Raw genomic sequence first — 46,401 nt, forward strand, 5'->3', positions numbered from 1 at the left:
GCCTGAGCCGCCACCAAACTGGCTGCCCAAAAGACCACCAACAACCCCTCCAGTGACGGTACCAACCCCTTCATTAGTCACTTGAGCGCAACCAGCTAAAAATACAGATAAAGACAATGATGCAACCACTAACTTTTTCATTCTGACACCTGTGTAAATGTTTGTAAAAACGATAGGCATTCTAGCATCAAGGATAGAATTTATCCATAATATAAAGAGATATTTGGTAGTACATGACAAAAAAACCTGTCATGCCCGCTTAGGCGGGCAACCATTTCTGATTGGGCACTGATGTAAATTAAGATAACTCGCTGACATACAATAAAAATCATATAATCTCGATCGCTAACAGCGAGGTTATATCGAGTGTATCAGCGAGTTGAAGGATAGCATAAAAGCCGCATTTTGAAGTTGATTGGGTATATTGGACGAGGCTAGCAGAATTTAAAATCATTCCGGGTATTATGCTTAATTTGATACAGTGCTTGATCTGATTTTTTCATTAACTCCCGCAAGCATTGTCCATCTCTAGGGTAAACACTGATCCCGATACTAGCCGTAATTTCAAAAGAAACCCCATCAATTTTAATCGGTTTTGAAATCATGGTTTGAAGTGATTTTGCGATTCCGGCGATTTCATTCTCATCCTTTAAATTAGTAACGACGATGACAAATTCATCCCCTCCTATTCTTGCAATAATATCTGAAGGTCGAAATTTGTTTTTCAATCGCTTGCTAATAATTTTTAAGATTTTATCTCCAATCATGTGACCTTGATTGTCATTCACGCGCTTAAAATAATCCAAATCGAAAAAATAAACCCCCATACATAAATGATCTGGTAATTTCTTTTTTAGCTTTTTAAACGCGGTTGCTAAGGATTTACGATTTAGCAAGCCTGTTAAAGGGTCTTCATCTGCCATTTTTTTAAGCTTTGCTTCTGCTTTTTTTTGCTCATCAATATTTTGAACTTGAGTAATAAAATATAAGGGCAGCTTGGATGGTTTATCGCGAGCGAGTGCAACACTCAGTAAAATCCAAATTACCTTCCCATCTTTTCGGATGTAGCGCTTTTCTGTTTGATAAATTGAGATTTCCCCAGAAAGCATTTTTTGTTGATGGATTAAATCCTTTTCTAAATCTTCAGGATAAGTTATTTTTTGGAAGTTAAGCTTCAATAACTCTTCTTCAGAGTATTTGAGTAAGCGACATAAAGAATTATTGACTTTAAGCCATTGACCATCAGGAGCGACCAAACCCATTCCAATTGGAGCATACTTAAACGCTAATTCAAATCGTTGTTCACTTTCATACAAGGCCAAATTTAGTTGCGCTAAAAGACTTTGTTGATGAGCCAATTCTTTTGCCACATGAAGTAATTTCTTATTGGTTTTTACTAAATTTTCATTTTTTTTGGACGCGCTTTGCTCCCCAATTTCATTGGATTTTTTTTTCACATCAATATCCCCCGATATTAGTAGTAATTGAAAATCCAGGGCCAGAAAGAGATTTTAAAAAGTTATTGAAGGAAATATAGTTATAAATTTCTTTCTTAATATAATTATAGGATCAATGCTAAGCATAGACCATTTTCTAGAGCGTAAAGATATAGAAAAAAATTGAACATTATGATCGAACGCGAGGCGCTACTTTACAGAGTAATTCATAAGCGATGGTATCTGCTTTTTTGGCAACGGTTTCAACAGGTATATGACTACCCCATAATTCGACCCGATCAGCGACCTTAACATGAGGACAAGAGGTCAAATCAATCGTTAGCATATCCATCGAAACACGCCCTACTACAGGAACAATGCAACCGTTAATCCAAACCTGACCATTTTTGATGTGTCTTGGATACCCATCTCCATAGCCGGCAGGAACAACGCCAATAATAGACGGTTGTTCGCTTTGCCAGGAAGCGCCATATCCAACGGGAGAAAATGGTGGGTAATAATGAATAGCGCTAATTGCTGAACTAAAATGCATAACTGGTAACAGCCCTATATCCAAACCTGTTTTATCAACAAACGGCGATACGCCATAGAGCATAATTCCAGGTCTCACGGCATCAGCATGACTTTCTGGCAACGATAAAATAGCAGCAGAATTGGCAAAACTACGAATATAATGGGCTTTAGGAAGTTGAAGATGATTAAATCGTTTTATCTGTGTAAAGTTTGTTGGATTGTCAACCTCATCGGCGCAGGCAAAATGCGACATTAATCCTATATCAGGATGAACCCAGGAACACGTGCGCAACGACTGTATAATGCCGTTGACTTCATTCGGCTCAAACCCTAAACGATGCATGCCAGTATCCACTTTGACCCAAACCTTCAGCGGAGCAGTTAAAGAACTATTCATCAGCCATTCCAGTTGATGGCGTTGATGAATCACAATTTGAATGTTGCTTAATAACGCAGGCTGTAATTCATCGGGGCTAAAAATACCTTGAAAAAGAATACAATCTTTACGACTTCCTAATGCTCGAATGGCTAATGCTTCTTCTAAGGATGCGACGCCAAAAGCATCAACACCCGATTCAAGCGTAGGAATCACAGAGGCAATACCACATCCATAGGCGTTCGCCTTAACCATAGCAATGATCTTGGAATGGGGAGCATGAGCTTTAACTTGCCCAAGATTATGAATCAAGGCTGTTTGGTCAATTTGGATTCGAGTGGGCCTCGTCACGTTAATCTACCCCTTGATAACCCGTGTAAGCCAAATCCTCAAAACGTGTGTATTTGCCAAGAAATGCGACCCGTACCTTACCAATAGGCCCATTTCTTTGTTTTGCGATAATAATTTCAGCGGTGCCTTTATCTGGGCTATCTTCGTTATAAACTTCATCCCGATAAATAAAGCAAATTAAATCCGCATCTTGCTCAATCGCTCCCGATTCACGAAGATCAGACATAATAGGCCGCTTATCGTGACGTTGTTCCAAGCTTCGATTTAACTGGGATAAGGCAATAACAGGAACGTCTAATTCCTTGGCTAAGGATTTTAAACTTCGAGAAATTTCTGAAATTTCTCCGGTACGATTATCCGCTTTAAACCCTGGCACTTTCATCAGCTGAAGATAATCCACCACAATCAACCCTAATTGCCCATGTTCTTTGGTTAATCTTCGAGCGCGTGCGCGCATTTCAGCAGGACTTAATCCTGGCGTGTCATCAATAAATAAAGGCGCTTCAGAAAGCATATGCACGGAAGAAGTGACTCTTGGCCAGTCATCATCATCTAATTTTCCGGTGCGGATACGGTGTTGATCAATTCGGCCGAGAGAAGACATCATCCGCATCGCTAAAGAATCCGCTGGCATTTCCATTGAAAACACCAACACCGGCTTTTGTGCTTTTATGGCAGCATGTTCGGCCATATTCATCACAAGCGTTGTTTTACCCATTGAGGGGCGCCCTGCTACAATAATTAAATCAGACTTTTGTAACCCTGAGGTCATTTCATCTAAGTCTTGCAAACCGGTAGGAAGTCCAGTGATGGTCTCTTCGCTATGATAAAGCTCATCAATGCGTTCAACCGCACGGACTAAAATGGATTTAATCGCTTCTGGACCACCTTCGCTTGCGGTTTGCTCGGCAATGGCAAACACCTTCGTTTCTGCAAAATCCAACAACTCAGCCACTTCTCGACCAAGAGGATTATAAGCAGAATCGGCGATATCATTAGCGACATTAATGAGCTGACGTTGTACAGACTTTTCGCGAACAATATCTGCATAAGCAGAAATGTTAGCCACACTAGGCGTGTTATTGGCTAACTCAAAAAGATACGCTTCCCCTCCGGCTTGATCCAGCAAGTCAAGGTTTTTCAAAGTATCTAGAAGCGTGACCACATCAAAGGGTTGAGTCTTACTGGCCAAATCACTAATGGCACGAAATAAAATTCGATGTTCGGTTCGGTAAAAATCGGTCTCACATAACTTAGCGCTGATCTTATCCCAGGATTGATTGTCTAACATTACGCCGCCAATGATAGATTGCTCGGCTTCAATTGAATGCGGTGGGCGCTTTAAAGGATCAGCAGATTGTTTACGCGTTTTTAGCTCGACCATGGGCTTTTTATAACAAAATTTAAAGATTCTATTGTATCGGTGTTTGTATCAAAAGCAATGAAAACATGACTACAAGGCAAAATCATGACATGTACAATTTATACATCCTATGTATCACTCAAACTCAGATTGGATATTTCAAATCTCGTGCCTCAGATTGATACACAAATAGATTCCCGCTGCGCGAGAATGACATAAAATGAACAATCACTTGCGCTATTAATTATACTTAATGGTATGATCTTGATCTTCATGTTTTGCTTGAAAAATACACACCCAGAAGGATTTGTAGTATGATAAAAACAAGCGTAGCTTCGCTGCGAGTGGTCCAGATGCGTTGGAATCAGTGATATCCACTTGGTCGGGATGAACAGGAGTTGCTTAATCTGCTAGATAAATCGGGAGAAAACCATTAAAAGAATACAAATGAACCAAAACTGTGCTGAGGTTATGCTTATTAAAGCCACTCAATTAGTTATGAGCGTACGTTTACAGTTTCAATATGAACAAGACATTCAAGATAGTCAAATCGATATTAGCTCTGCTTTTCTATTTAGCCCAGATGAACAAAAGCAATTATGGCACAGTGGGAATGAGAAAGAAAAATTAGAACATGATCTCAAGAAACTTGATAAAAATAACGTTTACTTGTTACGTACAGGGACCAATGGTGGCGCTGGACATTGGCAAACGCTCTATTTTGATAAGACGAGACACGGATGGATCAATTATTCCACCGAAGTTAATAATTATCAATTAACAGAAAACGATCGTTTATCGGAACGTGGAACAGGCTTACTTTCACCGTTCGCTAAATGGGGTGCTGATCATGGTCAATACGCTTTTTTATTGGTTGAAGCGTCTCCGCAAAACTTAATCAAAGCTGCTAACTATCTCTATGATTATAGAACACTTGGCCAAGACCAAGCCGAAGAAAAATCATGGGAGCGTCAAGAGAATTTTTATGCGGCTCTTAAAGCAGAAGAGGACGCTTGCGATGTCGGTGAAGCGTTGTTTGCTCAGATAAATCCCTATAAGCAACCATTTGATGAGTTATTAAATGAACTCAAAATCAAAACAGATGAGCTTATCGAGAAAGGAGGGAAAACCAACCCTCACCATGGTAGGTATAAACAGGCTAAATTGGCCGCCGAACAATTAATTACGACACTGGAAGATGCGAGGGAGCAATTTTTCAATCATGAGATAACCCAGAATACGTTTGATGCGTTCAAAAATAATTGTAATAATGCTATCCAGAACGCTGGCGAAGAGTTTCAGAAACATCGTGGCTGGCACGCCGTCAATCCAATATTAAAAGGATTGTTAGGCGTTCTTGCTGCACTAACCATCATCCCGGCCTTGGTGGCACATAGCACAGCAAAACATGGATACGCAGGCACTTTCTTTAATACACCAAAAACCGATTCGGCGGGTAAGTTACAATCATTCCAAGATAATTTGGAAGATAAAGTGTTGAGTAACCTTGACCCCTCAAAAAATAATCAATAAGACGTAGGTTGGGGCACGGCCCAACCCAATGGAATTTCATTCTCTATTTTCTTTTCTATACTTTAACATTACAAGATAGGTGACGTGATTTGTTGATTGCACATACAGTGATTTGCCTATAACATGCCCATCTTGTTTTGTTTATTGGTGTTTTCGAGGTTTTGAATGTTGTATAGAGTTAAAAATTCCGTTTGCGTTAGCGAAGAGATCTTGGATGCAGCTCATCACATTGAATCGTTAGTGTCTGTTGAGCCAGACAGCAAAGCGTCGGTGTTAGCTCGTTTACAAAAGGCCATGGCTCCTATGCCACTGTCTTGCTGTATAGCGGTTTGCACTTATGCTGTATTTAGTCACTTTTATGAGCAAGATGCCCAGCAGGAGCGCTGCTTTCTAGACGCATTTCATAATCTTCAAATGAATAAGCTTCGGCACCAAAGTCATTATTATGATAGAAAACCAATAGAAGCCTTAGAAAAAGCCAAACTAAAACAAAGTCGTTTCATGAGCCATACCTTTTTTGACTTAAGCAAAGCGGCTTCAGAAAAAGAGATATTAAAAGCCGAAATTACAAGGCTTGAACAAGAAATATCGGAATCAGCGCCAAACACTTTATCTCATTTTCTCTTCATCGCTGATGTGGTTGTCCATCTTGAAGAGCAAAATCTTTTACTAAGCGAGCAGACAGTACGCATTAAAGCAGATCTGCTACAGCATCCGATTGAATGGATAAAAAGGCTTCTTCCTGCTATGCTGCAACTCTCCACACTGGCTTACAGCAAAGAAGAAACTGCTGAGTCATCCTATAAAGCAGTTATTGAAGCTATCCTAAGTGGTGTTAATATTTGTCTTTCTCCTCAAACAACAGCACTTCAAGACCTACAACAGACGTTATTGGACAAATACCTTGAAAAACACATGGATAAGCCTACCGACGAATCAGCTTCTCCTGCTATGGCTGGAAGGGGTTTGAAGTGAGAACTATAAAGCTCATGCGGTTGTTTGAGTATTTAAACCCATCGTCAGCATCTCATGGATTAAGTATCTGAATCGACTTCGTAGCACATGGAGGCAATATTGTTTGCTTACCCCTAACAGAAATATGATGTAATCGGTTCAGCTTAAGCTGAACCCTGACCGTTACTTACGCACCCAGACTTGGGTTCTTCCTAACATAGACATGCCAACATAGCCGCGCACATATAATTTATTTCCTTTAACGGTAATTTTGGCGTTATAAATTTTGCCGGATTTAGGGTCTAAAATTTTACCGCCGGTCCAAGTGTTCTCATTTTTTTTCTCTAATCCCCAGAGAAATTGCAACCCTTTGATTGGCTTATCTTTGAATTGACCAGGACATTTGATGCATTTACCAGTATCCCCAACTTGTTTATGCACTTTAACAATACTGCCGGTTAATGTCCCACCTGATTCAGACAATCTAACCACTGAACGTGGTTTACCGGTTTTGTCATCGATGGTTGTCCATAATCCCTCAACTGCTTCTGCAAACGCTAGAGGAAAATACAAGATAGCCAGAATAGCAATTAACCATTTTCGCCCAACTCTCATCTTAGCTCTCCAAAAATTGATAGAAACCGTAGAGAAGAATAGGTTAACTATTAGAGATTTGCAATGCGTCTATCTAAAACCATTCTTAAGATAAGGGGGCAAAAAGAGCTTCGAGTTCATGCTCACTAAAGCTCAGACTACCGGTTGCTTTATTGGATAAAATTCCTTCAACCAGTTGCCGCTTATTGTCCTGCATCTTTAAAATGGCTTCTTCGACGGTGCCTGCCGTAATTAACTTGTATACAAATACCGGGTTTTCCTGACCAATACGATGACTCCGATCCGTGGCCTGGTCTTCAACGGCTGGATTCCACCAGGGATCATAATGAATCACGGTATCTGCCTGAGTTAAGTTCAATCCAGTCCCACCCGCTTTTAAACTAATCAAAAAGATAGGCGCCTTTCCTTCTTGAAATTGGTTTACTATTTCCGTGCGATTTTTCGACTGGCCGGTAAGTTTTAAATAATCATATTGTTTGGCCTCAAGTTCTTGTTCAATTAATTTCAGCATGGAGGTAAATTGCGAAAAAATTAAAACACGCCGACCTTCATCCATTAAATTTTCCAGTATCGTTAATAAAGCATCCATCTTGGCGGAGTGCCCATAAGCCATCTTTGCATCAACCATTGTTAAAAGCCTGGGATCGCAGCAAACCTGTCTTAATTTTAATAACGCATCCAACAAAATAATCTGGCTTCGACCAATACCTTGCGCAGCAATCGCATCTCTGACTTTTTTCTCCATTAACAGACGAATCGCTTCATAGAGATCCCGCTGAGGTCCGGCTAATTCAATGGTGTAGGTGGTTTCAGTTTTTGGAGGCAATTCTTTTGCGACTAAACTTTTTGTACGTCGTAACAAAAAGGGCTGAAGTCTTAGTCCCAATAGTTTTTGACGCTCAAGGGAGCCCTCTTTTTCAATAGGATTTTTAAATTGATGACGAAACTGCCGCGGAGTACCTAGTAGTCCAGGCATTAGAAAATTAAATAAGGACCACAACTCACCTAAATGGTTCTCTAAGGGAGTCCCTGTCAAGCACAACCGATGCTGTGCTTTGAGTTGCTGAATGATTTGAGTGGTTTTTGTGCGCGCATTTTTGATAAATTGCGCCTCATCTAAAATTAGGTAATAAAACGTATACTTTAAAAATCGTGTTTTGTCTCGTTGAATTAATCCATAAGTAGAAATCACAACATCATAATGGTTAAACTCGTCTTCATGGCGAGACGAGCCATGAAAGACTAACACTCGTAAATCAGGTGTAAATCGCTTAGCTTCTTCGTACCAATTTCCAACTAGGCTTGTCGGAGCAATGATTAAGCAAGCTTGATCCAGACGCCCTTGTTCTTTTTCTAATTGTAGTAGCCCCAATGTTTGGATGGTCTTCCCAAGCCCCATATCGTCCGCTAAAACACCACCAAATTGATTCTCACGAAGACATGAAAGCCAGCTTAAACCTTGCTTTTGATAGGGACGAAGTTCTGCTGTTAAGCCCGCTGGAACAGGAACTTCTGGAATATATTTTAAATTAGATAATTGTAAAAGAGATTGTCGTAAAGCTTGTGTTCCCATCCAACGCGATGTGCTTGCAGCAAGCGCCTGCTCTGCTTCAATCATTAATAAAAGTTGGTGTGATTTAAGCTTTAATAATTCTTGTGCAGATTCTACTCGATAATGTAACAGTAATTGTAAGAGTGGTTTTATTCTTCCTAAGCTCATTTTTAAGCTTTTGCCCTGGCTCAACGGCAATTTAATCTCCATATTGTCTGAGAGATTTTCTAATGTTTTAGCATCCCAGCGGCTTATTAAATCCACTACTATCGGAACGATATTGATCTGCTTGCCATCAATCAAAATGCCGAGTTGGTAGGAAAAAAAATCTTGGGCAGACGAGCCAAGGCTAGAAAACCACTCAAAGTCATCTGCTTCAAGAACTTTCTCTTTTGCATAATACAGTGGGGCGGAAAGAACCTCTTGGGGTTTGGCATTGAATTCTTTGGCTTGAAGGGCAAGAATTGCAGCGGCGGCATGCACGCAATTGTTTCGTGTATTACAACTACAATCGGCAGGAATTTTAGGCCAATGTTTTAAGTCGATATGAACATTATAAATATGGTTTGAGGAATCTTTGACGCGAGCTTTAATCAACCCATCGCTCAAACGAACATTCAGTACATAACCATGAGCCTGGTACTCATGACTTTGATTTAAGACAATTGGAGAAAATACTTCCTCCATCCGTGATATAGCGGTCTTCAACATGTTATAACGAACTCAGGATTTGACCAAACGAACAATGGTAGCAAATTTTTACTCATTTTTCAGTAAATGCATGCCATAAAAACGTGCCCTAGTTCTTAAGTTTGGGATATAATACTTTTTTTTAAATCTCTACTATAAACATAGCCTATGCACGACCATTTAAACGTATTAATGGCCCAAATAAATCCTACTGTTGGCGGCATTAAAGAAAATACGGATAAAATAATTCACTGCATTGATCAACATCAGGCTAAGCATGATCTTATTGTATTTCCGGAACTCGCTATAACCGGTTATCCTCCTGAGGATCTATTACTACGCGACGAGTTATATGAACGCGTAGATGACGCATTGGAGCAGATTCGAAATCACACCCATCAAGCGTTCGTTATTGTTGGCCATCCTTCAAAAGAGGGTGGGCATTATTATAATTCAGCGACCATTTTTCATAACCAGACGTTAGTAAAGCGCTACCATAAACAACTATTGCCTAATTATGGCGTATTTGATGAAAAGCGCTATTTTTCCCCGGGAAAACCAGAAGTTTGCCACTTCACTCTAAAACATCATCGCATTGCACTTTGCATTTGCGAGGATCTTTGGGAAACAGAACCCGTTGAACGCATTATTGCTTCTGATTGTGATCTTCTGGTTTGCATTAATGCATCGCCTTTTGATTATAAAAAACACGATCGTCGTAAAGCCTTAGTCCAAAACTATGCACGACAAGGTCTTGTTGTTATTTATGTAAATCAAGTTGGCGGCCAGGATGAACTGGTATTTGATGGGCAATCGTTTGTTATGAATCAAAACGGGGAGATCAAAGCGCGTGCTCCTGTCTTTAAAGAAGATTACTCCACAATAACCATTCAAGGGAAAGAGATTAAGGGAGCAATCTCACCTTCCCTTTCAGAGGAATCATTAATTTATGAAGCCTTGGTTTGCGGACTTAGAGATTACATCCAGAAAAATAATTTTCCTGGCGTTATTCTTGGTTTGTCAGGGGGGATTGACTCCGCTCTGACGCTTGCCATTGCTGTTGATAGCTTAGGTAAAGAACGCGTTCATGCGGTTACGATGCCATCGAGATATACTGCTTCCATGAGTTCTGAAGATGCCTTAAAACAATTAAATATACTGGGAGTTTCATACACCTCCCTTCCCATCGAAAGTACGTTTAATGTCATATTAGATACTTTAGCCCCTTCTTTTCAGGGATTAAAAAGAGACGCAACCGAAGAAAATATCCAAGCAAGAATTCGTGGGCTGTTTCTGATGGCTTTATCGAATAAAACAGGTAATATGGTCTTAACCACAAGCAACAAAAGCGAAACAGCCGTTGGATATTCAACTATTTATGGCGATATGGTTGGAGGACTAGCGTTACTAAAGGACGTTTATAAAACTCAAATTTATAAGCTGGCCCGATACCGCAATAATCTCTCGCCTGTCATTCCTGAACGTGTTTTGGTTAGACCCCCAAGCGCTGAGTTATCTGAAAATCAAACGGACCAGGACTTTCTTCCAGAATACCCTATTCTTGATGGGATTATTGAGCTTTACATGGAACAAAATAAGAGTGTCGAAGAGATTATAGCGAAAGGATATAAGCCCGATGAAGTGGAACGACTTATAACGTTGATCAAAAGAAATGAATATAAACGTCGTCAGTCAGCTCCTGGGATAAAAGTAAGTACACGTTCTTTTGACCGTGATTGGAGATATCCGATCACAAATCACTTCTAGGCTTGCAAAAAAAAGCCAAATCGATAACATTGACGTAATAAAATATAATAACAAGGAGTGTCATGCGAATCGCCTTAATTCCAGCGGCTATTATAGCGAGTACTGCTGCCTATGCCGCAACACCAATTGACGGTTTATATTCCAGCGTATTTGGTGGCTATACTTATTTACCAAACAACATCAGCATCACTAGACAAGGATTAACCCGAACCGACTCTGACTATCAAAGTGGCTTTAATGCCGGCGGGAGCATTGGATATAAAAGCAACCCGTTACGTTATGAGGGCCAGCTGACCTATTTATCAGCAAACTTAAATAAATTTAGAATAAACGGTATTCAGCAAACTGGGGTAACAGGGTATTCCAATGCGATCTTAGGCATGGCAAACGTTTATTATGATATCCCTCCCATTCTTGAACCCATTCAACCCTTCCTGGGTGTTGGTCTCGGCTATGCTTGGGTTCATGCCAAACTAGGAAGCACAGGTCCAGGAGTGACTACCTCTTATGAAGGTTCTAATAGTGTTTTTGCTTACCAGGCATTAGCAGGATTAACTTATAATTTTGCTGAAAATTATGCTTTAAATCTTGGCTATCGGTATATTGGAACAGAACGCGCGGATGATCTTGGAAAAGTCTTTCAAGCTCACTCGGCTTATCTAGAAGTGGTCTATCGTTTTAATGAAGTTTTGTATAAGTAAAGGATTTCAAGATATGAAGCAGTATGGTTTGATCAGCGCAGTCGCATTATCTCTCGGTTTATCCACAACGTATGCTGCAAATCCAATGAATGGCTTATATGGTGGCATTATCTTAGGCGGGAGTTATGCACCTAAAGGAACGATTAATTTCAATGCTCCCTTAACCCCCAATACCACTTCTTGCTCTAGCAGCGCTTCGTGTGCTCCGGCCAGCGGCACCTTAGCCTACAGTGGTTATGGGAACATTGGTGGTCAAATCGGAGGGCGTTATAATCACTTCCGCGTAGAGTTGGAACCCGTGGTCAACTATAACCCTTACCAAAAAATAACCATAGGCACCACAACATTCACCAGCCCGAAGTCTAGTACAGCATTGCGCTTGGAAGGCAGCACAACCACTATCGCTTTAATGATAAATGCATTTTATGACTTCTACACCGCACACAGTCAATCTGATTTTGTTCCTTATCTTGGCGCAGGTATAGGCTATGCCAATGTTGATAATAGCATGAGATTTTACTGCAATAATGTCACCATCCCCTGCACAAAAATATCGGAAAGTACTCACTCGGCGGTGGTGCAAGGAATTGTAGGGGCGGCTTATTTTATGGATGATTTTACCTGGTTTGGACTAGATTATCGTTATATTACGACTCAAAAGGTAAATGTCATGACCTCGAGAGTTGAAGTTCACACCATAAATTTATCCTTTAACGGCATGTTTTACTGTGCTTGAGAAGGAGCACCTTATGCGCTATAAAATCTTACCGTCAATTCTTTCCGCAGATATGATGCACTTGGCTGATGAGGTCAAGGCAGTAATTAAAGCTGGTGCGGATATGATTCATTTTGATGTCATGGATAATCATTATGTTCCTAATCTGACCTTTGGTCCAATCATTTGTAAACAGATGCGGCGGTTGTTTAATAAAATTCCCATTGATGTTCATCTCATGGCCTCCCCGGTCGATGCGCTAATTGAGCAATTTGCTGAGGCTGGAGCAACACGAATTAGCATTCATCCAGAGGCAACCATTCATCTCGATCGAAGTTTGCAAAGAATTAAGGAATTAGGGTGTGAAGCTGGATTAGTGCTAAACCCAGCAACCTCTACGGATTGGTTAACCTGGTGTATCCATCGACTCGATTTTGTTTTAGTCATGACGGTTAATCCTGGTTTTGGAGGTCAAACCCTGATATCAGAAGTCATTGATAAACTAAAAACAATTCATCGTGCCTACCCTGATTTGCCTATTTGTGTCGATGGGGGAGTTTCTAAAGAAAATATTGCACGACTTGCTCTCGCCGGCGCTAGTCAATTTGTGGCAGGCTCTGCTATATTTAACACAAACGATTATACAAACACCATTCAAGAATTGCGTGAACCATTGGGTGGTGTTTAGAACCCAGAGCACTCCCTCAAATCATGAAGAAATTTTTTTTACTCCTAATTGGACTAGGTTTTACTGCGTTTGGCTATGCAAGCTCAGGAGAAGCTTATCTTCAAAAATTTCAAACTTATTATGAACTTAGTGAATCGTTAAGCACTAATCCTTCGCCTGAGTTTTTTTCATTTATTAAAGATGACTCCCCCTTAGCGAATAAATTACGGGCAAAATGGCTCTATAAATTAGCTAAAGAAAAAAACTGGTCTTTATTTAACGACCATTACAAATCAACGAATGATTTGGAATTACAATGTTATTATTGGACTGCTCGTTATCATTTAGGATATACCGATGAAGCAATAACTGCGGCCAAGCCCATTTGGCTTTCGGGCCAATCCCAACCGTCTGCTTGTAATGGCCTATTCGATCAGTTGTTAGCACAGGATAAGAACCGAGAACAACTGATAGTTCAACGCATTACCCTTGCATTACAAAAGCGCAATTTATCATTGGCTCGTTATCTATTAAAACAACTTAACCCCCCTCGTCTTCATGATGTAGCTCTTTTAAATAAGATTTATCAAAAACCTACGGCGATTGCAACGCTTGAAGTCGGTCAGTTACATGATGATTATTACTTGTACGGGCTAAAGCGTATGGTCTCAACCAATATGGATCAGGCCATTAAATACTGGAAACACGTCAACACTAAAAAATTACTTAGCGAAGCTCAACAACAGGAATTTCTCGCCCACGTAGCATTATATAAAGCCATGAGAAATCATAAAGATGCCCCCTTCTGGTTTGCGCAAGTGAAGCGAGAATATTACACGGATCTCTTGCTCGACTGGCAAATACGATTCGCATTAAAAACCCATCACTGGAAAAAAGTTGAACGCCTTATTCGATTGGCGAATGAACCCGATAATCTTGCTTGGCAATATTGGCTTGCGCGATCTTTGGAAGCGCAAGGAAAAAAACAAGAAGCGCATGAGCTTTATGAACAACTGGCTAAAACTAGAAATTACTATGGCTTTCTAGCCAGCACTCGCATCAAAAAACCCTTTGCTTTTGAACACGAGCCTACCAATAAAAATCTTGCAATCCTCGCGCCTTATCTACCTTTTACCGATCAAATTAAACAACTCTACAATACCAATCAACCCTTTCAAGCCTCGAGAATGATCAACGATTTCGTACTTGAGCTTTCGAAAGAAGAACGAAGTGCCCTAGCCTATTGGTTAGCGCAAGAATTAGAATGGTATGATAAGGCATTGTATTTAAGTAACAACGATGAACTTAATAATCATCTTACCTTACGATTCCCACTCGCGTATCGCAAAACCATTACCAAATATGCCAACAATTATCACTTATCTAAAGAATTTATCTTCGCGATTATTCGACAGGAAAGCACCTTTCGTGAAAACGTTGTATCCAGCGCTGGCGCCCATGGCTTGATGCAAGTCCTTCCTAAGACTGCCAAAAATATAGCAAATCAACAAAAGATCCCCTATCAAGGAGAAAAACAGTTATTTTTGGCACCCATTAATATCCAGATTGGCTCTGCCTATTTGCAATATTTAGGCAAGCGTTTTAATCAACATCCACTCTTAATGGCCGCAGCGTACAATGCTGGCCCAAGTCAAGTGATTTATTGGTTAAAAAATCATCCTCCAAAGCAGATTGACATCTGGATTGAAACATTGCCCTGGCATGAAACTCGTAATTATTTAAAAAATGTGATGGCTTTTTTTGCAGTCTATCAATATCGCATGAAAGAAAAACCGGATTTGAGCGAATTTATGAAACCGTTTTAAACGTCGAGGTACTCTAGTTTATTGCCCCTACTTGGCCTGAACATTCTATCCGCCGAATCAAGAATTGCCTGAGTCGTTGAAGCTCATGGAAGTGAGATCGTCACAAAGCTCGCACTAGCATGAGTTATCCCCGTGATCGTTCAAAATGCGTGTTTTTAGGCGGTGCAAATTACGATCGCACTTCTTCAAAAAATCTAATACGCCATTCTCGTGCGATTTGCAGGCCGACTTAGAGTTTCTCGCGATAGCGTGAGATCGCCAATTCTCGTCTCATCAAGATGGCGCACTGCCGCCAAATCGATATTCGGCCATTCGTTCTGCAGGTTAACAAGCGAGCTCCATGACATCGCGCGCTCGGCCCCCGCGCGTATTAATGCAAAATCGAAACCCAGTCCAGATGAGGATGAAGAAAGAGGAAACCAAGCTTTATCATTCGTTATATAATTATGAATAGTAAGGTCGCGCGGCAGAATCGGCTCATTAAACGAAGGCAAAGGGTCGAATAATCGACCCTGCCTACAATACTCATGAGCGATGTGCGCGGGCACATCGCGTTGAGCCTTGCCAACCTTCATCCAGGCGTCTACCTGTCGATGAAAGTCCCAATTATCATAATTAGTCAAATAATTATCCAGTGCTGTAATCAACGAACGGAAATCAAATTGTAGTTTTTCACAGAAGATTATTGCTGGAGATGAATAAAAGATAGAAAAAATACCCTTTGGACAGCGTTGTAATAATATCTTTTTAAGTGATTCATATTCTGTTGCTGTAAACGATATCGTTTTATAGTTATTGGTTGTGGCTTGTTGTATCTTTGAATGCCTTCGGCCCACCATCGTTTTTAATTGACGAAATTCATCAGCATTCAAATGTTTCAAAACAAAACTCATGTCATAATGTGCGTTTTGGTAAGAAATACCATGCTGTTGATAAAGAAGTCCTGAATGCTCCATTGCATCAATTTTTTCTAACATGAGTGCTTTGGTTTCATCATCCATATGACGTTCTAGCATACGCTGCATATGCGTATCTTTAGCCCAATAAGCATATTCATAGGCTGTGCAATGAAACGTTCGTCCCGAGTAATCGGTAAATTTACCCGGTGTCTTAAGCAACGTTTGTTTGTCTTGCGATGACTCTAAAATAAGACGTGCTTCATCTTGTTTGCCTTTCGCCACATCATCTAAAAGGTCGCGGACTTTAAATGCGGGTTGTGCATGACAGACATCAACCACTTCTTGGGGAAGTCTATCCCATTGTACGTGGCTCAATTTATCCATGAGGGCAGCAGGCTCGATATCAATCGTGATAACGGGTTCATCTTGAGGTGTGACGATGTCACGATGCATGCGTGCTTCCGTATGAATCTCAGCCAAATAATCTTGGTTTTGGGATGTTCTGGGAATGATATTCGAAGCATCAGTGCAAATTAAACCTTTGTTGGTGAAAAAAATATCATTATCGCCCAATGCTTCAGTATCCAAAAGCATGAAATCATCCATGTGAGGATTTTCTTTCGTAGCCGTTACGGTGCGGTAGGTGGTTTTAAATTTTTGAACAATCGCATCTTTGTCGTTTTCAGGTTCAACGGTGCTTAAACCACGTGACAAATCAAATTCATTTTTGCCTTGATGAGCATTACAAAAATCGATGACAGCATGCTCCACATCACCACCACGGCTGAGTGTGTTCGCCACAAGTTCCACTAGCGCTTTACTTAAACGAGAGGATTTATCCAAAATCACACCAAAATTTTTATTGCTAATCCCTTTAGCACGACAATAAACGTTTAAAGAGCCTAAGTAAAACTGCGTTAAAATTGATAATCGCTCAGCCTTTTCAGAGGGAACAGACGAACATTCAAAATAAAAAGGGGAACTTTCCAATATACTCTGAAAGTTCGGTGCACAAATCCCTAATAGGGCCTCGATATATTCGCGAGAGGTTGTATGTGCATCAAACCCCATGAGTGTATCCACATATGACTTATCAACCATTTGCTCTTGACGATGCGCATCCGTTATTTTTTTAAAAAAATCATCCGGCACGCCATATTGAATAGCCAATTCGGCTTGCATGTTTTCAAAAGAGGTATTTGAGGGCAACGCATCTAATACTTTTTTAATAAGTTCTGTGCGAGGATCTACTTTTCCTAATGAAAGCCCTGCAAAGACCTTATGCATTTCATTATACAAAGGAGACAGTGGCGCACCGCGTCTGTCATTGCCTCGATTGATTGTAAAGACTGGGTTCACCACGCGAGACATAGGGTCTTGAACTCGTGGTCTTAACTGAATGCTGTATAAATTGGAAGGCTTGCTCAGTAAGGTGTTTACAACACTCCTATAAATCCCTCTCAGGTCAACAACTGCTTCGAGGTACGTATCGATTTGAGCTAGTCGTTCCTTTTTTGTGTAATAATGCTTATCACTTTCTTCCAGTAAAGAAAGATGAAATTCAAGTGTATTCTTATAAGACTCCAACTCTTTAACAGCACCACCTTCAAAAAATGCTTTTAACTCCAGGTCTGATTTACACGTATTATCAGTGCTCACATCAAGACCCGCTATAAAAGGAATCAGAAGATGAACGCGATTGCTTGCAGAATTAATGTAAATGTAACGAAAATTACTTGGTTCATTCAAGGGTACTAGCATAGTCTAGTGTTTTTTCCTATACGAGATTCTTTATTATAAATTAATTTGAAAAGTTCGTGGGTAGTCCTTTTAAGTGATGACGAAGTGGTCCCATTCGAGTACTGAATGACATTGATAGAATAATCGTAGAATTTGACGCCAGCAATACCAGGTATTCTCCTCGTCCTTTGATACGAGGAGATATTATATTAAAAAACTTATAATTAATTTTCGTCAATTTGTTTAGCCAAATCCATGACTTTCTCTTCAAATTGTTTTGAAGCTGACATTCCGCACCTCTAACTTAATTTTTTCCAATTAGAGAGTTTGCTCAAAACAAAAAACTACGTTTCCGATCTTTTTGCCATATATTTGTTCATTTTTAGTGCTGCCCAATTTTCAATGTGTGCTCTGATTCTTGGTGCTGCAAAAAACCGCGCATGCTCACAAGAGCGGAGCTTATACAGGGTATTTTTAGCCGAAAGTCCCCCCTGGGTCACCAGATTTTCCCATTATTCTATGCAGCTCATCAACCTAGACGCTGCTCAACATCATGCGGGATTTAAATAAATCTGTTGGGCATGAACACCAAAATAATTGATAGTCCTCTTTAGGTACGAATCAATATTCACAACCAACTTGAATACCTCACCTATCTGCTTAACCCATAATTCATTTACTACGCGAAATAAAAAATAGACCCACTTCAAACTAGGCTTATTCGTTGGCTTATCCAGTTGATTGGGAATGGTCTCATTTTGAGCCTGTAACGTTTCACGCAGGTCAAACTCACTCAGGCCATACACCATCAGGCATAATGTCATAACCATCATGAGCGCTGTAATGCGTTCTGGTATTTTGAGGAAAACAGAATCCACCTCAAAGGTGTCGCCCTTGATGAATTTGAACCCTACTTCCGTTCCAGACTGGGCTTTATATTCCCTAGTAAGTCCTTGCAAGGTAAACCCGATTTATCCCGTTCATTGCTAGCTAAAATGAAGCGGCCCTTCAAAGCGCGCTTCTTGGCAACTGTGGCCTCATCAAACGTCAGTTGGTGCTGGATTTGGTAACCACGCTTTTCAGGGTGCTCGCCTGCCTTGGTCGCCCGCGGCGGCCATGTTTATTTACCTCAATAAGCTCAGCATCCACACGATGAAATCTGAGTTTTTTCTTTAGCTCTTTTATTGTTAGAAACGCGTCTTCCTGACATTGAAAAACCTGATTACTTTCTACTTGCTTGCCAGTTTGTCATATCAAACGCTCAGGCCGACATAAAACGTTTAAGACGGTCGCAGATTATGGACATACTTTGTCGGTTGGTTTTTTTGGACTAATGCTTCATCTTGTAACAAATGACAAAGGAGAATTGATGGCATTTAAAATCCAACAGAGCAATCAGCATAACAGCAAAGCAGCCGCGTCACTGCTTAAATATTTGCAGGGACTGGCTTTTGGCGATAAAGACTACCTACGTAAAAAAATGTTCGATGAGTTATTTAGCCAAGGTTTGAAGCTTATCACCAGAAAGCGTAAAAACATGAACGATAAAAATAATTTATCACGCTTTGAAAAACAGATGTTAAACCAAATAGAGATCATAGTAACAGTAATAGGACCAAGGCGGGAGCACGTGTGATTGTAAATTACCCTATTTGCCTACGCCCCACACTTTATGCGCGGGATCCACCGATATTATTAGATTCCTGGATCCCGCGCATAAAGTGTGGGACGTAGATAATAGATCAATAATCTCATAAAAAATTCTAACTGACTATCTTTATATCACACATGCGTTTGCCCTGGTAATAGGACACCTTAAGTATTGCTATCAGGTTTGATACACTCGGCACCGTTCAATGATCAATGCTATGACTCATCTGGTTTCTGCTTTGGCTGCATATGCAATTGAGCCATTGAACATACCAGCTATCAAACTGATCGGAAATTGTTCATGAAAAACTCATAACTGGGGTTGATACAAGTTTTTCACTTACCAAAACTTCTATGGTTGCACAATCGCAATGAGGAATTTCTGGGGGTAATTTGAGCATCTGTGAGTTGTTATAAGGCAACAATTATCTTTGCCGGTAAACGACAATTATAACTGCCGGTTTTGACCGGTTTATTTGGGCTGACATGAGTCGATATACCAGGAGGTTCGATGTCAGGGTCACGGATAACCTCAAAACAGATAGAGATATACTGAAGTTAAGAAAGGAAGGGCATATCCAACAATTCAGCAGTGCAAAAGCAGGTATTAATTAGGTAGAATGCTGGGTCGTTTTCAACCCAGCCTGTGGAATGGATGTAACTTACAATTTTGATTCTCCGGGAGAGCCTTAATCAAGGCTTACCTATCAAAGAATCAGTCTTTCGTACAAGTAACCATGGGAGATAACAAGTAGTGTGGGCTTGTATCGGCAGGGAACCAGGCAGCTTTTTGCTGAGAAATCATAGCCATGTTTGCTACATTTCCCCAAAAAAGATAACAATTATTTTTCTTGATATATTCACAGGTAATCTTACGAATATTGTCGGCATTGAATGCATTTTTATTTCTGATCATATAGTAATTGTACTTGGCAAGATCGTCTTTCAAGTACACAACCGAAAATTGAGCATCAAGCTGAGCCGCCAGTGAGGATACGTCACAGGGGGTGTATTTTTCCATGCTCTGTTTAACTTCGGGATTAACTGGAGACTCATTTATCGTAATTTCAGCATGAACCCAAGTTGTAAAAAACACCATTATCAGACAAGAAAATTTCTGAATCAGTTTCATAATTGAGCTCCTTATTATCAATGAATGCCATGAAAAGCAAAAAATTTTACTGATTGTTCTTACTATCAGATTGAGGCGAGTACTCTTTAATAGGAAGCTTTAAATCTAATTTTTTAATGCATAATGCCTTATCACCATCAACCAAAATATATTTATTGCTCATGGCATGAGTATCGGAAGAATTTTGCGAGTTTTGCTTAAAGAGCCCATCTGTGGAACCTTTGAAAAGTCCTTTCACAAGCTCCATCATGGAGATTGAATATAATACACAGTTATTTTTGTTGGCATACTCTTGAAACAAGGAGGAAGCGTCAACCCCTTGTTGCTTGGCTTCAACAGCCAAGCCGGCAGGGTCTTTTGACAAATTAAAGCTTTTATCTAAACCAGAGTCTTTTTTTAAATCATCGAGAGAACAATAGTTTGACTTGGTTTCTTCGCAAGTACTGGCAAATAGTACTGAAGGAAAAAGAAGTGTCAGAGTGATAAATAAAATATTAGATTTTTTCATGTTAAATCCCTTTTTATGAAAATTACTTTCCATAATATATCACAATAAAATTCATGATCAATTAATTCGATGTAAATTACTCTGTACATGACAAAAAAACCTGTCATGTACAGAGTGTAAATTATCAAAATTCAGCACATTGGGTTGGTTTATTATTTTCCATTTTGTTTATGCGAGAAAAACCCGGCTGTTCAGCCTTATTTTCTCCAGGATAGTTATTAAATTCGTCCCTATTTATATAGCGTCTTGATTGCCACTGCTCATTTTACTCTGCGAATAGAACGCAAATCACTCTTCATTCAGAATCATCATTGATGATACAGGATGATCACTCATTGTGAAAAGATAAGAGCAAGACTAAAGTATTATACTGCTTGCACAACACTTAGACTCATCTTACAGGAACAGTAATAACCGGTGCTTGAGTAGCGCGTTCGCTTGCGAGTAAATTAAACAAAAGCTGCATCATGGCAAAGGTTCTTTTAGAGGAGATGTCAGAGTCTCTGATGAAGAACCAATGGTTGCGATAGTATACAGACACACTTACATCACAGCGCGGTCTTGTTTTCGATGTATAAATATGCAAAATGCCTTTGGTAATATTAGTCATATCGTAATATTGACCATTGGGGTACCTAGGAATATCTACCAGGCCACACTTGATCATTTCAGGAGTAACTTCAACAGCGTTTCTTAAATAATATAAGGCGCTTAGAAAAGTTCGCTGCTTAAAAGCTACAATATCATCCTCATCGCTAGCTATACTGGGGTCATTAACGAGATGAATTACTTTAGGTCTATCTTTAAAACCCAATAATTTATAAAGTCTTAACACTTTAGGGGAATTTCGATAATTATCATCAATTACAATGTCGATGCTAGCTCTAGGAGTTATAGGCATTTTATTAGAAACTCGCCCTCTATCGCCTTCACTTCTTGCTGCAAGAGCATTTTTTGAATGTATTAGTGAAGAATCCTTTGCCGCTAAAATTATTCGTTTTGATGTGCTGGTTTCATTTTCTGAAAGTTTGCTGTTAAGGCCCTCATTATTCGGATGATATAAATTAGCAAGCAACTTCTCAAATGAAAGACTTAATGTATTGGTTTCTGCATACGCCATTGAAGTTAGCGATAACATTAGATACACAATAGCGATTCTCATCTAATTATTCCTTTTCATCTTCATATTTTCGGTCCTCATAGTATTTTTCTGTAAGCGTCTCCAAATGTTTAATTCGTTTTTGAGGAGCGGTTGCTATATTTTTTGAAACATGAGTAATTAGGTTTTCTTGGAAATAAATTGCCCGTTCTCTTTGAAGTTCTTCTAATAAAGTCACTATTTCCATGACTTCTTGAAAGTCTGGTGGACCAGGCATGGTTATGCTTGAAATATTATTAAAGTTACCAAATTTATAAAATAAAATTCGAAAAAGCTTTGAAATATTAAATCCTGCTTCCAGCATTGTATATACGACTTGCGTGTCTATTGGAGTTAACATTTCCCTAGTAAATTTCTCGCCTTGCAGGGGCGTAAAAGTAATCGTAGGCGAATCCGAATAAGATGATTTCTGTTTGGCAGAAGCAGAGAGCTTTTCAGCAGCAGAGTAGCTGGTACCTAATTCACCAGAGAAAGCGAGGTTATTGGAAGATGTAATATTGTCTACGTTGATAAAATAAGGCCGATCGTCGAATCGTAACCGTACAATATTAAGCAACAATTGGTACTCTTCACTGAGTATCATAGCATCATTGTAGCCGGCGCGATTTTTAGGTAGGATAGTTGTTCCAATGCTGGTGCACCCGATTAAAAGGACTGATATTGCTATAAGAAGCCATTGAGCATTAACCTTTAATTGACACATAGCAAATAATCCTTTAGAAGTCTTCCTCAAAATTAAAACTTAAACATTTCTGAAAAAAAACATTATGAAGACCATCTATATTCTCTGTCAATAAATATTGAGTTTATCACTATGTCGGAAGCCTCGAAATAATTTTTGCAAAGACTACTCTGTACATGACAGGTTTTTTGTCATGTACAGAGCAAAGACTATATTAAACATTGCCTTATCTATTGTAAGTACTCGAATGGTTAAAAGTAGCGCGTGGTGAAGCAGTAAAATATTATACCTATTAATAACAAGGGTATATCACACGAGTCAAATGATGCCCCTTGTTAGGTAACGTATATGGACTCATCCGTTTTCGCAAGTAATCATTGAGTGAAAACGGATGAGTCCATATACGTTGCCTAAGAAATTGCTGATGATTTAAATTAACCGGATGCCGCGGGCAAAAAAGTTTGTGCCGGACGTTATCCGGTACCGGCACATGAGCGATAAGTGAAATGTCAACAGACTCTAGATAACAAGAATATAAAGAGCGCCTGCTCCGCGTAATACCTGAACGAGCAGTTGCTTGTTGTTTTCTTTAGCAATGGCTTGCAATTCATCCATTGTTTTTGCAGGTTTGTTGTTAGCAGCAATAATCACATCTCCAGGTCTTAACCCCGCTCTCCAGCCTGCGCTTGTTTCGACTGCACCAACCACCTGAACTCCTTTAATATGACCATGCAAAGGAGAGTCCTGCTGGAAGTCGGATAATGCTAGTCCAAATAGAAATGGGTTTTTAGATTGCAGTTCTTGCTCATGCTTTTTCATGTCAGTCACAATGACTTTAAACGTAATATCTTTATCTTTACGTTTTGCTTTAATGATTGCAGTACTTCCGACACGCAGCAAGCTAACGGTTGTTTTAACCTGTGAAGCCTGGGTAATTCTTGTGTCATTAATTTGAGTGATTACATCGCCAGCTTTTAATCCAGCTGATTCTGCAGGCGAGTTTTCATTGACTTGTGAAACTAAAGCGCCTTTAAAATCTTCAGGATACCCCATGGCTTGCGCAAGCTCTGGAGTCAGGTGCTGTACAAAAATACCCATTAGACCACGATGAACGGAACCAAATTTTATGATTTGTTGAGCAACATCCCTGGCCATATTAATTGGAATGGCAAACCCAATACCGACGTTCCCCCCATACATAGAGATAATAGCCGTATTAATTCCAATCAATTCCCCTTTTGTATTGACCAATGCGCCACCAGAATTACCGGGGTTAATTGCTGCGTCGGTTTGGATGAAGTTTTCAATTCCTTCGATGTTTAAATCGCTACGCTTCATAGCACTAACGATTCCAAATGTTGCTGATTGACTGTTTCCGGTGCTATTCAAACCAAAGGGATTACCAATAGCCACCACAAAATCACCCACTTCGAGCCGATCAGAATCCCCAATAGGTAAGCTTTTTAAATTTTTAGCATCAATTTTAAGCACAGCCACATCAGTAGCGCTATCGCCCCCAATTAACTTTGCCTTTAACCGCCTGCCATCATTCAGCGTAACCGTGATCAAAGTTGAATTTCGAATCACATGATCATTGGTAAGAATGATTCCATTTTTAGGATCAATAATGACGCCTGAGCCAATACTTTGAAACTTCCTTGGTTTTTCAACACCAGGTTGTGGAGCGTGTTCTGACTTATCATCATCATCCGATAGCGGCATGCCGTTGCTAGGAATAATCCCTTGCACCGCAACGTTAACAATAGCGGGCATAGTCGCGTCCAAAACTGGGGCCAAGGTTGGCAATAAAGGCGCATCTTTTTGTGCAAAAACAACTGAAGTTAAGCATAAAGCAATAACTCCAACCAGGGATCGAACTCTATAAAACATTGTCATTTATCCTGTTTAAACCAAATTAAGGTAGCCATTCTACCCGTTTGACCATCCCTACGATAGGAATAGAAATGTTTTTCATCTTCCTTAGTGCAAATCCCAGACGCGTAAACAGCTTCCAGTCCTTGCTCAGACATAATCAGTTTAGCGAGCAAAGGCAGATCAGCATACCAGCGAGCTTCTTGCTGATGAAATCCTGTTCTCATATTAGGATATGATTTCGCAAAAGCAGCCATGACATCCTCACCCACTTCATAGCAAGATTTGCAAATAGAAGGCCCTATCCAGGCAATCAATGCTGCGGGTTGATTATTCATTTTTTTTAAGGTGTTTTCAATGATACCATCAGCCAACCCTTTCCATCCCGCATGGATTGCTGCAATTTCAGTACCCTTACGGTCGCAGAGGAGGATCGGCAAGCAATCAGCGGTCATTACTGCAAGAATGCGTTTTGAATCATGGGTAATGGCTGCATCCGCTTTGCGTTCAGAGACGTCTTCTGCCACAACACAGTGATTGGTATGATTCTGATCAAGCCATTCTGGCTCGCTGGGTAAATTTAATTCTTGTACCAGCGCCTTACGGTTAGCTCGAACATGCTCTGGATTATCTCCCACATGTAATGCCAAATTATTGCTATCAAAGGGAGCGTTGCTTTCTCCGCCTAATCTTGTTGTTGTTAAAGCACCAATATGATTTGGAGCTGGCCACTCAGGAATTATATAGTTCATCTGTCTCGTCCATTTGTGATAGTAACTGTTTAAAATCATCAGGCAATGGAATAGTAAATGTCAACTCTTGATGTGAGATTGGATGCAAAAATGATAAAGAATAAGCATGCAACGCCTGTCGTTTGAATGTCTGTAAAGTGTTTTTTAACGAATCAGAAACACGTGCAGGAATACGCGCTCGACCGCCATATAACGGATCACCTACAATAGGATGGTTTAGGTGAGCCATATGAACCCGAATTTGATGCGTTCGGCCAGTTAACAATCTAATATCAAGTAAGGTAAAGTGATTAAAATGTTGTTTAACCCTGTATTCGGTAACCGCTTCTTTACCCTGCTTAGTCACCGCCATTTTCAAGCGATTTCTTGGGTGTCGCCCATAAAACGTAGCTAGTTTTCCTCCGGCGATAACATGGCCATGTACCAAGGTTAAATAGCTTCGTTGAATTTCACGAGCTTGCATTTGACGAATTAAGGCGGTGTGGGCTGGTAATGTTTTAGCTACAATAAGGAGGCCTGTAGTATCTTTATCCAGTCGATGGACAATTCCGGCTCTGGGTAACGGTTCTAATGCTGGATCATAATGCAGCAACGCATTTACTAGGGTAGATTTAAGATTACCAGCCCCTGGATGAACGACTAAACCGGAAGGTTTATTAATGATTAACAAATGATCGTCTTCAAATACCACGTTTAGCGGAATATCCTCTGCTTCAAAAGATGCATCACCTCGAGCAAAGCTTGCTTCAATTCGCACAAGTTCCCCACCTTTGACTTTTTCCTTTGGCTTTAAACAATGATCGTTAAAGGTAATAAAGCCTTTTTTTAGCCATAAAGAGAGTTGGGCTCGGGAATACTCTGGAAAGAGTGTAGCAAGGGCAACGTCAGCACGTTGCCCATGATGTTCAGGAGGCACAATGGCTTCTTTTTTAACAAATTCATTCATTAACGATTAATCGACCCCGCAGAGAGTTTGGTTGCGCTTCGGTAATGACAACCTCGGCAAATTTCCCAATTAAGCTAGGATTTCCATCAAAATTAACGACACGATTACATTCCGTGCGACCTGCCAATTGCTGTTCTCTTTTTTTAGAACGGCCTGTTATAAGAATTCGTTGATTGGTTCCAACCATCGATTCACTGTAACGCCCTGCTTGCAGCAACAACCGATCTTGTAAAATTCTTAGGCGTTCTTTTTTGACCTCCATGGGCGTATCATCTGGAAGATTGGCCGCAGGGGTTCCCGGGCGTGCGCTGAAAATAAAACTAAATGAAGTATCAAACCCAATTTCATGAACTAAGTTCATAGTGTCTTCAAAATCCTTATCCGTTTCTCCTGGAAATCCCACAATAATATCGGTTGAGAGTCGGATATCTGGACGAACTTTGCGAAGTTTTCTAATTTTGGACTTATATTCCATGGCCGTATATCCTCGCTTCATCATTGCAAGAATGCGATCGGAGCCACTTTGAACGGGTAAATGCAAATGATTGGCTAACTCAGGAACCTCAGCATAGGCGTTGATTAAATTATCTGAAAACGCAACGGGATGAGACGTGGTGTATCGAATCCTATCCATACCATCGATTGCGGCTAAGTAATGAATCAGTAAAGCCAAATCCGCAATATCACCGTTACGCATTTCTCCGCGATAGTCATTTACGTTTTGTCCAAGAAGATTAATTTCGCGCACACCTTGCTCGGCCAACTGGTAGCATTCCGCCAAAACATCATCAAACGGACGGCTGATTTCTTCACCGCGAGTATAAGGTACCACACAATAACTGCAGTATTTGCTGCACCCTTCCATAATGGAAACAAAGGCAATAGGCCCTTCAGCTCTGGGAGCAGGTAAATGATCAAACTTCTCAATTTCAGGAAATGAAATGTCCACAACAGGTTTTTTTGAGCTTAATCGTTCTTCAAGCATTGCGGGTAGACGATGCAATGTTTGTGGGCCAAACACTAAATCCACAAAAGGAGCGCGCTTGATAATATCCGACCCTTCTTGACTAGCAACGCATCCCCCTACTCCAATAACGACATGAGGATTTTTTTGCTTGTATTCTCGCCACTGTCCTAATTGAGAAAAAACTTTTTCTTGCGCTTTTTCACGAATCGAACAGGTATTTAGCAAAATAACATCAGCTTCCTCAACGTCATTCGTTTTTTCAAGTCCATGTGAGCTCAATAATACTTCTGCCATCTTAGATGAATCATACTCGTTCATCTGACAGCCATTGGTTTTGATGTATAGTTTTTTAGTCATGATGCTTCATATAAAAAGTTATTAAGTGGAAATACATTAAAGGTCTAGGTCAAGCCCAGACAAGCACATATAAAGTTATTCATGTTCTTCAATATTTTTACAATACGTTTCCCGAATCAGAGGGAGAATTAACAAAGAAATTAGTATTCCAGCGGGTAATAAAGCCAAGCCAAGATGATACGCCTCCATGGGATACACACGAACCCCATTCACGGCTTCACCGGTCCAAAACATATCCAGTATATAACCAATGATCGGCTGAGCAACAGCGATTCCTATCATATTCATCATATTCATGAAGCTCAACCCCGTCGCAACGTATCGTTGGTTGCATAATTCTTTGGCTACTGCAAATGCTGGCAAAAAGCCTGCTGAAAAAATACCGAACATAAACAGGAGCAATTGCATCATCGTACCGGATTGGATGGGTGCAAATATAAATAAAGAACTGCAAATCAAGGCTCCAATGCTACCAAAATACAACGGTGGTTTACGGCGACCAATACGCCCTGAATAAATTCCCCATAAAGGACTGGCAATTGCCCATCCAATAAATACAAGAGAAATGTAGTTTGCAGCGGTAGCTTTAGCAAGATCCATTTTAAACATTAAAAATGGTACGCCCCAAAGCCCACAAAAAACTGGCGTAGCCATGTACATTAAGCCACCGTATGTTGCAATCAACCATAATTGTTTGTTTTTAATTAAAGCCAATAAGCTTTTTAATAAGGACTCTTCGCCGCTATTTTGCAAAGGCTGTGCTGCGTAATTTCTTCGTTCGTCCTTAGGCACGTCGCGAGCGACAAGAAAGATTAAAATCGCCAGAGCTACTCCAATACTCCCCATAATATTCATGCTTTGCCGCCAGCCATAATTATCGATGAGTATCGCTAATGGAGCTTCACCTCCAATGGCACCAAGCATACCAATGGTCACCATGATCCCAGTTAAAAGCGCAAAACGCTCTGAAGGAAACCAATTAGCGGCTAGTTTCATTGCACCGATGGCTGCAAACGCTGAACCAAAACCAATCATTAATCTGGCAATACATGCCATGTAAAAACTATTCGTTAATCCAAACGCAATTGTACTCACTGCACAAATGGCTGTTGCGATGGTTAGCAGTTTTCTAGGACCAAAGTAATCAAGAAGCAAGCCACCTGGTAATTGCATCGATGCGTAAGAATAAAAATAAATGCCCGATAAAATTCCTAATGTGTGGCTTGTAACAGAAAAGTCATGCATCAACTCATGGCTCATTACACTAGGTGACACTTGTAATAAACATTCATAAAAATAAAATAGGCACCCGAGTCCCCATACAATCCAAGGCATAAAGGTTTTAATTGAAAAAACTTCCGCTGCGGCAGATTGAGGTGGGTTACTATAAGCCATAGGTAAAACTCCAATCGATTAAAGCTGAGAGCTATGACACATACCCAAGATACTTCAAAATGCGATTTTATGGGGATGCTTTAATATTCACACAGCAAAAAAATCATATCGACTAAAATATCGCATTTTGAAGTATCGTAGATATAGCTCTATATCCAAAACTTACAAGTGAACATAAAATGTTATCAGCTTGTTTAGTATTTGTCTATTATCGAGTGGCGTTAAGAATAACTTCCTCTGTACATGACAGATTTTTTTGTCATGTACAGAGAATAAATTCCATAAACACTTGACAAGCTGCGCTTAAGAAGACAAAATCTCGCCCGATCGTGGCTATGTAGCTCAGCTGGTTAGAGCGCAGCACTCATAATGCTGAGGTCGGTGGTTCGAGCCCACCCATAGCTACCAACTTCACCTCCCCACCCCATTTTTATTCAGAATTTATGATCTTTACATGACAGGTTTTTTGTCATGTACAGAGCGTAAAGAGAGAAATTTGTTTACAGGCCTATTACAACGTTTCAATTTTAGTTATCATGAAATCATTCATAAAAACATGGTTTATTGATGCGCGTTTGGGTTTACATTTTAATACTTCTGTTCGCTTCGCTGGCAAGTGCCGCGGATGTTGACATTAAAACCTCAACAGAAGATAAAGAAACCGTTTATCTTCTTCATGTGGCCGCTTATTCCTCGCAAAAGCAAGCCAATGAATTAAAAACTAAGTTAGAGACGGTTACTAAAGATCCCATCGAAATTGCCTATCTTAATGAAAAAAAATTATATCTCGTTAAAGTCGGCCCACTTAAAAACCTAGCCCAAGCCCAATCATTAAAAAAGAAAATCGAATCAACACTGCATGCTCCCACCAAGCAATTATCTAATACCATTTGGAACTTAAGGAATGCAGACATTCGGGCCGTCATTGCTGAGGTTTCTAGGATTACTGGGAAAAACTTTATAATTGACCCTCGCGTTCAGGGTAAGATTACCATCGTTTCCAGCAAACCAATGAATGAAAAGGAGCTGTATCAGGTCTTTTTATCCATGCTGCAAATCTCCGGTTATGCTGCCATACCATCCGGAGAGATCATTAAAATTGTTCCGAATATCGAAGCCAAAACTATGTCACCTGATGTGCTAAGCCAAATGAAAAGGCCACCACGTGGTGATGATATGATGGTGCAAGTAATTCCTGTCAAATACGTCCCTGCTGAGCAACTTGTACCGGTGCTTAGACCTCTGATGCCCCAATGGAGTAGTGTGTCGGCCTATGGGCCATCAAATATGCTGATTCTATCTGGGCGTGCGAGCAACATTCGTCAAATGGCTGAAATTATCAATCAAGTTGATAGTTCCAATGCCAGTGGAATCGACATGGTCCCCCTTAGGCATGCCTTGGCCATGGATATTGCCAACACCTTAAAAGATCTTATCAAAACTCAGCCAGGCATTATGCATGCCCAAACCATGATTGCGGCGGACGATCGCAATAACTCTATTCTTATCAGCGGCAATAAAACCGAGCGAATACGATTAAGGCTTTTAATTTCACAATTGGACAAACCTGGCCCTTATGGTAATGACAGCAATACGCAAGTTATTTACCTTAGCTACGCTCGCGCGGAAGATTTAGTTCCAATTTTAGCAGGGATTGCTCAAGCTAGTTTTAGTGGGTTGGTCGGTACGACGATTGGTACCATTACAAGACCCGTATTAGACAGCACTAACCCTTCTGCCAGCATGGGAGCGAATGCTTTAAGCGCTGTCGCCCCCCCCCCAATTCCTGCTTCAACAATCAGTTCTGCTCCCCCTGGCGCCTTGCCGACAACTTCAGCCACGGCCACTCAAATTGAAGGAACCACAAAGCCTTCTGTGCAAATTATTGCAGAACCTAATACTAATTCTATAATTATAAACGCGCCGCCTACGCTCATTCGTACTTTAAAGTCTGTCATTAGCCAGCTTGACATTAAACCAGCTCAGATTTTAATTGAGGCTTTGGTTGCAGAAATTAACGAAAGTGATGTATTAAATTTAGGCATTGAATGGGGAAGTGTGGTAACGGATTCTGCCTCAGACGCAAGTACTTTTAGACCAGGCTTTGCCATATTAAATTCACACACTTCTTTAGATCAATTCCAAGCTCAAATCTTTGCGCTTGCACGAGAAAGGAAAGCGAACATCTTATCAACCCCTTCTGTGGTTGTGTTGGATAACCGTCAAGCCAAAATTTTGATCGGTAAGCAAGTATCTGTTGCCACTTCTTCCTATCCTAATAATGCTGGAGGTACTACCACGGCGAGTCCATTTACAACGTTTGATCGAATTAATGTGGCCTTACATTTATACGTCAGACCCCAAATTACTAGAGACAATGGCATTCAAATGCAAATTGATCAGGGTAATGACACACTTGATCCAGTGAGCTCTGTAGACGCGTCCACCAACCCTGTGTTTAACATCAGTGCGATTGTAACCTCAGTACATGTCGATAGTGGTGATATAATAGTATTAGGAGGATTGATTCAGGATAATTTAGGTAACGACGATAATCGCCTCCCAATACTGGGTGATATTCCAGGGTTAGGAAAATTATTTCAGCATAACATCACAAGTCGTGAGAAGAAGGTTTTAATGGTATTTATCAGGCCTTTTATACTTAAAACTAGGGATCAATCTTTACAAGTATCGGGTACTAAATACCATCAAGTAAGAGATATACAGTTAGAAATGGTTCGCTCACAAGATTATAACGAAAATGATATGAATACAGTATATCCGCCCTGGAAAAATACTTCACTACCAACGCCGTTTTGTAAACCGCCCTGTAAAACGGCTGCAGTTACTCCACCCAAACCTCAGTTTACTAAATAACTATGACCGGAAACCAACCTCAAATTCCTTATCATTTTGCAAAAAAGCATGGGATTGTTGCGGAATATATTGAGGAGGAGAATAAAGCGGTTATTTATCATTTGAAAGAAACACCCCTGCAGGTGTTTGCTGAGGTGAAACGACTGCTGCACTGTGCATTATCCTTAAAAGAGGTGGATCTTGAAGTTTTTCAAAAAAAATTAGCTAATTTTTATCAATCCCAATCCTCCATTCGCGATGCAGCTGTTGGAATGACCGAAGAAATGGACCTTGATAAATTAGCCGGTCAGTTACCAGATAGCGAGGATTTACTCGATACACAAGACGATGCACCGATTATCCGACTCTTAAATGCCCTGTTTACTCAAGCGATTAAACAACACGCATCCGACATTCACATTGAGACCTATGAAAATAGGGTACTCGTTCGAAACAGAATTGACGGCGTTTTACAAGAAGTCTTAGAAATCCAACGAAGTATCGCACCACTGGTTATTTCTCGCGTTAAAGTGATGGCGAAGCTCGATATCGCTGAAAAGCGGATTCCTCAAGATGGCCGTATCGCGTTACATATTGGTGGACACAATATTGATGTTCGAGTTTCCACCCTACCTTCAAATCATGGGGAGCGCATCGTATTAAGAATACTAGATCAACAAGCAGCACAACTTGATTTGGATAGTCTTGGTCTGTCTAAACAAACGCAAACAAGCATTCGAAAACTTATTTCGCAGCCACATGGTATTTTTTTAGTTACGGGACCAACCGGCTCGGGAAAAACAACGTCACTGTATGCAATGCTTAAAGAATTAAATCAGGTCAGTCGCAATATTTTAACCATCGAAGACCCTATTGAGTATGACTTGCAAGGGATTGGTCAAACTCAAGTAAATCCCAAAGTTCAAATGACCTTTGCCAAAGGATTACGAGCCATACTGCGCCAAGATCCCGATGTGGTTATGATCGGTGAGATCCGCGATCTCGAAACCGCTGAGATTGCTGTTCAAGCGAGCTTAACAGGCCATTTGGTCTTTTCTACTCTGCATACCAATACCGCCTTAGGCGCCCTAGTTCGTTTAAAGGATATTGGTGTCGAATCGTTTCTACTCTCTTCAAGCATTATTGGGTTAATGGCCCAACGATTAGTCAGGAAACTTTGTGAAACATGTAAAAAGCCACACATACTCCGAGACGATGAACTTCAGCTGATGGGGCTTAGCGACAAAAAAAACCTGCAAGTCTTTGAGCCAAATGGCTGTGAACATTGTGGTCACTCAGGCTATAAAGGACGAACAGGAATTTATGAAATCATTACCGTTGACGAAACGTTGCGAGGAATGATTCATCGCAACGAAGATCAGGCAACCCTTGAGCAATACATTCGGCCGACCATGCCAAGCATTCAATCTGATGGGTTTAAACGTGTGTTAGCTGGAGAAACCTCTTTAGCGGAAATACTACGCGTTACCCATACTTAACTTTTTAGCAGAACTAATCATAATGAATAGGTTTCCTATTCCTATAAAAAAGAAGGTCTTTATTCAGGGATGATCTTAGGATCAATTAACCCTCGGTCTCCAGCTTATTTGAAACGCGCCAAGTTGTTCCTTCTGGGCCATCTTCAATCTCAATTCCTTTATTGAGCAATTGATCACGAATGTCATCAGCTTTTGTCCAATTTCGTTCTTGGCGAGCTTCATTTCGCTCTTTGATCATGGTTTCAATCCATTCCTTATCTTGTTCAGCAAGACCTGCTTGCAAAAACTCTTCAGGAGATTCAGACAAAATCCCTAACACACCCCCCAATTTGTGTAGAGTGGCTGCTAATTTTGGAGATTGCGTTTTATTGAGTTCATGACTTAACTGGAATAAAACCGCTAGAGCTTCAGGCGTATTAAAATCATCATTCATCGCTTCATTGAATTTTGCAATCCAATCCCGATCCACGTCGGTTGGATTGAAGGATGACCCTTTTAGGGATTGATAAAGTCGTAACAAGCCTTTATAAGCATTCTGTAGGTTTTCATCCGAATAATTCAAAGGACTTCGGTAATGACTACTTAATAAAAAATAGCGTATGGTCTCAGAGTGATGATGGTTTAAAACGTCTTCAATGGTAAAAAAATTACCCGTGGATTTAGCCATTTTTTCATTATTAACTTGCAGCAAGCCCACATGAATCCAGTAGTTGGCAAAAGCATGTCCAGTCGCACCTTCACTCTGAGCAATCTCGTTTTCATGGTGAGGAAATTGCAAATCAGCCCCTCCTCCATGAATATCAAACTGCTCGCCTAATTCTCCCATAGCCATTGCCGAACATTCGATATGCCACCCTGGTCTGCCAAGCCCCCAGGGTGATGGCCAGCTTGGCTCGCCTGGCTTTGCTTTTTTCCATAAAACAAAATCTAAAGGTGAGCGTTTCTCTTTCGTAACTTCAATACGCGCCCCGGCTTCCAGCCCCTCTAAATCTTTATGAGAGAGTTTTCCATACCCCTCAAAACTTGGAACATGAAAACAAACATCACCTGATTCTGTAAGATAGGCACATCCTCTATTAATTAAACGTTCTATTAAGGCAATGATTGCATCGATATTTTCTGTAGCGCGGGGTTGCTTATCTGGTGGTAAAATATTGAGCGCTCGGGTATCAATATCCATGGCTTCTATAGATTTTGCCGTTAATTGTTGGATAGAAATATTACGTTCAATCGCTCGGTTAATGATCTTATCGTCAATGTCGGTAATATTGCGAACAAAGCACACGTCAAACCCTTGTGCGCGTAAAAATCGAACAACAACATCAAAACATACCATTGTCCGGGCATGGCCAAGATGACAGCGGTCGTATACGGTGATTCCGCAAACGTACATTCCAATTTTCCCAGGTCTCATGGGAATGAATACTTCTTTTTTCCGAGTTAAAGAATTATAGATCTTTAGCATCCCAACTCCCTATCATTCGTTTTCAGACTTAGCCCAAGTATCTTTTAAACTAACCACTCGATGAAATGCTGTGGTTTTAGAGTTATCTTCTTCGTTAACTGCATAATAGCCTAAACGCTCGAACTGAAACACCTCCCCTTTGGGATGAGTGGCTAATGAAGGCTCACAATAACCATTTGAAATCTTGAGGGAATCATAGTTAATAAACTGTAGGAAATCTTCTTCTCGCCCTGGATTTGGATCATTAAATAAACGATCGTATTGGAAAATCTTAACTGGGTGGGCATGCTGAGCAGAAACCCAATGAATGACTCCTTTCACTTTACGACCCTCAGGATTTTTACCTAATGTGTTTTCATCGTAAGTGCATCGAAGCTCAATAACATTGCCCTGCTCATTATGTATGACTTCATCACATCGGATCACATACGCATTTCGTAATCGAACTTCTGACCCAGGTGAGAGCCTGAAGAATTTTTTAGGAGGATTTTCCATAAAATCATCGGCTTCAATATATAACTCTCGACTAAACGGCAAAGCACGTAGGCCAAACTCAGGGTTTTGCGGATGGTAAGGAGCGCTCAATTCTTCAACCTTGCCTTCTGGATAGTTTTGAATCACTATTTTTAGCGGGTTTAACACACACATTGCTCTCTTAGCCGTTTTATTGAGTTCACCACGAACACATTCTTCAAGCACAGACATATCAATCACAGAGTCACTGCGTGAAATTCCAATGAGTTCGCAAAAATCTCTTAAGGCTTTGGGTGGATAGCCACGCTTTCTCATGCCACGTATCGTAGGAAGTCGAGGATCATCCCAGCCGCTAACGTAGTTTTCTTCAACTAATGTTCTAAGTTTGCGTTTGCTCGTTACGGTATGTGATAAATTTAGCCGGGCAAACTCAGTCTGAACGGGTCTTGCTGGAACGGGCAGATGTTCAATGAGCCAATCATATAACGGTCTGTGATCTTGAAACTCTAACGTACACAAAGAGTGCGTGATATGTTCAAGCGCATCAGATAAAGGATGAGCGTAATCATACATTGGATAGATACACCATTCATCGCCAGTCTGCTGATGGGTCGCGTGCCGGATTCGATAGAGCACTGGATCACGCATGTTTAAATTACCAGAACTCATATCAATCCGAGCACGCAACACATGAGCTCCGTCTTCGAATTCACCGGCTTTCATTCGACGGAATAAATCAAGATTCTCTTCCGCCGAACGATTACGATACGGACTTTCACGACCAGGCTCTTGCAACGTCCCGCGATATTCACGAATAGCATCCATGCTTAAACTATCAACGTAAGCCAGCCCTTTTTGAATTAATAGTTCGGCATAATCATAACATTGTTGATAATAATCTGAAGAGTGCGTTTTGGCATGCCAATCAAAACCAAGCCATTGCACGTCCTCTATAATTCCGTTTACAAATGCCTGTTCTTCTTTAATAGGATTTGTATCATCAAAACGCAAGTAACAGCGGCCATCAAATTCCTCGGCCAATCCGAAATTTAAGCAGATTGATTTGGCGTGGCCAACATGTAAGTATCCATTGGGTTCTGGTGGAAATCGCGTAACAACCCCTTGGTGTTTTCCACTGGCTAAGTCGTCTTTAATTAATTGACGAATAAAGTGAGATCTTTTTTCAATACTATCAGTCATTCTTTTAATTCCAAAAAAATAGGATTCGCATATACCTGTGATCTTTCAAAATACATGATTTATGCTTTTTACTTTTTGCCCTGCCGAATTTTGAAAAATCACGGGTAAAGAGTTTCATCCATTGCATGTCGCATCTTTTCAATAAACAATTTTCCAGCTTCTATACAATCACCCTGAGCTTTATAAGCCTGATTAATTGTCTCAACTAAAGCCGCCCCCACGATGACTCCATCCGAAAACTCTGCCACATGGGCAGCAATCTTAGGCGTTTTAATTCCAAACCCAACCATGAGCGGCAATTGCGTTTGAGTCTTGCGTTTGCAATAGTCGTTTCTTACTGATTCTAAATCCAAAGCGTTCGAGCCAGTAACACCTTTTAATGAAACATAATATAAATAACCGCGACCAAATTGATTTACACGCGTCATGCGCTCGTCGGACGTCGTTGGAGAACATAAATAGATCGGATAAAGACCATGTTCCTCCCATAATGGCGCAAGCGTTTCGCTTTCTTCAGGGGGTAAATCAACAAAAATCGTTCCATCAACGCCAGCCTCTTTTGCTCGCTTGATGAACGCTTCATATCCGTATTGCTCAATGGGATTAAGATAGCCCATTAATATTATAGGCGTTTCACTATCGTTTGTTCGAAATTCAGCAACCATATTTAAGACATCGTCTGTGGTCAGGCCATGGGTTAATGCTCGTTCCATAGCCGCCTGAATGACTGGACCTTCAGCCATGGGATCTGAAAAAGGGATACCAAGTTCTAATACGTCAGCACCACCATCAACCAGCGCATGCATTAAAGAAACAGTGATCCCAGGCTCTGGATCGCCTGCCGTAATATATGGGCTGAGCATTTTCTTTTTTGACTCATTTAATTGCGTGAGTACTTTGTCAATACGATTCATAATGTTATGCCTTCTAATTGAGCAACGGTATGAATATCTTTGTCTCCACGCCCCGACAAATTGACAATAATGTGTTGTTCAGGACTCATGGATTGGGCTAATTTCATGGCATAAGCCACCGCATGGCTGGATTCTAAGGCTGGAATAATTCCTTCAATCTTGGATAAAGTATGGAATGCTTTAAGCGCTTCCTCATCATTGACGGCAACATATTCTACTCGTCCAATATCTTTTAAGTACGCATGTTCAGGACCGACTCCCGGATAATCCAATCCAGCAGAAATCGAGTGAGTATCGATAATTTGGCCTTGTTCATCACACAGCAAATACGTGCGATTACCATGCAAAACCCCTGGTTTCCCACCGAGAAGCGATGCTGCATGCTGACCGCTTTCTAACCCTTTTCCACCAGCCTCTACCCCATAAATTTTAACCTCCTCATCGTTTAAAAAGGGGTGAAACAAACCAATTGCATTAGACCCTCCTCCCACACAGGCAACCAAAGCATCCGGTAAACAATTGATTTTTTCCAAGAGTTGTTTTCGGGCTTCTTCACCAATAACCGATTGAAAGTCGCGAACCATTTGCGGATAAGGATGTGGGCCTGCTGCGGTTCCGATAATATAAAACGTATCATCCACATGAGCGACCCAGTCCCTCATGGCTTCATTTAAGGCGTCTTTTAAGGTTTTAGAGCCTGAATGCACTGGAACAACGGTTGCACCTAATAATTTCATGCGATAAACATTGATGGCTTGGCGTTGTATATCTTCCTCGCCCATATACACCACACATTCCATGCCATATTTTGCCGCAACGGTTGCAGAGGCTACGCCATGTTGACCAGCGCCAGTTTCTGCGATAATTCGCTGTTTGCCCATTCGCTTGGCTAATAATGCCTGACCTATGGTGTTATTAATTTTGTGCGCGCCAGTATGATTTAAATCTTCTCGTTTTAAATATATTTGAGCGCCACCGAGGTTTTGGCTTAGATTTTTAGCGTGATAAAGTGGCGTCTCCCTTCCGACGTATTCGGTTAACTCGGATTTAAATTCATCCTGAAAATCAGGATCATGACGTATTTCTTGGTAGGCATGTTGCAGCTTTTGCAACACATGCATTAATGTATCTGCGACGAACATCCCGCCATATTGGCCAAAGTGCCCGTATTGATCTGGAAGCTCTTGTCCGCTCATTGTGACTCCATTTTATGAATGGTTTGCATAAATTGTCTCATTTTGTTGTGATCTTTTATACCGGGTGAAGCTTCCACCCCGCTGCAAACGTCAACCGCATATACAGTTCGGCCTGAAACTGCATCGGCCACATTCCGAGCGTTAAGACCTCCGGCAAGAATCATCGGCAAAGACAAATGATGAGGGATAAGTTCCCAATCAAAAGATTGCCCACTGCCTCCACGTTTAATGGATGGGGTATCCAGCAATATGCCTGAGGCATAAGGATGATTCTTTGTAGCCTTTACTATGGATTCAACAGAATCGGCTGAAACTGCCTTGACATAAGGCCTAGAAAACTGTCTGCAAAAATCACTTGATTCATCCCCATGAAATTGCAAAACATGAACCGGAATAGCTTCGAGGACTTCATGCACAAGCTGAGGTTTAGGATTTACGAAAACAGCGACAATGCTCATGAAAGGCGGTAATTTGTTTGTCAGTTGTTGCGCTTGAGTCACCGTTATAGAACGAGGGCTCTCTGAATAAAAGATCAGTCCCACAGCATCTACACCGAACGAAGCCGCCACTTCAATATCTTGACGTAGAGTCATCCCGCACATTTTCACACGGACAAGCCCCATGTCCTAACATCCCCCAAGAAATAAAGGGTTATTGTTGCCTTTAATCACCCCAAACTCTTTTGGGTAGACCACTTCGGTAAGATATAGTCCATAAGGCGGTGCAGTTTCAGCGCCCATTCTTCGATCTTTTGCAGTTAAAACCTCATTTACCCAAGGAACGGGTTGACGGCCAGAGCCTACGGCAATCAGCACCCCGGCAATATTTCTGACCATATGATGTAAAAATGCATTGGCGCAAATATCGATGATTACAAAGTCGCCTTTACGCGTTACTTGCAAATGCTGAACATTGCGCATCGGAGAGTTGGATTGGCATTCTATGGAGCGAAACGACGTAAAATCCTGCTCACCTAATAAAAACTGACTGGCTTCATTCATCAATCGATGGTTTAACTGTCGATATTGCCATGTGACATTAGACCGTAATAATCCTGGTCTAATGGGTGCATTATAAATGACGTAAAGATATCGCCTAGAGAGTGCCGAAAATCGGGCATGAAAAGTTTCGGGCATTTCTCGCCCCCACTTAATACAGACGTCTTTAGGCAAAAATGAATTGGTGCCATGAATCCATGAGCGAATAGTGCGTTCTTTATCAGTATCAAAATGAATGACTTGATTGGTGGCATGAACGCCTGTATCGGTTCGGCCAGCACAAATTACACTAATATCCTCATCCGCAACTTTGCTTAATGCCTGTTCTATCACTTTTTGAACTGTGCGCAGACCGGCTTGCGATTGCCAGCCATGATACTGACTGCCATCGTACTCGACCATCAAAGCAATGCGCATAGACTAAAATCTCACTAAAAACCGCCAATGTATAATACTGTTATAGTTTTGTCTAGGTTAATTGTCGACCTAAAAAACAGTGAAATTAACTACGAGTGATTACTGCTCTTATTTACAAAGAGATTATAATCCTGGTTGCTGGTTGTTAAAATGCTGGGAAATACAACACATCTCCATGAACCACCACGCCAAGACAATCGGGAACATTAGGCCAAGTGAGTTGACTCTGATTTAGAGTTATGGGACATTCGCGCGTTAAACCGTTATTACCCAAAATGTTCACAACCGTTTGTCCGGCTGGAAAATAGACGGTTTTGTCTCTTGAATCCCAGCGTACAACTTGGTCGTTAACGGTAATCGTCATACCTGCAGCAATGCCTAAACCAAAGGCTTTACTATCACCGCTGGGGGCTGCCTGCGGCAAAGGATTGGGTAAGCCGATGTAGATATCGCCATTATCTTGCGTTTGCAACACCAAACCACCACTACACAGTAGCCCTGTGTCTTGAACAATGGTTAACGAGTCCCCTGATTTCCCGAGAGTACAACTGGCGCTAGTGTCATGTTGATAAGCAATTAAATCAATTTGGGTCGCATTTCCTAAATTATCCAATGCGATTTTAGACCCATTCGTAACAATATGATTTAAAAACTCTGCATACATGGATGGATCCATGCCAAACACTACGTATTTAGGCGTTTCAGGCAGAACTCCACCAGTCCCTGAATCAGGTATATCCGCAGGCAAATAAACGTGTATTGTTTCACTGCTTTCTTTCACTATATTAAGACGTGAACATAACTCGCCTTGCCCGCTAGTCACGTTGTCTGGACTGATGGTTAAATCACATGAAGCGGATTTGTTGCCTTGAAAGGCTTTTAATACCGAGTTTTGAGGCAACTGAGACGCTTCTAGTGGTTCCGCGTTATTCAAAATCCTGTCATTCAAAGCCGCGCTCACACCAAAAGTCGGGTTAAAATTAAATTGTATCTTAAAGGTTGCTTTTGGCGGTGGTGGACTCTCAGGGAATGTCAGCGTTTTAGTGGCGTTATTAATAATCAACTCGGCACAGAGAGAGCCGCTTTCGCCTGAAACTTGCTGATTTGAATCCACTTTAAGAGCGCACTGAGAGGGAGCATCACCGAGGAGCTTAACCACGCCTCCATTGACAATATTAATGTCTTGGTTATTGGATATGGGTTGCTCATTGTAAGTGGCTTGCACTCCTTGGGGTACAATCGCTTTAAATTTGACCTCAGTCGGTTGTTGAGTTTCTTTAGGGCAAAAAATTAATTCAAATTTGGTTTGCGGACCACAGCGTGCTAACCCTTTTGCATCATCATAAGCGTAGGTGTATGAATTACAATGTTGAATCTGGGTTACCGCTTCTGCATAGCTGCTTCTTGCTGCAGGGCCAGCACTGCATTGACCGCTTGAAATGGGCGGTGTAGGACAACAATACATTTGCGCCTCGGGTGATTCTGGCGCTAAGCCCCCTAAAATATGTTTCCAACCGCCAGCGTCACTTCCACCATCACTGCCTTGCGCTGTGGTTAATTTAGCACAGGGACTAAAGCAACCAATTGGCTCCCCGGTCTCTTTTTGAACCCATTGTAAATTGACTTCGGTAACATTCACACCATTAATGGTATTGAATTGACCTTCAGTGGATAAATTTGCATTTGCAGGACAAAGGGTTGGTTTTAATCCACCACAATTAACGCCTGGATCGGTTAATACTTGTTCTGAGTGTAAATCTAGACAAGTATTTTGGTGATTAATGACGTTAACCGCATAAGGCAAGGTATAACCATCCACAGCAGAGCCGTTCCACCAGGTTTCAGGGCCTAAGGTTTGACCTGGAGCGCTTGGGTTCGGTGCGCAAAGAGAGGGATTATGATTAAATATAGCGGCCACGCAACCCCACGTTGCTTCAAACTTGCTATTAATATCTGGCGCATAAGGAGGATTTTGCCATCCTTTAGATTCGGCTTCAGGTACCGCAGTACTTTCTCCAACGTTGCAATTATACCCATGTTGATTACAATCTTTTTTAGCCCAAAATCGTGTTGAAGCTAAGCCTTTATCTGGAATGCTATAGTCGTAAGCTAAGCCTGGGGCAATTTCTACCACATTTGGATCGTTCGTTGCATTCTTAAAATCTTGTTGAATCCATAGCTTCTCATCACATTGGTTCGTGACTCTAAAGCGTGTATTTTGTTGCGTATCAGGGGTTGTAATTCCAGCGATGCCATCTAAAGAAAATAGGCCGATTAATAATCCTATTATGAGAAATTTTGTCTTTAAATACGGCACACCGTTCATTTCATCATCCCCTGATTAGCAGCATTACATTTACTTTAGCGGTTTCGACGGCTTGTATTACAAGACCGTCAATGATTTACAATCGTAAAAAATAGCTAAAGTACAATTTAAGTATATATTCGGTTAAACCGTCCCGCTACGGCTTTACCGTTTCTTTACGTTAATACCACCATTTATTTGCAGGTATAACGCGTTTAAAGTTTGGTGAGTCGACCGAGGGAGCTTAACCCTCAGCCGCTCGCAGAACCGAACGTGATGCTCTCGCATCATCCGGCTCCCTTTAAGTCAATGCACCAAACATACCTTCGTGCCAGTGTACAAACAGCGCAGGCGTTTCTTTGTCGATCCGTTCCATGAGTTTTCACAGAACCATTTTTTTCTATTGACTGGTGATCAATATTTGATTATTATGCTTCCGTGTTGATCGTTGTGGTAAATAAAACCCATTTCCTGATGAGCACACTTCGCTTTGCCCACCAAGAATAGTTGAGAGTACGCCTATTTACTTATAGTAAGGAATTTGAAATGCCAACTGGAATCGATGAAACAGAAAAAATTCTACAAGCAGCAACGGTTCTTAGTAATCATTCTGATTTATGGATAGCTATAGGCAAGAAAATATACCAAAAATTGACCGAACGAAAACCACTTTCAAATCATTCTACCGATGTGTACCGCCAAGACCTCAAACGGTATAATAGGATGGTACAACTATATAAGGAAAAATTGCACAAACCTAATTGTCCAGTACAATGGGAATTAGATGAAAAAAATTGTCCAACCTGGCATTGCAGGCTAGATGAATTTATCACTCAGTACAAAACAGAAGCTGAAGCATTAAGAGCTAGTGATTTTCCATTGAAATTTATTCCTATTAAGATAACAGCTTCCATTTCACGATTATTTGAATCTTTACAAAAACGCTCTCAGCTCTCTTCTTTACCCAAGTATAAATATCGAACCGATGGTTATGAAGCGATGTTTTTTAGTGAGCTAATTCAGTGGCTTTGTGTTGACTTAGCAAGGTTAGATATAACAGAGCAAAACACTGCGGATGAGGTGTTAAAACGAATTAAATATTGTGAAGCAATAGAAAGTGAAGTTTTTGTGTATCGTGATGACACTGACAAAGCTAATCCTAAAAACAAGCTTCAGCGCACTATTGAAAATCTTAAGTACATTCATAAAAATTGTCTTAAAGCCATTGAGGCGGTCTCTTTTAATAAGTGCATTGAGTCTATCGATAAAGATTTTAGAGAGATGATCGTTTGTGCATTTGATATATGTCATCTTATTTTAAAAAATGTTAATCAAGAGGAACTACAGGTTGATGAATTTCTAAGACCGATGGAGGTGGATCAAAAAGTTAAATCTCTACTTGGAACAACCTTAGGCCAATGGATTAAAAACACTCTTGAAACGGCTGGGATTGTATCCAATGATTTTGAAAGCAATAAAGAAGTGTCTCTTGAGGTCATTGTAAATTATTTAAACATTGATTTTAATACCTTAGATCTTAAAAAATCAGGTTTATTGTCGTTTGGTAAACAAGATGCTACAAAAGCCCCTGAATTACTCAAGAAGATTGCCAATATCCATCGGGCAATCCTCAATTTGTGTCATGTTCGAGCATCGTTGGTAAAATCTTCCTGTGTCAGTGCCAAGCTTGGTGAGAACTGGTTGTATGGTAATGACGAAGGAAAGGCAGTCATACAAGCTTTATTAATTGCAGTTAATGACGCAAGCCAAAATTTTAATAACGAGGTGAAGTCGTTTTGGGATATGTTTTATACGAAGGGATATAAAAAATATGCAGACGAAAAAAAGAAAGACGCTAAAGATGTTACATTTAAACGGATAGAGATAGCGAAAAAAAGATATGATTTGATTGAAGAGAAGACTAAAAAAGTAAAAGAAAACCTAGAAACCATCAGAAATAGTATTAAGGACTTTCACATTGACTCTGCAATCACAGAGCAAAAAAAACGTGATTTGATTTCTGCACTATATGCCTACTTGCAACGAATGCCTAATCCTGATCAAGACGTGTTGAAGGCGATAAAAAGGTTGTTTGAGAAAGATAATACTGCATTAGATACAGTGCAGGCAGGGACTTCTCATGCTATACCAGAGAGCATCAAACCTTATATTGTCAAATTTCCAATAAATAAAATACCCATCTACAAGTCTGCAAGAAACCGGTTATTTGGCTATGAAAATGAAAATTTTGCCCAGGATTTAACCATGATGCCAAAGCCTGTGCGATTTTATACAAAGGTTCAAGAGCGCTTGTATAATGAGTTTCTTGTTCCTTATAATGCTCTTGTCAATTCATTTGCGATATTTAGTATATTCTACCCTACGTTGTACACAGTTGGGTTGGCGAATATGGAGGCGTTGCGTAAAATCTATTCTGATTTCAATACCATCATGAAAGTGCTATATAAGCCGTGCGATAGCATTGAGGGATATAGTCTTTCTATGGAAGATGAAGAGGCGAGCTCATATCAAGATAAAAAACTCTATCTCACAATTAACGATAATAAAATCGAATATAAAGTGAGACAATTTACAACGGGTGAGCTCTGCCATGGTTCCATCGATATCCATGACCTCGATCCTGAGTTTAGTATGCCTGTAACATTTGATAAATTGCAGACTTATTTGTTGGATATTTTATGTATCACCATGAAAAATGGTCATACGGTTGCTGAACGAGAGATTTCGGAGGCCTCTATTGATGGAGACGATGAAGTTTTTTATCAATTACGAAAAAATAGCGTGCAGCAAGCTGCGTTTTTTTGGGAAATACAACTTAAATTGATTGATGTAACTTGCAAAATGGCACTCCATCGCTTTTCAACAAATTGCAAAGTTAACCCTTTTAATATGCTAGCCAGTGAAGATGATTTATCAAGCTTGCGAGTCCAACCAAGGGATGTGAATGATGTGGATGAGAGCATTGAAATTACCATTGATAAATCTTTGTTGTCTTATGCAGGTGGTGCATTTGCAGATGAATTGCAAGATCTTAGGGGGCGCCTAGAGAAGGAAAATCGGGAACATGCAACACTTGCCATAGAACACGCCAAGACACTTGCCGAGTTGGATGCAGCAAAAGCTATAATAAGTCAAAAAATGGCTCTGATAACCAAACACGATGACACGGTGGCTGAGCTACAGGCTACGATACATGATAGAGATGAAGCGTTACGTGATAGAGATGAAGCGTTACGTGATAAAGAGAAAGCGATGCGCGAAGACCAGGAATTGATAGAGAGCCTAAAAGCTAAGTTAGCCGCGAAAGATGAAACAGCTGCAACTCAAACTGAAGTCATGAATAAACTTATGTTAGAGGTGATTAAACTGAGGGATCAACTTCCAGATCAAGCACCCCCTCCCCCAAACCCTTATGGCTTTTTTTAACAGCAAGCGCTGCGGCTCCCATAGAACATCCTCAGCCATCGAATGGAGAAACAGCAGCGCCTACATCTCACTAAGGACATGACATGCACTATCTGGCGCTCAATCAACAGCAATTATCGCGTTTTAGCCACCACTGGTTTTGGGGGCTACGCGCGGACATCTCCTGTCACTACAATCTTGGCAACGCGGCGGCAGATTTGGAAAAAGATGTTGTCTTACGTCAACGCTGTGAAGAAAAAATAGCGCGGATTATTCAGCGAACCTGGATTATCCGTGCGTTTTATTGGTTTTTTAATATTAGCCAGTATCGTACACAGTATTATCAGCTTCAAGCATATTACGCTGACCAACTGTATAAAAAAGGGGTTATTATGCTTTCAGAAACCGAACAAGAACGCATTCATGCCGCAGGTGCTTTTATAGTGACCACAGCAGCGGGCAGCCTGGTGGCAAAATGGTTAATTCCTTATCTAAAACCATCACTGGCCTGG

Annotated in this window: 35 protein-coding genes, 1 tRNA gene and 2 pseudogenes (1 of these 38 cut by a window edge); 13 read left to right on the forward strand and 25 right to left on the reverse strand. The window is 40.7% G+C overall.

Features of this window, described 5'->3' with window-relative positions; genetic code table 11:
• The 4 genes from E1O47_RS04575 to dnaB all read right to left on the reverse strand — a co-directional run.
• Positions 1-141 carry the start of an RT0821/Lpp0805 family surface protein gene (locus E1O47_RS04575; protein WP_133130089.1) on the reverse strand. It extends 309 nt beyond the left edge of the window, so 141 of the gene's 450 nt are visible here — the first part of the coding sequence; it begins with the start codon at positions 139-141; the stop codon falls past the left edge of the window.
• Between the two features lie 293 nt (positions 142-434).
• On the reverse strand, positions 435-1,457 hold the full coding sequence (locus E1O47_RS04580) for a GGDEF domain-containing protein (RefSeq protein WP_165475037.1): 1,023 nt from the start codon (positions 1,455-1,457) through the stop codon (positions 435-437).
• A gap of 169 nt (positions 1,458-1,626) precedes the next feature.
• On the reverse strand, positions 1,627-2,697 hold the full coding sequence (gene alr, locus E1O47_RS04585; protein WP_133130091.1) for an alanine racemase: 1,071 nt from the start codon (positions 2,695-2,697) through the stop codon (positions 1,627-1,629).
• A 1-nt stretch (position 2,698) separates the two neighbouring features.
• Positions 2,699-4,081, reverse strand: a complete 1,383-nt coding sequence (gene dnaB, locus E1O47_RS04590; protein ID WP_133130092.1) for a replicative DNA helicase — start codon at positions 4,079-4,081, stop codon at positions 2,699-2,701.
• Between the two features lie 426 nt (positions 4,082-4,507).
• Here dnaB and E1O47_RS04595 point away from each other — a divergent pair, with 426 nt between their 5' ends.
• Together E1O47_RS04595 and E1O47_RS04600 are read left to right on the forward strand one after the other, a co-directional pair.
• On the forward strand, positions 4,508-5,593 hold the full coding sequence (locus E1O47_RS04595; RefSeq protein WP_133130093.1) for a hypothetical protein: 1,086 nt from the start codon (positions 4,508-4,510) through the stop codon (positions 5,591-5,593).
• A gap of 165 nt (positions 5,594-5,758) precedes the next feature.
• On the forward strand, positions 5,759-6,568 hold the full coding sequence (locus E1O47_RS04600; RefSeq protein ID WP_133130094.1) for a hypothetical protein: 810 nt from the start codon (positions 5,759-5,761) through the stop codon (positions 6,566-6,568).
• A 162-nt stretch (positions 6,569-6,730) separates the two neighbouring features.
• Here the strand turns inward: E1O47_RS04600 and E1O47_RS04605 are convergent, their stop codons facing one another.
• From E1O47_RS04605 to E1O47_RS12625, 3 genes and pseudogenes are all read right to left on the reverse strand, one after another.
• Positions 6,731-7,162, reverse strand: a complete 432-nt coding sequence (locus E1O47_RS04605; protein ID WP_133130095.1) for a DUF2147 domain-containing protein — start codon at positions 7,160-7,162, stop codon at positions 6,731-6,733.
• Positions 7,163-7,247: 85 nt separating this feature from the next.
• Positions 7,248-9,128 (reverse strand): annotated as a pseudogene (locus E1O47_RS04610) (DEAD/DEAH box helicase); the annotation flags it as partial.
• Between the two features lie 51 nt (positions 9,129-9,179).
• A pseudogene (locus tag E1O47_RS12625) lies at positions 9,180-9,425 on the reverse strand (SWIM zinc finger family protein); the annotation flags it as partial.
• A gap of 147 nt (positions 9,426-9,572) precedes the next feature.
• On the opposite strand from E1O47_RS12625, the gene E1O47_RS04615 reads away from it, so the two are divergent.
• The 5 genes from E1O47_RS04615 (at position 9,573) to E1O47_RS04635 (ending at position 15,080) form a co-directional block, all read left to right on the forward strand.
• Positions 9,573-11,171, forward strand: a complete 1,599-nt coding sequence (locus tag E1O47_RS04615) for an NAD+ synthase (RefSeq protein ID WP_133130097.1) — start codon at positions 9,573-9,575, stop codon at positions 11,169-11,171.
• Positions 11,172-11,233: 62 nt separating this feature from the next.
• Entirely contained in the window at positions 11,234-11,872 is a 639-nt protein-coding gene (locus E1O47_RS04620; protein WP_133130098.1) for an outer membrane protein, read from the forward strand.
• 13 nt (positions 11,873-11,885) lie between these two features.
• Positions 11,886-12,608, forward strand: a complete 723-nt coding sequence (locus E1O47_RS04625) for an outer membrane protein (RefSeq protein ID WP_165475038.1) — start codon at positions 11,886-11,888, stop codon at positions 12,606-12,608.
• A 13-nt stretch (positions 12,609-12,621) separates the two neighbouring features.
• Positions 12,622-13,275: a ribulose-phosphate 3-epimerase gene (gene rpe / locus E1O47_RS04630; protein WP_133130100.1), complete on the forward strand. Its 654-nt coding sequence runs from the start codon at positions 12,622-12,624 to the stop codon at positions 13,273-13,275.
• A gap of 23 nt (positions 13,276-13,298) precedes the next feature.
• Positions 13,299-15,080, forward strand: a complete 1,782-nt coding sequence (locus E1O47_RS04635) for a transglycosylase SLT domain-containing protein (RefSeq protein ID WP_133130101.1) — start codon at positions 13,299-13,301, stop codon at positions 15,078-15,080.
• A 194-nt stretch (positions 15,081-15,274) separates the two neighbouring features.
• Here the strand turns inward: E1O47_RS04635 and E1O47_RS04640 are convergent, their stop codons facing one another.
• Together E1O47_RS04640 and E1O47_RS04645 are read right to left on the reverse strand one after the other, a co-directional pair.
• A complete protein-coding gene (locus E1O47_RS04640; RefSeq protein WP_133130102.1) occupies positions 15,275-17,740 on the reverse strand; it encodes a hypothetical protein in 2,466 nt (821 codons plus the stop codon).
• A 530-nt stretch (positions 17,741-18,270) separates the two neighbouring features.
• Positions 18,271-18,678, reverse strand: coding sequence for a hypothetical protein (locus tag E1O47_RS04645; protein WP_133130103.1), 408 nt, complete (start codon positions 18,676-18,678; stop codon positions 18,271-18,273).
• Between the two features lie 278 nt (positions 18,679-18,956).
• Here E1O47_RS04645 and E1O47_RS04650 point away from each other — a divergent pair, with 278 nt between their 5' ends.
• Positions 18,957-19,355, forward strand: coding sequence for a transposase (locus E1O47_RS04650; RefSeq protein ID WP_133130104.1), 399 nt, complete (start codon positions 18,957-18,959; stop codon positions 19,353-19,355).
• Positions 19,356-20,084: 729 nt separating this feature from the next.
• On the opposite strand, the gene E1O47_RS04655 is transcribed toward E1O47_RS04650, so the two are convergent.
• From E1O47_RS04655 to E1O47_RS04695, 9 genes are all read right to left on the reverse strand, one after another.
• A complete protein-coding gene (locus tag E1O47_RS04655; protein ID WP_133130105.1) occupies positions 20,085-20,501 on the reverse strand; it encodes a hypothetical protein in 417 nt (138 codons plus the stop codon).
• Between the two features lie 46 nt (positions 20,502-20,547).
• Positions 20,548-21,009, reverse strand: a complete 462-nt coding sequence (locus E1O47_RS04660) for a hypothetical protein (protein ID WP_133130106.1) — start codon at positions 21,007-21,009, stop codon at positions 20,548-20,550.
• Positions 21,010-21,400: 391 nt separating this feature from the next.
• Positions 21,401-22,171, reverse strand: a complete 771-nt coding sequence (locus E1O47_RS04665) for a hypothetical protein (RefSeq protein WP_133130107.1) — start codon at positions 22,169-22,171, stop codon at positions 21,401-21,403.
• Positions 22,172-22,175: 4 nt separating this feature from the next.
• Positions 22,176-22,871, reverse strand: a complete 696-nt coding sequence (locus tag E1O47_RS04670) for a hypothetical protein (protein ID WP_133130108.1) — start codon at positions 22,869-22,871, stop codon at positions 22,176-22,178.
• Positions 22,872-23,369: 498 nt separating this feature from the next.
• The gene (locus tag E1O47_RS04675) at positions 23,370-24,740 is read right to left on the reverse strand and encodes a Do family serine endopeptidase (RefSeq protein WP_133130109.1); all 1,371 of its coding nucleotides are present in this window, start codon (positions 24,738-24,740) and stop codon (positions 23,370-23,372) included.
• A gap of 2 nt (positions 24,741-24,742) precedes the next feature.
• Complete coding sequence (pgeF, locus tag E1O47_RS04680; protein ID WP_133130110.1) at positions 24,743-25,474, reverse strand: peptidoglycan editing factor PgeF; 732 nt, start codon at positions 25,472-25,474, stop codon at positions 24,743-24,745.
• On the reverse strand, positions 25,455-26,420 hold the full coding sequence (rluD, locus tag E1O47_RS04685) for a 23S rRNA pseudouridine(1911/1915/1917) synthase RluD (protein WP_133130111.1): 966 nt from the start codon (positions 26,418-26,420) through the stop codon (positions 25,455-25,457). The genes pgeF and rluD overlap by 20 nt, the downstream gene beginning before the upstream one ends.
• The gene (gene miaB / locus E1O47_RS04690) at positions 26,413-27,744 is read right to left on the reverse strand and encodes a tRNA (N6-isopentenyl adenosine(37)-C2)-methylthiotransferase MiaB (protein WP_133130112.1); all 1,332 of its coding nucleotides are present in this window, start codon (positions 27,742-27,744) and stop codon (positions 26,413-26,415) included. Before miaB ends, rluD begins: the two co-directional genes overlap by 8 nt.
• Positions 27,745-27,819: 75 nt before the next feature.
• Positions 27,820-29,139, reverse strand: coding sequence for an MFS transporter (locus E1O47_RS04695; RefSeq protein WP_133130113.1), 1,320 nt, complete (start codon positions 29,137-29,139; stop codon positions 27,820-27,822).
• 331 nt (positions 29,140-29,470) lie between these two features.
• Here E1O47_RS04695 and E1O47_RS04700 point away from each other — a divergent pair.
• The 3 genes from E1O47_RS04700 to lspE all read left to right on the forward strand — a co-directional run bounded on the left by E1O47_RS04700 (position 29,471) and on the right by lspE (position 33,494).
• A tRNA-Met gene (locus tag E1O47_RS04700) sits at positions 29,471-29,547 on the forward strand.
• A gap of 156 nt (positions 29,548-29,703) precedes the next feature.
• Positions 29,704-32,016, forward strand: coding sequence for a GspD family T2SS secretin variant LspD (lspD, locus tag E1O47_RS04705; protein WP_423202756.1), 2,313 nt, complete (start codon positions 29,704-29,706; stop codon positions 32,014-32,016).
• Between the two features lie 2 nt (positions 32,017-32,018).
• Entirely contained in the window at positions 32,019-33,494 is a 1,476-nt protein-coding gene (gene lspE, locus E1O47_RS04710) for a GspE family T2SS ATPase variant LspE (protein WP_133130115.1), read from the forward strand.
• A gap of 85 nt (positions 33,495-33,579) precedes the next feature.
• Here lspE and cysS read toward each other — a convergent pair whose 3' ends face one another.
• The 7 genes from cysS to E1O47_RS04745 form a co-directional block, all read right to left on the reverse strand.
• Positions 33,580-34,959, reverse strand: a complete 1,380-nt coding sequence (gene cysS, locus E1O47_RS04715; protein WP_133130116.1) for a cysteine--tRNA ligase — start codon at positions 34,957-34,959, stop codon at positions 33,580-33,582.
• A gap of 12 nt (positions 34,960-34,971) precedes the next feature.
• Positions 34,972-36,633, reverse strand: a complete 1,662-nt coding sequence (locus E1O47_RS04720) for a glutamine--tRNA ligase/YqeY domain fusion protein (protein ID WP_133130117.1) — start codon at positions 36,631-36,633, stop codon at positions 34,972-34,974.
• Between the two features lie 98 nt (positions 36,634-36,731).
• Entirely contained in the window at positions 36,732-37,547 is an 816-nt protein-coding gene (gene trpA / locus E1O47_RS04725) for a tryptophan synthase subunit alpha (protein WP_133130118.1), read from the reverse strand.
• Positions 37,544-38,743 (reverse strand): tryptophan synthase subunit beta, encoded by a 1,200-nt coding sequence (trpB, locus tag E1O47_RS04730; RefSeq protein ID WP_133130119.1) that lies wholly within the window; start codon positions 38,741-38,743, stop codon positions 37,544-37,546. The genes trpA and trpB overlap by 4 nt, the downstream gene beginning before the upstream one ends.
• Positions 38,740-39,366, reverse strand: coding sequence for a phosphoribosylanthranilate isomerase (locus E1O47_RS04735; protein ID WP_165475039.1), 627 nt, complete (start codon positions 39,364-39,366; stop codon positions 38,740-38,742). The genes trpB and E1O47_RS04735 overlap by 4 nt, the downstream gene beginning before the upstream one ends.
• A gap of 3 nt (positions 39,367-39,369) precedes the next feature.
• Positions 39,370-40,158: a tRNA pseudouridine(38-40) synthase TruA gene (gene truA / locus E1O47_RS04740; protein ID WP_133130120.1), complete on the reverse strand. Its 789-nt coding sequence runs from the start codon at positions 40,156-40,158 to the stop codon at positions 39,370-39,372.
• Positions 40,159-40,303: 145 nt separating this feature from the next.
• On the reverse strand, positions 40,304-42,484 hold the full coding sequence (locus E1O47_RS04745; RefSeq protein WP_133130121.1) for a glycoside hydrolase 64/thaumatin family protein: 2,181 nt from the start codon (positions 42,482-42,484) through the stop codon (positions 40,304-40,306).
• Between the two features lie 525 nt (positions 42,485-43,009).
• Here E1O47_RS04745 and E1O47_RS04750 point away from each other — a divergent pair.
• Both E1O47_RS04750 and E1O47_RS04755 read left to right on the forward strand, forming a co-directional pair.
• Positions 43,010-45,910 carry a hypothetical protein gene (locus tag E1O47_RS04750; RefSeq protein ID WP_133130122.1) on the forward strand — a complete coding sequence of 967 codons (2,901 nt, stop codon included), beginning with the start codon at positions 43,010-43,012 and terminating at the stop codon, positions 45,908-45,910.
• Positions 45,911-45,993: 83 nt separating this feature from the next.
• On the forward strand, positions 45,994-46,401 hold a 408-nt coding region (locus E1O47_RS04755), incomplete at its 3' end, for a hypothetical protein (protein WP_133130123.1).

It is taken from the genome of Legionella yabuuchiae (genome assembly GCF_900640115.1).
Classification (GTDB): Bacteria; Pseudomonadota; Gammaproteobacteria; order Legionellales; family Legionellaceae; genus Legionella_A; species Legionella_A yabuuchiae.

Excerpts from the sequence above, each read along its gene's own strand:
- E1O47_RS04720 (WP_133130117.1), bottom strand. The coding sequence starts at position 36,633 with ATGACTGATAGTATTGAAAAAAGATCTCACTTTATTCGTCAATTAATT.
- dnaB (WP_133130092.1), bottom strand. The coding sequence starts at position 4,081 with ATGGTCGAGCTAAAAACGCGTAAACAATCTGCTGATCCTTTAAAGCGC.
- E1O47_RS04635 (WP_133130101.1), top strand. The coding sequence starts at position 13,299 with ATGAAGAAATTTTTTTTACTCCTAATTGGACTAGGTTTTACTGCGTTT.
- E1O47_RS04605 (WP_133130095.1), bottom strand. The coding sequence starts at position 7,162 with ATGAGAGTTGGGCGAAAATGGTTAATTGCTATTCTGGCTATCTTGTAT.
- E1O47_RS04695 (WP_133130113.1), bottom strand. The coding sequence starts at position 29,139 with ATGGCTTATAGTAACCCACCTCAATCTGCCGCAGCGGAAGTTTTTTCA.
- trpA (WP_133130118.1), bottom strand. The coding sequence starts at position 37,547 with ATGAATCGTATTGACAAAGTACTCACGCAATTAAATGAGTCAAAAAAG.
- E1O47_RS04655 (WP_133130105.1), bottom strand. The coding sequence starts at position 20,501 with ATGAAACTGATTCAGAAATTTTCTTGTCTGATAATGGTGTTTTTTACA.
- E1O47_RS04660 (WP_133130106.1), bottom strand. The coding sequence starts at position 21,009 with ATGAAAAAATCTAATATTTTATTTATCACTCTGACACTTCTTTTTCCT.
- E1O47_RS04665 (WP_133130107.1), bottom strand. The coding sequence starts at position 22,171 with ATGAGAATCGCTATTGTGTATCTAATGTTATCGCTAACTTCAATGGCG.
- E1O47_RS04670 (WP_133130108.1), bottom strand. The coding sequence starts at position 22,871 with ATGTGTCAATTAAAGGTTAATGCTCAATGGCTTCTTATAGCAATATCA.
- lspE (WP_133130115.1), top strand. The coding sequence starts at position 32,019 with ATGACCGGAAACCAACCTCAAATTCCTTATCATTTTGCAAAAAAGCAT.
- E1O47_RS04745 (WP_133130121.1), bottom strand. The coding sequence starts at position 42,484 with ATGAACGGTGTGCCGTATTTAAAGACAAAATTTCTCATAATAGGATTA.
- E1O47_RS04620 (WP_133130098.1), top strand. The coding sequence starts at position 11,234 with ATGCGAATCGCCTTAATTCCAGCGGCTATTATAGCGAGTACTGCTGCC.
- E1O47_RS04750 (WP_133130122.1), top strand. The coding sequence starts at position 43,010 with ATGCCAACTGGAATCGATGAAACAGAAAAAATTCTACAAGCAGCAACG.
- cysS (WP_133130116.1), bottom strand. The coding sequence starts at position 34,959 with ATGCTAAAGATCTATAATTCTTTAACTCGGAAAAAAGAAGTATTCATT.
- truA (WP_133130120.1), bottom strand. The coding sequence starts at position 40,158 with ATGCGCATTGCTTTGATGGTCGAGTACGATGGCAGTCAGTATCATGGC.
- trpB (WP_133130119.1), bottom strand. The coding sequence starts at position 38,743 with ATGAGCGGACAAGAGCTTCCAGATCAATACGGGCACTTTGGCCAATAT.
- E1O47_RS04600 (WP_133130094.1), top strand. The coding sequence starts at position 5,759 with ATGTTGTATAGAGTTAAAAATTCCGTTTGCGTTAGCGAAGAGATCTTG.
- E1O47_RS04595 (WP_133130093.1), top strand. The coding sequence starts at position 4,508 with ATGAACCAAAACTGTGCTGAGGTTATGCTTATTAAAGCCACTCAATTA.
- E1O47_RS04675 (WP_133130109.1), bottom strand. The coding sequence starts at position 24,740 with ATGTTTTATAGAGTTCGATCCCTGGTTGGAGTTATTGCTTTATGCTTA.
- E1O47_RS04735 (WP_165475039.1), bottom strand. The coding sequence starts at position 39,366 with ATGGGGCTTGTCCGTGTGAAAATGTGCGGGATGACTCTACGTCAAGAT.
- rpe (WP_133130100.1), top strand. The coding sequence starts at position 12,622 with ATGCGCTATAAAATCTTACCGTCAATTCTTTCCGCAGATATGATGCAC.
- pgeF (WP_133130110.1), bottom strand. The coding sequence starts at position 25,474 with ATGAACTATATAATTCCTGAGTGGCCAGCTCCAAATCATATTGGTGCT.
- rluD (WP_133130111.1), bottom strand. The coding sequence starts at position 26,420 with ATGAATGAATTTGTTAAAAAAGAAGCCATTGTGCCTCCTGAACATCAT.
- E1O47_RS04615 (WP_133130097.1), top strand. The coding sequence starts at position 9,573 with ATGCACGACCATTTAAACGTATTAATGGCCCAAATAAATCCTACTGTT.
- E1O47_RS04640 (WP_133130102.1), bottom strand. The coding sequence starts at position 17,740 with ATGCTAGTACCCTTGAATGAACCAAGTAATTTTCGTTACATTTACATT.
- miaB (WP_133130112.1), bottom strand. The coding sequence starts at position 27,744 with ATGACTAAAAAACTATACATCAAAACCAATGGCTGTCAGATGAACGAG.
- E1O47_RS04625 (WP_165475038.1), top strand. The coding sequence starts at position 11,886 with ATGAAGCAGTATGGTTTGATCAGCGCAGTCGCATTATCTCTCGGTTTA.